Here is a 48839-nt window from a genome sequence, read left to right on the forward strand (position 1 = left end):
CAAAGAGAAAACATCATTGACCCTACGACTTACATTTCAGGAACATGGACCCCTTAAAGATGCTGGGCAAGAATCCGTGTCAAAACAACTTCGCTATTTTCTCTTAGAACCAAATAAATAGCGAGAAAGGATATGCCTTCTTTAAATAAGGCGTAATCTCAAAAGTTCAAAGAGAAATTTTTGGAGATTACGTCCTATTTATAGAGGCTGAACACTTTTGCACCGTCTTCTTGTCACATACCGATTGAAAAAAGGAGATGTATGTTTGAATAATTTTTGGAGATTAAATAAATATCACATTTCACTTAGTTTAGTCATATTTTTCATAATGGTATTCTCTATTTTAAATGAATATATTTCAAATGCCTTTCTTTATGTAACAAACTTAGCATTTAGACAAGAAATGAATCAAGGTCAAGCCTTTATTAATGTTTTTGATTTCTTTTGGAGGAGTTTAACAGAGTCTGTTTGGTCTTTTGATTATAGCTTGATTTTTGGAACGAATTTATTTCAAATGTTCATCCCTTTAGTAGCCTCTATTGGAACGGCAATATTTGCTCAAAAATGGCAAACCATTTATAAATTTGAAATTTATCATGTTTTAAATTTTAGAAATTTTGTTTATAGGAAAATATTATCAACGGCTACAAAAATCGCACTGGCAACATTTTTTGGTTTCTTTATCTATTACTTATTTTGCTTTATTGCATTACATGATTCTATCAACGATACTGTGACACGTCCAATGTTTGAAGATATTTTCGGATCCAATTTTTATGTCAATCATAGGTTTTTGCAGTCTTTTCTAGAAGGAGTTGTTCGTTTTTTCTGGATACCATTTATATATACTATCTTCGGTACTTCTATCTCATTGATCGTTTCCGAAGCGAAAATATATTTATTAGCCGCACCTTTATATTACTATAGCATGTCGGCTATCGGTACAGGAATGACAGCTTTTTCTGAAGATATTTCGTTGTATTTTAATCCAACGGTGATTATGGCGTCTGGTGATTATTATACATTTAACACATATCTTTTGTTGCTTGCAAACTCTATCCCATTATTTATTGGTATAGTATTGATTTGCGGAAGGAGTCATAATGTTGAATTATAAGTTTTTGATTTATCCGACTATTTCTTCTTTAATCATAATTTTATTTGTCAGTTTTATGCCTAAAACCATCATTACTACAGGATGGATTTTTTCTAATTTCCTATCAATGTCAGTAATGCTTACGATATCCTTTTTTTATTTGTTTGAAAAACATAGTTTTATTCAAATGGAAGTGATGAAATGCGAGAGTATTTTTCGTTTTTTCCGGTATAAGTTGGCTATATTATTTAATCGTAATGTTATTTACACGGCGATACTTTCTATCACATTTACAACATTAAGTTACATTAAAGTTGGCAATGCGGACTTCAAAATAATTTCAATCTATTCTCTGGCGTTGATTTTATTATTATCTTTATCAGGGTATCTCATGTTAGTAACATCCTTTTCCTTCAAAAATATATGGGCACCGTACATTACTATTATTATGATATATAGTTTTTATTTTTATGCTTTTGTAAACATAAATTTATCACCCTACTTTAACCCTTTTATTTCGTACATAACAAGTTTCAGCGAATTTCAAGGATATGGAACTGAACCTACCTATTTTAGTCATTTTGGAATAATTGGTTTTCTATTCTCAAATTTACTTTTTTGGGGACTTGGACATCTTATTTTTCATATCAAAACTCGGAAGATCGATCTATGACAAAAAAAATAGTATGTTACACAATTGTTTATTCACTAGAAGTAATCTATGTTATCTATATTTTTTCTAGTAATATCGCTTTACAGGAAGTATTCAGCCTGATTGCTTTTAATTCATCTGTCTACAAGAAGTTCTTGATCGAATTAGTAAATCCTAAATTCATTGTTTTTTATCTTTTAGTGAATATAATTACCTTACTATTCACTATAGATAATTTGACATCCTCAGCTTCGATGTATTCCATGATTTTATATAGAAATAAAAAATCTGGATTTTTTTTACTAAGGATAAAACATATCTTTTCTGTACTTTTATTAAATAGCGTAATTCAATTTATAAGCTTTTTTAGTACTTTATTTTTTTGGGGATATATATATAACCTATCTTTAGACGTCAATATTATAACTTTTACTATCCTATTTTTTAAATATTTCACCATACTATTTATATTCTTAATTTACTATGATTACTTTAAGCTAAAATCAAATAATATATTTATTCTTCCAGTGTCAACTTTTTTATTATTATCAGTTTTGATAGTAGATTTACTTTTAAATTTTGGATTGATTAGTATCTCAGATAGTATAATAGAAAATTTATTGTACTTGCTTGGTGATTTAACGATACTAGGTATTTCTATGACGATTTTGAATCTTAGATTTAAGAAAAGAGATGAATTTTATTGATTGAATTGATTAATTTGGGAAAACAGTATAAGCAAAAAATTTTATTTCAAGATGTGAATGTTACCTTCAATGAAGGAAAAAAATCTTTTATTAAAGGAATAAATGGTTCCGGAAAAAGTGTACTTATGAAGCTCATTGTAGGATACTCTACCCCAACAAAAGGGATGGTCAAAGTTGCTGGAAAAATAATAGGTGTAGATCAAGATTTTATACCTGATGCTGGAGTTTTCATTAACTCACCTGATTTTATTAAAAGTTGGACTGGTGCAGAAAATTTGTTGTATTTAGCAAATATCCGCAAAGTAGCTAATGAAAAAAAATTCGTTTTTTAGCAAGTCAATTGAATCTAGAAAAAGATCTGAATAAAAAGTATAAATATTATTCACTTGGTATGAAACAAAAATTAAGAATCATTCAAGCGCTTATGGATGAACCTACCTATTTGATTCTAGACGAACCTTTTGATGCTCTTGATAAAAACAGTCGAGAAAATGTTTTGGATTTGTTAGATAATTACCTTAGTGAAGATACTCAAAGAATTCTAATTTTTTCTAGTCATAACGATATGATGGAAGACTTTGCAGATCACATCTACGAACTTGAAAATCAAACGCTACTTCAAATAAAATGAATAAATAAATTTATATAGCATACACCCTATTGGATTTAAAAAATCTGATATTATTAGTGGATCATCTGAATTCAGCCTTTTCTTCTTCAATCAATACCCCAAAGAAATCGACTAACTTCTCGATCCACTTCTTCATTTTCATGAAGCATACTATGTGAGGCCCCTTCACCCTCTTCGACCTTTTCCATTACAGGATTACCGTGTTGCTTCAACAAGGCATAGACTGCCAATGCACTATTCAGCGGAACAGTTCCATCACTTAGCTCTACTTCACTCAACTGCCCTGCAACCAATAAAAATTGTGTGTTGGTTGGGAGATTTCCTACCATGGTTTGATAATCTTGATACCTTGAAGACACCACTGTTGGCCCATTTTCGAGTAAATCAGCTAAATTTTGACCGCTATCATCCACGAAATCATTGAAAGGTGCGCCTAACGCTACAAACTTTTCAACTTGCGGTAAAGTGGTTTCTTGCCCATACGTGACTAGATAACGGAGTCCGCTGACCCCACCCATTGAATGTCCGACAATGTTCACCTTGTTGATTTGATCAGTTGTCTGCAAATAAACCAGACATGCACGAATCCATTCTGCTTGGTTCCACTCATTATTTTCATTGTCTTCGAAAAGTACTTGGATCATCGGATTGGTTGCTTCTTTTGATAAAGCACCTTGGGCTTGAACATTTCCATTGATATCTACAGTCAATGTCAATTCTTGCTGCCCTTTGCTTTCCGTTTCTAAACGATCGATCATTCCTTTGAACGAATTCACTGTCCCTTTATATCCGTGAACAAATAAGGTAGGTATAGTTCCTTTTTCCACTGGTTTCACTTGGCTTGTCACCGTTGTTTCCGTGGAGGCAGTTTCTTTTTGGCTTTTGTTTTCTTGCGTTTGGCAACCAGATAGGATTAGCAGTACCAGCAACACCATGCGACTTAGCACCCGATTAAAATTTACTTTATTTTGTTTTATCACTTTTCTCACTCCTTTCATTCAAAACAAAAAAGAGCTGAGATGACTAGGCATCCCAACTCCTCCATTATTCTGATCACTGTTTAGTCGATCTTGTCTACTTGATCAAAATCAAGCTCTGTACTTGTTTCACGACCGAACATGTCAATGTTTACTTTTAGTTTTTCTTTTTCTTCATCGACTTCTGTCACTTGACCTTCTAATCCAGCAAAAGCTCCTTCGATGATCTTAACAACTTCGCCAACTTCTACTTTAAGTTCGTTTTGACGTAAACTCATACCGATTGAACGTAAGATATGATTTACTTCTTCCGGTAATAAAGGTGCAGGCTTACTTCCTGCTCCGTGAGAACCAACAAAACCTGTAACGCCCGGTGTGTTACGGACAACATACCATGAAGCATCTGACATGATCATTTCTACTAAGACATATCCAGGGAATGTTTTATGAACGATTTCTTTTTCTTTCCCATTTTTTACTTCAGTTTCTGTTTCTTCAGGAACAACGACACGGAAAATAAAATCAGCCATTTTCATACTTTGCGCACGTGACTCGATATTTGCTTTTACTTTGTTTTCGTATCCAGAGTATGTATGCAATACATACCAATTTTTTTCAAAAGATTCCATTGAAGGCTCCTCATTTCATTTGTAAAATAAAAAAACCTCAGTTCCCCGAAGCTTTTCCTCTCTTTGATTATAGCACCGTTTGATGGTTTTTACTAGTGACTTATTTTTTGTACTCGAGTGATCGTAAAATTGTTATTTATTCTTATTTTGACAAAAAACTTATATGATCAACTGTTTTTTTAAGAATAATTTTAAACAAAAAAACTCATTTTATAAAGAGAGGGCAATAAAAATATTTTTGGTTTTTGTTATTCTATAAAAAGACCTATGAAAATACATACCCAAGTCAATATTATTTATTTCTACAACGTACAATTATAGTCGTAAGGAATCTTATTGAGCTTTATAGAAATTTACGAGAGGAGGTATCCCGATGGAAACAATAAGACAACTCATTGCAACGATTTTTGATTGGTTAGATTCTCTCGCACTGATTCTCTCCTGTATCACTGTTTTCTTTTTAAGCTTAAAAGTCTCGTCCTTGGAAAAAGAAGTAAAGATACTAAAGGATACTTATGAGAACCATTCCAAATAATAGTCACATTGCATGATTCAAATCAGTACATATCTACATTTCCAGATAGTCCGAACAGTTCAAACTCTCCCTTAATAAGCCAACAAAAAACGAAAAGATAGCAAACTTTTTGGTTTTTGTTGGCTTCTAAGAAATTTTTTACCTCATATGTTAAAAATATGTTCAATCTCGTATTGTGCTTCAAATCTATGTAAATCAGCTAAAAATTCATTCTTTAACTTGCTCGTTCCAATCAATTCTAATCCCTTAATAAAATCCTTTATTTTTTTCCTGACAGCCTCTCCTTCGATGTGCGCAAGTAAAAGTTGATAAAACCGGTGATATATTTCAGTTTCTCGCTGAAAAATAATTCTGCGTCGAGTCTCAAATAGTTTTTCCAAATAATACTTAGCTAATTTTAGCTCTTCTCTTTCAATCATCAGTAAAAACACATTATTATAAATACCTGATAATATGGAATGGAAGATCTCAAACTCTCCATTTCTCATCACATTTTTTTCTACTTCTTTCAACCGCTGTTTAATGTAACTTGTTTCAAATAAATAGAGGAGACTAGCAAAGGTCGTCATTTCAAATCTTCCCCACTCATCGATTTTCTCTAAATAATCAGATAATCTTTTCAGATAATTAGTATCTTTTTTATTTAATTTTTTTACACCATCGATCCCCTCATACCACTTATAAGTTTTGACAGCAAGATAATTTCTTATGACGACTAAATCATCTGAGTATTCTACTTCTTGGGCTAGTTTTTTTAATTGATAATTGACTGCACCACTATTTTTTTCTAGATTCCGGAACATTTTCTTCAAACTCAAATTTTTTTGAGATACCTTATCTCCATCAAGATAAAACATGAATTCATCGATCGTCATATTCAATCGTTCTAATAATTCTAAAAAGACTAATAATGGTAGATGATTTTTCCCATTCTCATATTTAGCTAACGTTTCCCGCGAAACAATTCCATGCGCTAGTTTTTTTTGAGAGATGCCTCTATCAACACGCATTTTTTTTAATAATTCATGAACTTCCATCATTCCCACCTTACTTATCAATTAATGGATTCGTTATTTGTTAAATTATTCACAATTATATCTTTACATTGCCAAACCTTTCTCTAATAAATAAGTGACAGATAAAAAAATAGAGCTTCCAATTGATTGATAATCATGGATAGCTCGCCTTTTATTTAGATAAACTCATTGAATTATTGCAAGATCCATGCAAACAGACTTTGGATCGCTGTATCCATCACGAAAAACATTAGTCCGAAGATGATCGATGTTTCGATAACGACTAGTGTATCTTTACGTAATTGTTTTTTACTTGACCAAGTCACTTGTTTCATTTCATCTTTTACACTTTTAAGAAATTTCATCGTAAGCCTCCTCCTTGTTATTTTGTCTCTTTATGTAATGTGTATTGATTACAATATTTACAAAATTTGTTGATTTCCAAACGCTCGCCGCTTTTTCCTTCACTAATCGACTTAGTATAGTTTCGAGAACCACAAACGGAACATGCTAATGCCGCTTTTTTCTTTGCCATCCGTTTCCCCTCCTCACTGAAAACCAAATTTATACCATACTACATTATCATGTAAATTATTTTATGTCAATTAGTGATCGTACGCTCTACTGTTTTTATTTTAGTTATGATATGATTACTTAAAGGATTTTAAAAATGAACAATCTGGAGGTATGACTATGCTATTAAAAACTCTTGTTTACAAGAAAAAAGATTTGACTACCGTCTCTGAGACAAGCAACTTGGAAGAAGCATTAGAAATTTTAGAAACATCCGGTTACCGTTGTGTACCGATTCTTGATACTTCCGGGAATATTTTCCGTGGAAATATTTATAAAATGCACATCTATCGTCACAAAGCAAATGGCGGCGATATGACTTTACCGGTCACTCATCTATTGAAAAACGCAACAAAATTCATTTATTTAGATACCTCTTTCTTTAAAGTATTCTTTACGATCAAAGAGCTGCCATACATCGCTGTACTTGATAGCCAAAACCATTTCTATGGGATTTTGACACACAGTACATTGCTTGGTATGTTGTCTCAGTCTTGGAGCGTAGAACAAGGAAGCTACGTCTTGACGATTGCTTCGACAGGTAAACAAGGTGACTTAGCGGCGATTTCAAAGATCATCGCAAAATATAGTAGCATTGCTAGTTGTATCACTTTAGATATCGAAAAAGATGAATACATCCGTCGTACCTTGATCACTCTACCTGCGCATACAGAAAAAAGTGTCTGTGATTCGATCGTCAATCACTTAGAAAAGAAAAATTACAAAGTGATCGAAATTGAAAACTTACAAGATTCTGATAAATAAAAACCTGTTTAGTGGTTGATATTTACTAACTATTTTTCGAAAAATCATATTTCAAAAAAGCCAGAAATCCCAAAATCATTTAAGACTTTTGGAATTCCTGGCTTTTTTACTCGATTAAAAACAATCATACACGATCGTTGAATTTCACTGCTTGGTCTAGATAATACATCAATGGCGCAGAAACAGCCATCACGATAAATTCACTTAACGCAAGTGTACCATAGGTTGTCCAAAACGCTTGACCGCCAGTTGGTACTAACATATAAGCAATCATAAACATACTGATTGTAAAGAACGCTGTATTTAATGCTAAGCGCACTTTGACATTTTTCACTTTATTTTGGATAAGTGCCGTTAGTCCTAATGCAAGTAGTGTTTGACCACCACCGAAAATCACATCCATAACACCAAAACCATAAATGGCATTATAAACGATCACGCCACCTAAGACACCCCATAATAATTTTCGATTGAATACAACTAAATGATTCAAACTTTCTGAAATACGAAATTGGATTGGTCCTGAAGATACAGGTGCTACCAAAATCGTTAACGCTAGATATAATGCCATGATCAGCCCATTAACAACGACTACCATCAGTCGTTGCCTACTCTTTGTTCTCTCCATATTCTATTCCTCATTTCTCCTAGTTTTGTTAATGCGGGATGGTCGACGAACCGCAAGGCGTATTATAACATAACAATTCTAGATTACAACCTTCCCTCTATACACCCATTTCAGCATTTTTACCTTAACTTGAAAAGATTGTTATAAAAAATAAAAGAAGTAAAAACAAGCAAGACACCTCGATTAGTTAGTGCAAGACCTTACTGAACAGCATCGTTGAGAGATTGGGGCTTGATAGATAAAGGAATCGCGCTCTTTTTATCAAAAAAATGGGTGCCAGCGTTGACTAACACTTCCCAGACAATTCTTCGTTTCTATCTTTTACCTACGTTTTTTCGTTTGTTCTTTATTGTATTTTCTAACTTAACTTCTTTTTCATTTCCCCAAACCTCTGCTATAATAACCAAGATTGTAATTCTTTTGACAATAATGACGAGGTGCTTTGTTGAACCTTCACTGGTTGACTCTATTAGAAAACCAACCGCTTATAGTGAGAAGATTTAGTGAAGCATCGTTGATCTATTTACATGACTAAAACCACAAGTATTCACAGCTGTTGATTAAATCTGACACTGCTTGCTCTCCTTTTGACTATGTCGCCTTGCTATCGTATGCCAATGAGAACTCATGAAGGAGCCCGACAAGACTTGTTTTCTCAACTCAAGTACTCGATACTTTGGTGCATTCCAGGAGGAAAAAATGAATTTTCATTATCACCTATTAATCAACCAAGCTGCTGGTAGCGGAAATGGAAAGAAAACAGCAGATAAGATTTTACCAATTTTTGAAAAAAAGAAACTTTCCTATACGGTTCACTATAGTGAATACAAAGGACACGATACACTTATAGCCGAACGCTTAGCCAAAGAAACCCTCATTGAATGGGGAGAGGATATAAATGCTGATACTATCGGATGGTACCCGCTTCTCATCGTTATTGGTGGAGATGGTACACTACATCAGGTTCTAAATACGTTTCATCATTTATGCGTCTCGTTTCCTGTCGGTTTCATACCAGCCGGTTCGGGCAATGACTTTGCTCGTGGGATTGGGTTAAGTAGAGATCCAGAAAAAGCTTTAGAAACGATTTTAGCAACCAAAGAACCACAAAAAATCAATGTGTTGCATTATGAAGAAAAAGTAAACGATCGCGAAGGGTTGGCACTCAATAATTTTGGGATCGGGTTAGACGCAGCAATCGTTCATGCTACGAATCATTCCAATGCAAAAAAACGATTGAATAAGTATAATTTAGGCTCGCTTTCTTATATTTTTTCTTTACTGTATGTTCTTTTCTCACAAAAAGGCTTTCCGATTCTTGTAGATATCGGTGGGAAACGTGTGAATTTTAAAAAAGCCTTTCTATGTACAGCAACCAATCATCCCTATTTCGGTGGAGGAGTGTCGATTGTTCCTACCGCGGATGTAACCAAACCGACGATCGATTTCGTGGTTGTCGAACGAGTAAATCTATTTAAAATTGCTTGGTTGCTCCTTTTGTTATTACAGAAGAAGCAAATGCAATCAAAGTATTTCCATCACTATACAACGAGCAAACTTAGAATTGTTTCTACTATTCCCCAATATGGTCAAGAAGATGGAGAAGATTTAGAAAAACAATCGTTTGATTTACAACTAACAAATAACACACAGTTATTGTGGTGTGAAAAAATAGTAATGAGCGAAGAACAGCCAACCTCTTGATCCATGTATGCTTTTCTGGTGGATCGTCTACCATTCCAATGAAAAGCCACCCGAAACGATAGCGTTTCGGGTGGCTTTTTTTGGCTGATGCTTCATACTTCCAACTTACGTTTCCTATTTATGGTCGGATGTTTTCCATACCAATCATCGGATCAATCCATTGCTGTTCCACAGCTTCGGTTGTGAGAATATAGTTTTCAGGTAATTTTGGCATTTCAGCTTCTTTCACTTCATTTTTTTCTTCTTCAACAGCAAAAAGCGAAACTTCCTGTGCTTGATCAGTTACCTCTTTACGGTCCTCTATTTGTTTTGTTGGCTCAGTTACTTGTTCAATGACTGCCGAATACGTTCCTTCTTCAAATGGATCATCACCTGTCAAGGAATCTTCATAGGCGGCTAATTTCGTACGTAGATTAAGGGTCATTTCATTGTCTTCGATCCGCTTTTTCAGTGTCGTCAATCGAACAGCGGATTCGTTTTTTGCGCAAGTCAAATACGCTTGCTCTTCCCCTAACAAAATCAATAATTCCTTACTACGAGTAACCGCTGTATACAATAGATTTCGTTGAAGCATTCGCTGGTATTGATGGACCATCGGCAAAATCACCATCTTAAACTCGCTACCTTGGGATTTATGGATCGAGCAACAATAAGACAGGGTGATCTTATTCCATTCATTTCGTTTGTAACTCACTTCATTGGCATCAAATTGGATGACAAGTTCGTCCACTTTATCTTCCGAATCTTTCGCTAAGATGATCCCTGTGATCACTCCCATGTCACCATTGAACACATTCAATTCTGGCGTGTTGACCAAATGGAGTACTTTATCTCCGATTCGATAAACTGTATCATTCCAGTGAACTTCTTTCCGATTCCCACCGCCTGGATTGAAAATATTTTGCATCATTTTATTCAAGGCATCGATACCAGCGGCACCGCGATACATCGGTGCCAACACTTGAATATCTTGTGCAGTAAATCCTTTGTTTTTCGCCTTTTCCACGATTTTAGAAATCAATGGTTCGATTTGGTACGCATCACTTGCAAAGAAAGAGCGATCCTTTTGATTTTTCGTAAAATCTGCTGGCAATCTTCCTTCTTTGATCTCATGAGCCAAAGGAATGATACTTGAGCCATCGCCTTGACGATAGATCTGATTCAATTCGATTTTAGGGATTTGATCGATTTCTAATAGATCATGCAAGACTTGCCCAGGACCTACTGATGGTAGCTGATCCTTGTCGCCTACTAAGATCACTTGCATATTCGTAGGGATCGCCTTGAACAGTGTATTGGCCAACCATGTATCAACCATCGACATTTCATCGACGATCAATAAGCCACCGTCTAATTCCTTCGTACTGATCGAAGGGGTTTTCTCACGACCATTCAAACCTAAAAGCCGGTGGATCGTACTAGCTGGCAAGCCAGTCGTTTCATTCATCCGTTTAGCAGCCCGTCCTGTAGGTGCAGCTAAGAGGATCGGAAAAATCTCTTGGGTATATTTCGTCGGATCAAGATCTAAGCCGTTTAACTCTGCAAACAGATGAACGATGCCATTGATCACTGTAGTTTTTCCAGTTCCTGGACCACCAGTCAAGATAAATAGTGGTGAGCGAATCGCTTCAGAAATCGCTTCTTCTTGTGAATCCCCATACTGGATACCAAACATTTTCTCAATTCGTCGAATATTCTTTTTAATTTCCTTTGGTTCGTACTTGATTTCCTTTTTTCGACTCAGCAAGCGTTGGATCGAATTACCGATCCCCCATTCAGAAAAATACAAACTATTTTCATATAGATTCGTTTCTTCTTGTTGGATCTTTCCCTCTTCCACTAACTGAATAATGACAGTCGCTACTTGATCCGGTTCGATTTCGATTGGACGACTTGATTCCAAGATTTTGATCGTCTGCTGCAACAAAGATTCAGCAGGAACATAAGTATCACCGGTTTGGATCGCCTGTTGGAAAATCTGGTGCAAGATTGCTGCTCTGATCCTTCTTGGCGAGTCAGCAGCAATACCGATCTGTTCCGCTAAATTGTCTGCACGTTTAAAGCCGATTCCTTCAATCTCTTCCACTAATTGGTAAGGATTTTCTTGAATGATATCCAACGCTTCATTTTTGTAAGCTTGATAGATACTGAAGGCTAATTGACTACCAAATCCATAGCGGTTCAACCCCATGATCACTTGATCCATTCCATGATTCAAACGGATCGTTTCAGCAATCATCTCTCTTTTGGGCTTCGTTAAACCTGAAATCTGTTGCAATTGTGAAGGATCTTCGATGATTTTTTCAATCGCATCTTCACCAAGCAGTTCTACTATCTTCTCTGCGGTTTTCTTTCCAATACCGGGAAACTTGTCACTTGATAGGTAGTTGACGATTCCGTTGGCTGTCGTTGGCTTTTCCTGTTCGTAACGCTCTACCTTCAACTGTCTGCCATATTTGGGATGATCAACTAGCTCACCATAAAAACGATACACTTCGTTCTCTTGGATATCGCCAAAACTACCAGTTGCGACAATTTCTTTTTCCCGATAATCAACACTTGTTTCACTGACTTGGATGAGCAATACTTTATAAAAATTACTAGGATTTTGAAAAAAGATAGCGGCAACTGTGCCGACAAAATAAGGCATTTCTTCTGGCTCCATCGAGGCCGCCTCCTTTATTTATAGTAAAGGCTCTGGCTGTCCATTACCTAAAAAATCCACCTGATTCCATACTTTAAGATCATATGGTAACAGATTGTTTGGTTCTCCTGTTTCTAAAATCGTCAAGCTACTATTGAATAGACCGCCCATTTCTCGTAGCTGACTTAATTCTTTACCAGTCATCCACTGGATCGCAGCAGTTAGAGAGGCACCATGCCCTACAAATAGAATAGGCCCTTGATGTTGACAGACTGCATCTGCAACAACTGCTTCGATCCGCGTGATTGCTTCGGTGATCGGCTCTCCTTCAAAAGGTGTTGGATCATATTTATCTAAATGATTTCGCAAATTAGGTAAGTTCTCTGGAAACTTTTTGTACATCTCTTCGATCGACTGTCCTTCCAGTTTTCCTAAACCTAGTTCTCTTAATTTATCTGTATAAATGATTTCTGTCGGATGCTTTAATTCTTGATTGATCCCTTTTGCTGTATCTCTTGCACGTTTTGCTGTACTGCAATAAATAGCTTCAAAAGGAACAGACTTGACCATTTGGCCGAATGCTTTGATTTCCTCATAACTTTGAGGTAACAACGGTGAGTCTCCTTGGCTCCCTTGAAAGCGTCTTTCAAGATTCCATTCCGTTTTACCATGTCTTGTAAAGTATAGTTCCATAGATGTTAGACTCCTCACTCCGTACTTGTATATATACTATCATATAGGATTTTCCCGTTGGACCGTGTAGATAAGCTTGTTTCTAAAAAATAGAGGCTTGCGCCAATTGAACATCGCTAAAAATCGATTGTAAAAAAACTGTGCTGTCCTTTATGTAGTCTTGTTTTCGATCAGCAATATCCACGTACTTCATCCACACCCTTGATAAAGAATGTGAAAAAGGAAGCTCCTACTCTATCAAAATGAAGGTTGAGCAATCAGAGTGCCTATTTTCTCAACTTCGCTTTCTTATAGGAGCATAACTTCTCTTCACAACCTTTAGTCTAGCTTATCATTTTCGTAATGATGTGTTAACTCTAAATTTGGGAAACCTTGTTGGCGCAATGCTTCATACACGATCATTGCTGCTGTATTCGATAGATTCAATGAACGGACGTGCGTGTCATTCATTGGGATACGTAAGCATTTTTCTTCATGCTCGCGCATAAATGATTCCGGTAACCCAGTTGTCTCTTTCCCAAACAAAAAGAAATGCTCTTCGCCATCTGCAAAGTCTTCATCACTGTATACTTTATTCGCAAATTTGGAGATCAAATGTAATTTTCTCTCGCCTAAATATGTCATAAAAGCTGGTAGATCTGCATGATACGTGATATCTACATCATGCCAATAATCAAGACCCGCTCGTTTTAGCTGTTTATCATCTGTTGAAAATCCTAGTGGTTCGATCAAATGTAACGGCGTGTTGGTCGCTGCACATGTTCGTGCAATATTTCCTGTGTTCGCTGGAATCAAAGGTTCAAATAAAACGATGTGGTTCATACTATCCATCCTCTCATGTATATGTGAAATCAATTTTAGCTTAAATCTTGATTTTTGCATAAAAAAAAACGTATCAACTCGGTGTCAGTCACTGCGAGTCGTTACGTTAGTGAAGCTCTTTTCACTATCTTTTATCAGAACAGGAACCTGATAAAAACCAATGAAAAAACAACTTGTTGCTACTATATCACCATTAAACGCTTTTTGCAACCTTAACTCTATAATATTCTTATTGGAATCGTTTTCTCTTATTTCCTTTTAACAATTCTACGTCAATTGTAATTTTTCTAAGAGGTTCTTTCATCAGAGCCTCTTTTATTTCTTTTGCTACTTGCCATTCCAGTGGCGACATTGCCAAGAGATCACGGCGATTTTCTTCAGGAATCGTAAATTCATACGTCACACGTTGACGTTCCACTGACGCCATTGATTCCATGAATTTGTCAACAACACGTTCATTAGAATAATGGTGTTTTTCTGGCTGATCTGGATAAAAAGCCTGGCGTAATTCTTTTAAATAGCCTGATTGCGGAACGACTTTTAACACCATACCGTCATCTGCAAGTACTCGCTGAAACTCTTGATAGTGAGAAGGCGAGAAAATATTCAATATCGCCGAAAATCGTTGATCTGCAAAAGGCAAATTGGTTAAATCCGCGACACACCAAAATGCTTGCATCGGCTGTTCCGTGGCTGCATAGACGCCTTCTTTCGCGATATCAAAGCCGATTGCTTGTTTTAGTGGTTGTAATTGATCGATGGCCGTCAAAAAACTCCCTTCTCCACAACCGACATCTAGGACGGTCGCATCATCTGGTAGATGCTGAGCTAACTGTTCGATCAATGGTTGATACATCCCTGATTGGATCATTCGTCTTCTTGGAGCAAACATATCTTGATCATATTCGGTTTTGATTGCGTGAGATAAAAAATACAACGTTCCCTTTTTAGATAAATCAAAACGATGATTCTTTTGGCAAATAAGCCCATTCGTGGTCGATAAAAAGGATTCTTGACATAACGGGCAACGGAACATTTGGGCATTCTCTGATAAAAATAGTCGACTCTGGTCTATTTTCTTTAACATAGTGATTATTCATTCCTTTAAAATACGTAGTGAGATAGTCATATAAAGATAAAAAAACTTCTCTAAAAACATTCGTCATCTGATGTTGCCTATCATGCTATCTCCTTCATCTTACCGTTTGACGAACGCTTTAGCAACTGTAAAAACTATGGTATAATTTCAAAAAAAGAAGGCAAAACAAAGGAGCAAGAATATGATCAAAGAATTTTGTGCGGAGAATTATACATCGATCCCGTTAGCCATCGCAAATGGAGCCAACCGGATCGAATTATGTGACAACCTAGCAGTAGGTGGCACTACACCAAGTACCGGTGTCATTGAAGAAGTATTGAGCTATGCTAATGAAAAAAGCGTACCTGTTATGACGATCATCCGACCACGTGGTGGCGATTTTGTTTATAATGATATCGAATTGAAAATCATGCACACTGACTTGATTGAAGCCAAAAAACTAGGAACTGACGGTGTAGTGATCGGTTGCTTGACTCCTTCTGGATGGTTAGATGAAGAAGCACTGGAAGTCTTGATCGACTCCGCAGAAGGCTTACAGATCACCTTCCACATGGCGTTTGATGCGATTCCTCAAGAACGTCAATACGAAGCCATCGATTGGTTGGTTGAACATGGCGTTCATCGTATCTTGACACATGGCGGGGTTGCCGGTACAAACATCGAAGACAATTTTGCGCACTTAAAACAGTTGATCGCTCATGCAGACGGACGAATCATCATTTTACCTGGTGGTGGCATCACTTCAGAAAACGCACAAGTAGTTGCGGATGCTTTAGAAGTCCACGAAGTCCACGGTACCAAAATCGTTCCTTTATCTGAATAAACAAAAATAAGAGGTCGGGACAGAAGTGTTCAGCCTCGAGAAATAAGGCGCCATCCACGAAAATTGTTCTTCAAATTTTTGTGGATGGCGCCTTATTTCCGAAGAGGTTACTTCTGTTCTCGCCGTTTATTCGGTTTTAGGTAGTACAAGAGGACTAATGTCCCAAACACTATTTTAACTCTATTTTCTTACATAAAATACCCCATAAACAACGAAGCGATATTGAAATAGATCAATACACTGGTCAAGTCACTCAAGGTCGTAATAAATGGCCCACTGGCAACGGCAGGGTCAAAGCCTAAACGATCCATCAACATCGGGATCAAACTTCCCGCAAGATTTGCCACTGTGATCGCAAATAGCATCGCAATACCGATTACAAAGCCGAGAATAAAGTTCTGTTTCCAAAATCCTACGATCAAGAAGATCGTTAGACCAGTTACAGCACCAGTCACTAAACCTGTCAGCACTTCTGCCACGATCAAGCGAACAAATCCTTGGTCTTTTTCATCCGAAATCGCTAAGCGACGTACAGCGACCGCTAACGATTGTGTACCGGCGTTTCCAGCCGTCCCTGTGATCAAAGAAATAAAGACAGCTAAAATACTTGCTTCACTGACCAATTCTTCATAATGGCTGATCAAAGAGGCAGTCGACATACCTAAAAATAATAAAGTGATCAACCAAGGTAAGCGTCGAGAAGCTGATTTCACTGGATTCTCATTGATTTCTTCGACGTTGACCCCCGCTAGTCCAGAATAGTCACTCGCTGCTTCATCATCGATAACGTCGATGATATCATCAACAGTCACGATCCCTAATAAATGATCATCATAATCCGTGACAGGCAATGCAAGAAAGTCGTAGTCACGGAAAGTTTGCGCCACGTCTTCTTGGTCGTCGCCTACGTGAACAGACAGTACCCGTTCACTCATCAAATCAGAGATCATCGCATCATCATCATTGACGATCAAGTCACGCAACGAGATAACCCCAACGAGTTGATTGTCCTGATTGACTACATAAATGTAATAAATCGTTTCTGCCACATCTGCTTCATTTTTCAAGACATACATCGCCGAACGAACAGTTTGATTCGCAACGATCGAAATAAATTCGGTCGTCATGATCGCCCCAGCCGTTTCATCTTCATAATGCAAGAGGTCTTTGATCTCACTCGCATCTTCTGCTGTCATCAAACTAAGATATTTCGCCACTTGTTTCTTATCTAAAGTATTCAACAAATCGACCGCGTTATCGGTATACATCTCTGAGAGCATTTCCGCGGCATAACTAGGACGCATTTCTGCTAAATATTCCTTCATATATTCGTTATCTTCTTCAATGACATCGAACATATCCGCCAATTCCTTTGGCGAAAGATAGGTATAAATCTGTTGACGATCTGCTTCCTTAAGGGATTGATAGAATTGCCCCTGTTCGTAGATATGCATCTCCAAGAAGTTATTTCTAAAATCCTGAATATTGTTTTCTCTTAGATCTTGAGCTAACTGGGCAAATCTTTCCTCTAATTCTTGATTTTCGTCCAAACCAATCTCACCTCACCTTAATCTTCAAATCGTTTCACTATTGTTGCCATATCTTTTGCTAAAGGCTGTTTGAATTCTAATAATTTTTCTGTAAATGGATGATAAAACCGTAAGTCATAACAATGCAAGGCCTGTCTAGCTATGCCTAGATCCATTCTTCCCCCATACATGTCATCGCCTAAAAGAGGACACCCGATCGCAGAAAAATGCACTCTGATCTGATGTGTGCGTCCCGTATGCAATTGGATATCAACGAGTGCAATCTCTGCTGACCTGTTCTCCAACCAGTATTCCGTCTGCGCACTCTTCCCCGTAGAAGATACTTTACGTTTTAATAATGATGTCATATCACGAGCAATTGGTAAATCGATCTGCCCATGCACGTTCAACTTATCCACATCACCGCTGACTAAAGCTTGATATTTTTTGACGAACTTCTTTTCACGAAGCTGTACGTCCAATTTTGCATGAGCAAAGCCATGCTTTGCAAAAAGCATCAATCCTGAAGTATCACGATCCAGTCTAGTCACTACATGGATCACCTGATTTTCATAGCCTTGTTGTTTATAATAAGCTTTTACTCGATTCGCCATCGTACCGTTAGGATGGTACTGTGCCGGTATCGAGGATATTCCAGCTGGTTTATTGACGACTAAGATATGATCGTCCTCATAAACGATCACGATCGGCGTTTCGTCTAACAGAACCGTTTCGTGCTCGCCTTCTGCTGGGATCACAATGGTTACCTTATCATTTTGAGTCAAAGAAAACAAGACGTTCTCAACCTGATCATTGACCATGATCGTGCCGCCTTGAAACTTGACTTTCGCTAGTAGTCCCTTGGAGATTCCTTTTTCTTTCAAAAAATATTTCACTTGTTGCGCTTGCTCTTTTTCATAGATCCATGTGAACTCCATTGCTAAACCTCACCAATAAAGGCATCTTTGACACGGTGCCAAAAATGCATATGTCGATAAGAAGCAAAGTGGATTCTTTCTTCTGCGATGCGATAATAAATGGCTCGTATATTATTTTTTGAAACGTCCAATTGATCGATCGTCACCAAATAATCGGCGGTATTCTCTAAACGGATCTCCACCCATTCATCTTGAGCAATGACCATCGGCGCACCTAGCGTACGAAAAACGCGGTTATTCAATGAAGCTATCTCTGCTAATTGAAACGCATTGATACTTGGATGGATCACAGCCCCACCAACACTCTTATTATACGCAGTCGATCCTGTAGGCGTAGACAACGCCAAACCATCACCACGGAAGCTTTCAAATAGTTCGTTCTTGATATATACATCTGCTACCATCGTTCGGTTAGAACGCTTGATCGTTGACTCATTCAAAGCAAAAAAATGTTGATCAGGTTTATCATCTAAATAGCTGATTCGAACATCTAACAATGGGTAGCTGACACTTTGTTCACGATTGGTTTTCAGGCTATCGACTAGTTCTTCTAATTCATAGTCTCGCCAGTCCGTATAAAAGCCTAAATGACCTGTATGGACGCCTAAAAAGCGCACATCGTTCAAAGCATGGCTAAATTGATGGAACGCGGCTAAAAGCGTCCCATCCCCGCCAACTGAAATCACTAACTCTGGTTGTTGATCATCGATCTTGATATTTGCTTGAGCCAAAAGATTTTTCAATCGTTCGGTGACTGCTAATGTTTTTGGTTCCTTGTTATGAACGATCGCTACCTTCATCTTTTGCCTCCTCATGTTTATTCTCTTGATTGATCAATGAGCGATAATAGGCATCTTCAGATTTGCCTCTGCCATGTGAGAATAACCGTTGTGCTTCTTGGATCTCTTCACGGATATTCGACATTTCTTCGTCGAGTTGATACGCGGCTTCTGCTGCACGTTGTAATCGTTCACTCATTTCTTCCGGAAATACACCTTGGTATTTATAATTCAACGAATGTTCGATCGTTGCCCAAAAGTTCATCGCTAACGTTCGAATTTGAATTTCTGCTAAGATCTTCTTTTCACCACTGATCAATTGGACTGGATATTCGATCACTAAATGATACGAGCGATACCCACTCGCTTTTTTATTGGTGATATAATCTCGCTCCTGTAATACTTTCATATCTTTTCGGTTACGGATGATCTCAACCACCTGATGGATATCTTCTACAAATTGACACATGATTCTTAGCCCAGCAATATCTGACATTTCTTCCTCTAAACGCGCCATTGGGATATGACGCAATTGAGACTTGGTAACGATGCTTTCTACCGGTTTGACCCGCCCCGTCACAAACTCGATTGGGACATGGCGATTTTGTTCTCTAAATTGTTTACGTATTCCTCTTAGTTTTACTTTTAATTCTGATACTGTTTGTTCGTAAGGTGCTAAAAACTCTTCCCAGTCTCGTTCCATAATCTATACCTCTACTTTGTTAACATTCATAGATATTCTAACATATAAACATAGTTTTTTTGCACCTTCTGTCTTTGAAGTTGACCAAAAACAAAAAATTAGGCAAAATAAAAGAAAAGGGGCGAGGCCAATGACTGAAATGTTAGAGATCGAATTTAAAACATTGCTAACTAAGGAAGATTACACGCGTTTGCTTTCGCACTATCAACTTACAACGGAATCCTTCCATATCCAAACCAATATTTATTATGATACGCCTGATTTCCAATTAAAAAAGCGTGGTTGTGGGTTACGTATCCGCTTATTAGATACCTATGCGGAGTACACATTAAAAACACCAACTACAGAAGGAAAATTGGAAACAACAGACACCTATACGCTCCAAGAAGCCACTAAAATGATCGAGGAACAGATACTGCCACGAACGGGTGCTGTTTTTCAAAAACTTCATGAACTATCAATTGATTCCAAGCAATTATTCAAAATTGGTGAACTGACGACCAAGCGTGTTGAATTTCCTATTGATGAAGGCTTGTTAGCCATTGACGAAAGTTGGGGGGAGCAGCTTCACGATTATGAATTAGAATTAGAAGTCACTGATGCTGCCAGTGGAAAAGTAGCATTTGAGCACTTCCTTCAACGTCAAGGGATTCCTTATCATCCTTCAAAAAATAAAATCCAACGAATGTTTGAGGCCAAAAATTAGAACTCTATCATTTTCATAAGGCTCATGAGTTCATTTTTTCGGGATTTTCTGGTAAGTTATACGTTGTGAATATTATTCATGATTTGCATAGAATCTAATTTGGGGGAGATTCGTATGATCGAAATCTATTTTTTTGTTAATCCATTGGGGAAAAACTGCTTTCATTTAGAGCAACAGCTCGTTCAATTTATTGATGAGGAATATGGAAAGAAGCCGAAAGACAAAGTACAATTTCGTTTTCTACCACTAGTTAACTTGCAGACAATCGGGGATGTCATGCAGACTAACGGGATTTCTCAAACTAATCTTGAAGAGCGCAACAAACTATTTTCCATTACTTATTCAGCTGCATTAGATTGCAAAGCTGCGCATTTTCAAGGAAAGAAAAAAGGAAGACAATTTCTTAGCCGATTACAAGAAGCAGTCAGTTGTAAAAAAATTCCATATTCTCAACAGCTTTCTGAATCGATTTTTTCAGAAATTGGAGATCTAAACATGTTCAAAGAAGATCGCCAATCTGAATTTGTCAAAGAAGCATTTTTCTCAGACCAAAAAATGGCCCGTGAAATGGGGATAAAGAAACATCCATCTGCTGTTGTTTATAATTATAATCGTGAACAAAATTTTGGAGTATTAGTTGAAGGCATGAACAGTGTTCGCCAAATCATGGCGATCTGTCAAGGAAAAGAAGACAGCTATCAGCTGTTTGAAAGCCATCCATTGCAAGCAACGAATCCACAACTTCATTCCGGAAATAGCCATTTATCTTTGCTTTCAAATTAAATAATAGATGTGTGTATTACACAAAATAAAAAGACACAAAACAAGGTAAACTGTTTTATGTCTTTTTTTCGTTTTTTTGATTACTTATTAAAAAAGCTGTTCTTTTAAAAGAATTTGTTTTTTATTCCAATACATCTTGTACTTCCATCTAGTATTTGATGCTATGTTTTTTCTTTTTATTTTTCACGCGGTAACAAAAGGAAATTTACTACTATTCTAATATTGTACCTTAAAGTAAACTAGGTGCATTCTATCCTGATCCCAGCAATTCCTTTTGATCATCCTTAAAAATTTTTGCTCTACAAGAAGGATTAAATTTCTCCTTCTACGTGAATCACAAATTCTTGTGACTTAATGCCATCTTTAGTATATTGACGAGTGACTAAACTTTCTCCATTTCCCACATTTCCAGTTGACAGATCCAATAGTTTTCCACTTTGTGCGTTTCTAAACTGATATACGCCCCCATTTACATGATTACCTACTTTATGTAATTTCCAATGACTACTATTATAAAAAGAACCACCATAACTACCAACTTTATTATTACCAAAACTATCTAAATTTTTCGTTTCAGTTAATGTTGATGATGTTAGATAATTATCGAACAAATGCGGTCCACACATGATCGTATATGAATCATCTTCTTCATTATACATCATTCCCCACTTCTGATTCCAATTCCCATCATTATGAAACATACACACATTGTTCAAATCAGATTGATCCCAGTCAAGTACATACCACGGATCTATCGCACTTTGAACAGTGACCAGTTTTTCATCATAATAATTTCCCACACTGTCTACACGATGATCAACTGTACTTGCCTCCACTGATTGGTTCATTCCTACGACGCCTAGTGTTACTGATGTAACAATACCTAATGCAACTTTTGTTAATAATTTCATTTCTATTCCTCTTTTCTTATGTTTTCAAATCGATTTGTTGAACACAGTATGCCATGTTTTTATTGATTAAATTTATTTTGGTTGGTAATACAACATTATTTAATTTTTATTCAATAAGTGCGTCAATTATAATAAAAAGCGCTTGATTTATAAAATTCTTTTCTTCTTTATACATAATGGAAAATAAATCAAACACTAATTTTTTTATTTTATTTAATCAATATAAAAATAAATTGTTTGCTATCTGTATAAAAAAAGAGAATCATCGGCTACTTGAAACACCTACAATTCTCTAATTATTTCTATTAAATTATAAATGATACACACTGCTGGACTAATTTCCTTAAACAGCAGAATGACTCGACTTTCTTTTTTTATTCACAACAACGAGTAAAAGCAAGCAGATAAGAAGACTAATGATTCTCAGTGCAGGAGTAAATAATAGGAAGATCATCAAATTGGCAAACCCTTGAACGACGGCAGAATCCGATTGATACAATTGATCCAATGGCTCTGCAAACACGCTCACATGCTTATAAACATACGCAGTAAAATAAATACATAGCAACACCTAATCCTACTATAAGGATATTTTTTGTTGATTTCGACAATTTCTGTTCCTCCATCTAATATTTATTGATCGGGTTTCTCTTTTTGTTTCCATAATCGGTCAATAAAATTTTTTTATGCTCTAACCAGAAATCCATTTTACCTCTAAATAACAAAATCAAAAAATATATGTACATGTTTCGTTCTAATTAGAAAACCTATAGTTGGTAATGAATCATCTCCTTATCCTCGTCCTTTATTGTTAATCAACACCCCTTCATCTCCTCACATTTATAACATAAGACAACATGTTTATCCTATACAAATCCATTGTACTACTAGTGGATCGTCAACTCAAAAAAGGAGTAAAAAAGGGTTGCCCCTTCGTTACTCCTTTTCGATTGCAAATAATCGTAGTCATTACGCTGACTTATTCCATCATTTGCTTTTTAATCCCCGCAACATCCAACCCAAATTCTTGTTGTAAGAAATCTGGTGTGCCAACTTGACCAAAACGTTCATTGACACCGATTCGTTTCAGTGGAACGCCAACCCCTTCTTCTGCAAGAACTTCAGCGACTGAACTACCTAAGCCGCCAGTAATCGAGTGATTCTCAATGGTTACGATTTTTTTCTTACCAATTGCTTCACTGAGGATCAACTCTCGATCAATCGGTTTGATGGTAAACATATCGATCACTTCACAGCTGATTCCTTCTTCCATCAATTGTTCGGCTACTTGCAATGTTTCAGAAACGAGTTGCCCTGCCGCAATCAGCAGATAATCCGTTCCTTTACGCAAGACATTTCCTTTGCCTAATACAAACGTTGAACCTTTCTCATAAACAGGCGTGACGCCTTTACGATTTCCTCGTACATAATGGATGCCTGACATTTGATGAAATTCTTTGATGATCCATGCCATTTGTACGTCATCTGCCGCATCACATACTACGGAATGAGGGATGGCTTTCATTAAGGCCACGTCCTCCCAAGTCGTATGAGTTCCCCCATTGTGCCCTGCAGCAAATCCCGGATCTGAACCATAAATATTGATGGTATTCCCGCCGTAGCCACCTGAAATAAATAGTTGATCAAATACCCGACGTGTCGCAAATGGACCGAAAGTATGGATAAATGGCGTGTACCCCGACAAACTTAATCCTGCTGCGACACCAACCATATTTGCTTCGGCGATCCCCATATTGATAAAGCGGTCAGGGTGTTCCTTTCCAATTGCTGTCCAACCACTTGCAGAACCTAGATCAGCATCTAACGCAATGACTTTCTCGTCTTTTCTCATCAATTCATTGATGGTTTCCACGACACAAGTTCGTAATTCTTTTTCGATCGCTGTCGATTTAGTTAAATGGAACATCCCTTATCGCATCCTCTCGATTTTTTCTTCTAATGTTTGGATTGCTTGATCTGCTGCTTGATTGACTTGTTCCGTATTGAATTTCACGGAATGATTCGCGTCTAAAGTTTCAAAATATGGAACCCCTTGTCCCTTCACGCTATCAAGTACAATACAAACTGCTTGATCAGTCACTTCTTTACATTTGTTGATTGCAGCATCAATGGCTTGTATATCGGAACCTTTTACTTTTAAGGTATAGAAACCGAATGCTTCCATTTTTTTCTGTAAATCGAACGGGTCAAGGATGTCCTTTGTTTCTCCATCTAATTGCTTCTTATTATCATCGATGATCACGATGCAATGGTTTAATTTAAAATGAGCGATATATTGGAATGCTTCCCAACATTGGCCTTCATTCAACTCTCCATCTCCCACGATCAAGTACACATAGTTATCTTTTTTAGCGTGTTTAAATCCTGTAGCGATCCCCGCAGCCATTGAAGTGCCTTGCCCTAAAGAACCCGTAGTTGCATCAACACCAGGTGTTTTTTGGCGATCCGGATGAGAAGGCAGTCTTGTTCCACCTTCATTGATCGTCAGTAACCATTCTTTGTCAAAATAACCAACATTTGCTAAAGCACTATATAACCCTGCTCCTGCATGTCCTTTAGATAAGACCAACCGATCACGATCTTCCCATTGTGGATTTTTAGGATCGATCTTCATCTGCTTACCGTATAAGACGGCTAACAACTCAACGATCGAAAATGAACCACCTAAATGCCCTTGCCCCATGTGTTTGATACTGATCAATGTATCTAATCGTATTTTAGTTGCTAATAATTCCAGTTCTTTTAGCTGCTCTTCCTTGATGGTCAAAATGATACCCCCTTACTCTGCGACTGTATCTGATTTTTTACTTTTCTTTAAAAGTGTCAAACCGATCAAAACAGCAAGTACAGCGACCACACCAGAAATAACTGCAATTTGTCCGCCCATATTTGCTAAGTTCCCTAAAAAGATCCCTGCAACACCATAATCTGTATCTGAGAAAGTCGAACCTTGGAACCCAAGATCGCCCATTACTGGCATCAACAAGATCGGCATGAAGCTAATGATGATCCCGTGGATAAAGGAACCGATGACCGCGCCACGTACGCCCCCAGTGGCATTTCCATAAACACCTGCTGTCGCGCCACAGAAGAAATGAGGAACTACGCCAGGAATGATCACTGTTGTCCCGGTAAAGACCATGATCACTAAACTAACTAATCCACCAACAAAACTTGTTAAAAAGCCAATCAATACGGCATTTGGTGCATAAGGGAACACGATTGGACAATCCAACGCTGGAATCGAATTTGGTACTAATTTTTCAGATATTCCTTTAAATGCAGGAACGATTTCAGCTAAAATCAAACGTACACCGGCTAAGATCACAAAAACACCTGCGGCAAATGAACCCGCTTGTTGTAAAGCATAAATAATATAATTCGTGCCATCGCTCAATGTGCTAGTAATATAGTCACTTCCGGCAAATAACGCAACGATCACATAGACGATTGCCATCGTAATCGTGATACTTACTGTTGAGTCCCGTAAAAAAGCTAACCCTTTAGGAAAATTGATGTCTTCGGTTGATTTTTCTTTATTTCCAACATACTTACCGATCAAGCCACTCAATGCGTAGCCAAAGTTTCCTGTATGACCTAAAGCTACAGAGTCATTTTTTGTGATTTGACGTGTAAACGGTTGTGCGATCGCTGGAAAAATCGTATTACAGATACCTAGCGCTAGCCCACCGAATAAAACCAAACTAAACGTACTCATTCCTGTCACACTTAAAATGACTGCAATCATACATGCCATGTATAACGTTGCATGCCCTGTCAAATAAATGTATTTGTACCGAGTGATTCTCGCAATCAAAATATTGAATGCCATTCCCGCTAACATAATAAGTGCTGTATATGTTCCATAAGTAGTTAGAGCTAACGCTACGATAGCTTCATTATTAGGAACAACGCCTTGCATATTGAATGCGGCTTGAAACATTTCTCCAAATGGCGCCAACGAACTTTCTATGACACCCGCACCAGCTGTTACAACCAAAAACCCTACAAAGGTTTTGATCCCACCTTTAACAGTCGTTGCCACATCTTTTTTCTGCAACATATTCCCCAATACTGCAATCAATGCCACTAAGATTGCTGGTGTACTCGCAATATCGATCAATAAATCTAAAATACTATTCATTTATTTTTCCTCCCCCAAAAAAATTTTTTTATAGTAATCCTTTTTCTCTACATGTCTCCGCTACTTTTTCTTTCAATTCATCTAGATCGATGATACTCTCCAACACGACGATTTCGCCTAAATGCTGAGCGCTATCTGCTAAATCTCTACCGATAAAAAAGACATCTGCTAATTCTGGTGCTGCACTTCCTAGATCATAATGAGCAACTTCCACTCCACTTACCCCTAGATCACTTAATACTGAATTGATATTCATCTCCACCATAAAACTTGATCCCAATCCTGAACCACATACTGCTGCAAATTTCATTTTTCATCTTCTCCTTCTTTGATCACATGGATGATTTCTTCTACATCTTTCGCTTCGAGTAATGACGCTAAACGTTCTTTATTCGACAAAATTTTAGTTAAACTAGCTAAAGCTTTCAAATGCATCTCATTGTCCACTGCTGCTAAACAGATAAATAACTGGATTGGATGTTTTTCATCATCGCTCAATAAGACTGGATCAGTTACCTTCAGTAACGACATCCCAATTTCTTTGACTCCATCTTCTGGTCGTGCATGAGGTAAAGCGATCCCTTTTCCAATATGGATAAAGGGTCCATGTTCAATGACCTTTTCGATCATCGCCCCCACATACTTTTCTTCGATTTTATTGGTCATTAACAAAGGCTGAGCTGCCTCAGTGATGGCTTCTTGCCATGTCAGTTGTTTGTCCGTAAAGTGTATGGTTTCTTTTGTTAATAATTCTGATAACATCGGCCGTTGATCTTCCCTTCTGTTCAATTCTTTGTTTATTTTTCTCTCGACGATCTGTCGCAGTTTCCTCTTTGTCATGCCTTCTTTCAATTCAATATATGGAAAAATCACTTCCAATATTTCTTCGATCGAATGAACACCTCTTCCTGAAACATAAAATGCTTGTTGGACCTTTTTGACTAACTCATTTTTTTCTAAAGGAGTCATGATGGGTTTCACCACATAACTGGTTACCGGAGTTTTTAATGGGACACTGGAAAACACCATATCAATGTCTTCCGAAAAACGAAGCATTTGGTATTCTTCTGTCGATCGTGCCGGCAAAAATTCGATTTGTGGAAACAGCTCTTGTAATTCCGATTCCATGATCAAGCCAGAGCTGATACCACTGGGACAAACGATCATCGCCTTTAATCGTTGGTAATGATGCCGCTCCTTTTGTTTTCTGATCTCTCCACCAAATAAAATCGTAAAATAACCAATTTCTGTATCCGGAATCTCGCCAACTAATTGTTTTAGCGGATAAAGCGCTAAACGAGTCAATTCAAATAATTCTCGATATTGGGTTTTGATTTCATCGATCAACACATTATTCAATGTAAAACGATAGCGGATACGAAAATAAGCGGGAACAAGATGATAAAAGAAATTCATCAATAATTTTCGATAGTCAACAAACCGGACAGCGGATAAACGTTCCATCTCATGGATGACCTCTCTTGCACATTCCAATAAAAATTCTACAGAGTGATCCTCGATATCGCCTTGTAAAACAGTCTTTAACAGCACAGTCAAATAGCATTCTTCTTCTACTTGATTTTGATTTGACCGAAATCTGTTAAAAATTTTTTGCTTGCTTGATAGACATTCAAAGAAATCAGCATCTCTTTGTCTTTTTCAGTTAGAAAAACTGCTTTTTTTGTGATCCGTGACAATAAAAAACTAATAAAATACAACATTTCCTCAAAACGACTCGGAACGATGATTAAATCGAATTCTGCTAAAATATCTAGCATGCGGTCTCTCACCACAACATAATTCGTTCTAGAAATGCCATAGATCCCCTCAAAAAGTAACCAGTGGCCGTTCTTAGTATCTGTTAGTAATCCAACAGTTGAATAAGCTAAACGGCGAACATCAAGTTCAGCGCCATCTAAGTAGAAGCCTTCTTTTCGCGAATAAATCAGGCGAATGTTTTCTTCTTGAAGTTTCATTCTTAAATTTCTGACATCTTTCAAAACTGTATTCTTACTTACATTGAATAATTCTTGAAAATAATAAACAGATAAGTCATCAACCATCGAAAAAGCAAGAAGATAAATCATGGCTTGTCTTTCCTCTTCCGAAAAATACAGTTCCTGTTTTGACACTTCAAAGAGGACTTCAGACCATCGTCGCCGAATCACCTCCGGAACCCGTACCTCCTCTCCAGAAATGTTTATTTTTTGCCCTAACTTTTTTTCACAAAAATGATTGATTTTTGTTAATTCTATTTTTAGAGTTTCTTCCTCCAAGTTCGTCAGTTTTATCAATTTTTGTCTGTTCGTTTCCTCAAACAGATAACTCAAGCGGTAATTGATCATTCCTGTCCCCCCATTTCAACTATAATGACTTTCCCTTGGAAACGCTATCACACTTCAGCGCAATTTAACTCGTGCTTTTTCCATTTCGATGGACCGAACAAAGTCAGCGGCGCACGCGTGTATTAAAATTAAAATAAAAAAGGTAAGTCGCCAGAAATAAATTCTTACAAAAATAAACAGCGAAATCCAAAAATAGGAAAAACGATTTCCGGATTTCACTGCTTATTTCAGTTACTTATTTTTGGCACTCCCTTTGACGCTCACTTAGCAACAACAGTAAACTCGTTTTACGCTGATTCAATTTCGTCGAATCAATTTCCGATCCTTTATTTCATAGACTTGATCTGCCACTTGTTGAACAAAATAGGGATCATGCGAAGTAAACAAAACTGTTCCGTGATATTGTTTCAAAAAATACTCTAGCGCATTCATTGTCCGCAGATCAATAAAATTAGTCGGTTCATCTAGAATCAATACGTTGGAAGGCTTAGCAAACAGGGTTGCTAGTGACAACCGTGTAGCTTCTCCTCCACTTAACGAACAAACTGATTGTTGGATAGCCTCCGGTGAAAAGCTTAAATGGTGTAGCATACTTCGGATCAAACTTTCTGGATATTCTGTCTGGCGCATCAAATACTGTAGGACAGTCATATCTTCAATATAGTGATAATCCATTTGCTCATAGACAGCAAAAGTAACTTTTGGACTAAGCTTCACTCCATTGTTTTGCTGCAAGATATGTCGTAATAAACTAGACTTCCCACTCCCATTAGGTCCATTAATCGCGATGTTTTTTCCTAGAGAAAAGGCAAAATCAACTTGATCAAGTAAGATTTTTTCACCGTAATGGATCGTCACTGATTCACCTGCGACCGGAAACTTATTGTGTAAAACAGTTGTTTCTGTCTGCGGGAAATCAATCGAATGTTTTCTCTGCACTCTTACGACTGCCGTTAATTTTTCTAAACGTTTCTCCATTGATTTCGCCGCTTTCATTACACTTTTTTGACCACTTTCTTTTTGTTTTGTCCCTGCCAGACGGTCAGGCTTTCGGCTGTTTTTATTACTTCTGCTTTTTTGATTAGAAGATTGTGCCATTTTTTTTGCTTGCTGCTCTTTTTTGGTGATACTATTTTCTAATTTTTTTCGTTCTCTTATATAGTCTTCATATGCTCTTTCTTGTGCAGTTGATTCTTGTTCTTTTTGCTTTAGATAATCATCATAATTCCCTGTATATTCTTTGATCGTATGCCCCGATACTTCCCATATTTTGTCAGCCAATTCATTGAGAAACAACCGATCATGGCTAACAAAAACTAAGGTTCCATAATAATACCGGAGTTCCTCAATCAACAATTGCACACTTTGTTGATCCAAGTGAGTCGTTGGTTCATCTAATAACAAACCTGGTGTGTACGTAGATAATACTTGTGCCAAACGATATTTCGTTTCTTCACCACCACTAAAGTGAGCCATTTGATCTGGTACTCGGAAACGGCTGAGTAACTCAAAATCGATTTCTTCGCTTGGATGCTGATCAAGGGCATCGATTTGCGCAAAATATTGAAAATCTATTTGCCGAGCTACTTCACCTTTTTCTGGAACGATTTCTCTAGCCAACAATTTGAGTAACGTCGATTTTCCACTCCCATTATCCCCAACGATACCGATTCGCGCATTCTCATAAATCGCTTGCTCATTGATTGTTAACACTTCTTTTCCATTATACGTAATCTCAATATCTTTTAATTGTATTGCTAATGTTTCCATTGTTTGCACTCCTTCTGTGCAAATGAACATCCTTCTGAAGGAAACACAAAAAAGAAGCAGCCTGTGAAAGACTGCTTCTTCAAGAAATTTGTCCATACTAAAAAAGCATAGAAAAACAGCAAAGTTCCCGTGAATTGTCATTTACAAGTTGTTTTTAAACGATTCAATTAATTGTTTAAAAATACTTGATCCAAATAAAACAACCACATGTCACATCGCTCCTTTTCTCTAATTACATTTATTTTATCATGATTGAAACCGTTTGACAAACGATTTTAAAAGCGTGACAGACATCAAATTTCTGAAAAACCATCCTTCAATTCTTGAAGGATGGAGAAAAGAATGATTTCCTCTCACTAGACGAACGGGGGAACCATCAAATAACTAATAATGATTTGATTGCTTTTCGTTCATCCATTGCCTCATAAGCAGCTTGAACTTGATCTAACTCGAATTGTTGCGTAAAGACTTTACCTGGTTCGATTTTATTTGATAAGACTGCTTCTAATAGCGAAGCTCGGTCGTGAGTCGTCACAGCCGCAATCCCTCCACGTAAGCCGATATTACGATAAAACAAAGCGTTCGTATCCAACTCATCTACGTGAGGAACCCCCACACGTCCAACAACTGCACCTGGTCGACCAACTTTTACTGCCGTTTCAACCGCTTGTTGCGTCCCTACACACTCTAACACTGCATCCGCGCCGGCACCTGTTAATTTCATGACCTCAGCAATTGCTTCTTCTCCACGAGCCGCAATGATATCCGTTGCTCCAAATGTCAAAGCTAGCTGTTGACGGTCTTCATGTCGACTCATCGCAATGATTTTTGATGCGCCTAACAATTTTGCTCCAATAACTCCGCATAAACCTACAGCACCGTCTCCGATCACAACGACTGTATCTCCTTCTTTCACCTCAGCACTCACTGCTGCATGATAGCCCGTTGCCATAACATCCGCCAACGTAACAAAGGAATTTAACATATCATCGGAATAATCTTCTGGTTTACCAGGGATTTTTACTAACCCCCAATTCGCATTGCGATAGCGAATATACTCTGCCTGATAGCCTGTTGAACCTGAAGTATCTGATAAACAATCGCCATCAAACCCAGCTAAACAAGCCTCACATTCCCCGCAACCATGGGTAAAAGGCACAATAACAAAATCACCCGGTTGAACGTTTGTAACACCTTCTGCTACCTCTTCTACGATACCGATCGCTTCATGTCCCGCAGCAGATCCTGCTTCTTTTTTAGAGATGCCACGATACCACCATAAATCAGAACCACATACACTTGCACGTACCACACGAATGATTGCTTCGTTCTCTTGATTCAATTCTGGCTTAGGCATTTCTTTGATAGCCATTTTCCCTGGTTCTAAAAATACTGTTGCTTTCATCGCTTCCACTCCTTAGATTAATTGCTTCTAGTATATCCCCTTGAGTCAACTCCAAGTCAAATAAAAACAATTATAGCCAGTCTTTTACCAATAAGCCGGAAGAAAATGAACTCGCTTTTATATACTCGTTATGGTATCATAACTTTGAAAAGAGAGCGTTGTATCAACAACTCTCTCTCCATATAGCACCGTTTTACTGGTGGCTAGCTTGGTTAGTTACAGAAAATAACCGTTAAACTCGCCAAAGTTTAAGGAGCGGTTATTTTTTGTTGTCTTTGTCGCTGACGATCAAGACCAATGTTGCAAATGACAATGCAAACATCAATGCCTCAAACACGGACATGCTTATTCCTTTCTAGGAGAAAGCCACAGATCAACATAGGCATCACCTCTTTTCTTAAGGCTAGCCACCGCATCAACTATACTATCCCTGTCAGTATACTATAAACCGAAAATCCAAACCTTAATTTTTATATTTTTTTGTTATTTATTGTATTGCTATTTTTACCTCTTTTTTTCTCTACCAGAACAGAAGAAAATGAACTCGCTTTTATGTAGTAACTATGATATCATTGCTTTGAAAAGCGGAGTTACGTCAACAACTCCGCTTTAGATAGCATCGTTTAAAGCAATGGCTAGTTTAGTTATTTACAAAAAATAACCGTTAAACCTTCCAAAGTTTAAGTGGCGGTTATTTTTTGTTGTCTTTGTCGCTGACGATCAAGACCAATGTTGCAAATGACAATGCAAACATCAATGCCTCAAACACAGACATGCTTATTCCTTTCTAGGAGAAAGCCATAGATCAACATAGGCATCACCTCTTTTCTTAAGGCTAGCCACCGCCCAAACTATACTATCCCTGTCAGTATACTATAAACCGAAAATCCAAACCTTAATTTTTAGATTTTTTTGTTATTTATTGTATTGCTATTTTTACCTCTTTTTTTCTCTACCAGAACAGAAGAAATTGAACTCGCTTTTATGTAGCAACTATGATATCATTACTTTGAAAAGAGGAGCTGCATCACAGCTCCCCTTCAGATAGTATCGTTCAAAACAATGGTTAGCTTAATATTGATTCAAAAAATAACCGTTAAACTGTCCAGAGTTTAAGGAGCGGTTATTTTTTGTTGTCTTTGTTGCTGACGATCAAGACCAATGTTGCAAATGACAATGCAAACATCAATGCCTCAAACACGGACATGCTTATTCCTTTCTAGGAGAAAGCCACAGATCAACATAGGCATCACCTCTTTTCTTAAGGCTAGCCACCGCATCAACTATACTATCCCTGTCAGTATACTATAAACCAAAAATCCAAACCTTAATTTTTGAATTTCCATGTTATTTTTAATAGTAAAAAACCGGAAAAATGTTGAGTGAGAAACTCACACACTTTTCCGGTTTTTGGTAGGATCAGAACGAATCTAGAAAGATTCGATCAATAGATCACTCAACACACGATTTCTATAATTCTTCCACTAATGCTTCTAATTCATTCAAGCGCTGTTCAAACACAGCCATTGCATCTTCAATATAAGCTGCTTGGGTCATGTCCACACCAGCTTTCTTCATTACTTCTACTGGATAATCGCTGTTCCCTGCTTTTAGAAACGTTAGGTAAGCATCTAATGCTCCTGGTTCTTTCTCCCAGATTTTCTTCGCTAAAGCCGATGCAGCAGAAAATCCTGTTGAGTATTGATAGACATAATAATTATAGTAGAAATGAGGGATACGTGCCCATTCATCTTTGATTTCTGGATCTTTTTCAACAGCCGGACCATAATACTTAGCATTTAATTCGCCGTAACTTTCACTTAGATACTCACTCGTCAAAGGTGTTCCTTTCGCATCTTCTTGGTGCATGAAGTGTTCAAACTCCGCAAATTGTGTTTGCCGGAAGATCGTTCCTTTAAAACCATCTAAATAATGATTCAAGACATAGGCACGAACACGAGGATCTTCTTCGGTCGCTAATAAATGTTCGGTCAAAATATTTTCATTTGTTGTTGATGCAATCTCGGCTAAAAAGATTGAGTAATCGCCGTAGACGAAAGGTTGATTCGAATGTGTGAAATAGCTGTGGACACTGTGCCCCATTTCATGGACCAAGGTGAATAGCTGGTCCAGTATATCATGCCAGTTCATCAAAATGTAGGGGTTGGTATCATAACCACCTGAAGAATAAGCCCCACTGCGTTTCCCTTTATTCTCTACTACATCGATCCAACGGTTTGAAAATGCTTCTTTTACGACAGTAAGATATTCTTCTCCCATTGGCGCAAGTGATTCAATGGCTTTTTCTACTGCTTCTTCATACGTGAATGTGATTGGTGCTTCGCCTAATACCGGAGTATACAGATCATACATATGCAATGTATCTACGTTTAATAGGCGTTTACGTAGTTCCATATATCGATGCAATAATGGCAAATGTTTGTTCACAACAGTAACTAAAGTATCATATACACTTTCAGGAATATGGTTATTGCTCAATGCAGCTTCTCTGGCAGAAGCGTATCGACGTGCTTTTGCTTTGAAGTTGTGCCCTTTGATATGTGTTCCAAGCGTGGAAGCAAAGGTGTTTCTAAATTGTGCATATACGCTGTATAGCCCTTTGAACGCCGCTTCACGTACTTCACGATTTGTACTTTCTAATAATTGACCATATACACCATGAGATAATTGGATTTTTTCACCATTCTCACCAGTGATTGTTGGGAACTCTAAATCAGCATTATTCAACACTGCAAAAGTACCACTTGAGGCACCAAATATTTCTCCAGCTCCAGCAAGTAATGCTTCTTGATCTGCTGATAAAATGTGTGCGCGGTTATCAACCATTTGTTTGACATAATGACGATAAACTTCTAATTTTGGTTCTTCTTCAAAATATTGCCAAATTTGCTCATCAGAAAGTTGCAACACTTCTGGCTCATACCAAGCAATTGCTTCACTCACTTTTGAAAGTAAACTTCCCGCACGAGCATACAACGCTTGATACGTGGTATTGGTCGTATCTTGGTCATTTTTTAAATGGGAATAGACATAAATAAGCTCAACTTTACGATACATTGTTAAGACAAATTCAAGCGCCTCCAAAAATGCTGTTGCTCCATTACCTAATGTTCCTTTGTACTGCTCAGAATTTTTTAATTCTTCAGTCAATTCTTCGTACTTTTCATCAAATTCTTGATCGCTTGAAAAGATCGGTGTTAAATCCCACGTCAATTTCTCAGGCAAATCTTCTCTGTTTGGTAACTTCGTTGTTTCGCTCATCTGTTCCACTCCTTTTGATCATCTTTGCAACTATGCTTCTCTGAATAAAAATAATAGTTACTTTTTTACTTACTCTTCTGAGTTTATCATAACTCTTTCATGATTTGTATATGGAATTCTTTTCCGATTATTATTTTCCGACTAAACGTTTACACTCTTCATAAAATAAGCGATATATTTTTTCTTCATCAATCAAAGGAAATAACCACTCATTTTTATGTTTTCTGATTTCTTGATACCACTTATCAAAATAACTTGTTTTCTTATCAATCTCTTGGCATCCCATCTGCGAAAACAGCAAGCGATAAAAGAATACTTGTTCAGAAAAAAAGCAAAAAAAGTCACTGCTTTCATAGATCCACGACTCAAGATAAAGCACATGCTTCTTTCTTAGGTAGCACTGTTCTTGTACTCCTAATACTTTTTTATTTTTTCGAATGATTTGTTTCGCTAACCAGTCTTTTGTTTTCACGGAAGGAGAGATTGGCAATTTTCGCAATGAGCCACTTTCGACTTCTAATACTGTTAATAGCTCCTTCTCAAAAAAGGACCAAGAAGATTGTTCAAACCTGATTTTCCCCGATAAATCTGTGATGATCTGACTATATAAGTAAATCATCTGTGTGGACCAGTCGATTTGCCAGAAGTGAACTCGTCGTAAATCGTCGTAATAACAAAACTTTTTTTCTACAGTTAACCGATCTTTCTTTTTGAAAAAATCCATTCCCAATAACCACCAAACAATGTACCCATTTGCCTTGTAATTGATTGTCCGTTCGATCATTCGCTCATAGGATAATTGAGAACACTGGACCTCAAACACATGATGACCAGCCAAAATATCAGGACGTTGCATCAGTTGTGATAAATATCCTTCCATTTCTACCCTTGGATAACTCTTTTTCAACCATTGAAAAAATTGTGTTTTTAAATAAAGATGCTCTTCAGATTCCGCCTCACTGAATACTTGGCAGCTCGTTGTATCGCGATGAGAAAAATGAGCGATCCGCTTCTTTCCTCTTTTCAAAAATACTTGTTTTCCACAGCTTGGACAATAGTACTTGAATTTTTTGCTTGCCTCTATTGCTAAAAAAGCATCCCCATTTTTGTCTTTTGCGAGCAGCATCCACATACTTCCTTTCATTTGTTCTTTCATGGAGTAAATACGCCAACGAAAAAAAGGCCTCAACGAATGTTGAGACCTTCGACAAAGCATACCTAGCAATTTCAACTATCGCTACGTTAGCTTATCCTATGGGTTATTCAAAATAAAATTTCACTCGTTCCAGAGCATTACGTTCCATCAATTGCTTTCCGTATTCGTTCAATGCTTCAGGGGTTCTTGTACTTTTTTCAGCAAATTCTAAAATACGTGCATATTGATTTTCAACATCAGTTTGATTTAGATTTTCCATCCAAAAGTGAACAACTAAATAATAACGTTCTTCTAATTGGTATAGATCTGTCCAAGCAGATTCTAATTGAACATCATTCGCAAGCTGGATCACTTGCTCAAAGTCACTGAATACAAAAATTGCTCGTTGTTCACTTGCAGTAGTTGATTCTGTTAAGTCGCTTTCCTCTTCATTCGCAAGCATTTGGCCTTGAAGAAACTCACTAACATCTGCGCTATTCAACGTCGATTCATTGTTTTGACCTATCTCTTCGTCTGGCATATTCTTACTGATAAACAGTTCTAGGCCATCCCCTTTTGGCAAAACTTGGAAAGTGACAGCTTCGCTACTTTGGAACTCCTCTTCAATATCCACTTCTTCTAAAATACTATAAAAAAAGTTTTCTATTTCTCTGTGGTTACCTAATAAATCTAAAAATGAGACACCACGTTCTTCTAGATCCTCATGGCCGATCATTACACGAATCGTATTCTCATTGATATGTTCCATTTCCATTTGCTACACCTCACTTTATCCCAACTATCCATATAGATTAATTGTAGCGAAATAAGAATAAATGTAAAGAAAAAATCATTAAGTACTCAAAAAACGCAATTTATTTTTAATAAAAAAAACTTAGGAAGACATCTCATCCTCCTAAGTTTCATTCTGTTTTTTCTATAAACCAGCCATTAGCTGGGCTTGACGTAATTCTAATTGACGAACATCTCGCGGTAAGAAACGGCGGATTTCATCTTCATTAAAGCCGACTTGTAGACGTTTGTCATCGATCATAATTGGTCTACGTAACAAACCAGGATTGTTTTGTACAAGCTCTAAAAGTTCTTGTAATGGTAACTCATCAAGATCCATGTTTAGTTTTTGGAAAACTTTTGAACGGGTAGAAATAATTTCTTCTGTTCCGTCTTCCGTCATTTGTAAAATTGCTTTTAATTCAGAGCTATTTAGAGGTTCTGAAAAAATATTTCGCTCTACAAATGGAATCTGATGCTCTTGCAACCACGCACGAGCCTTTCTGCAGGAAGTACAACTTGGGGAAGTATATAGTGTTAACAACGTGCATCACTCCTTTTTGTGATTATAGCCACATTTTTGTAACAGAAGATCCTGAAAATCTTCTATCTGTTCCTATTATACCTAATCAACAATTAAATAGCTAGCTTTTTTTAAAAATAATTTTTAAAAAAATGAAAGTTATCTAAGACAGATATACAGTTAAACCAAGGTTTCTACTTTATTCTCAGTTAAAAAATTAGAGTTTTCAAATACTTTTACAATATTACAAAAACATAACACAGCATTTAAATCTATACTAATCTTTTTTGAAAGTCAAAAAATGAGAGCGCTTTTTTCGCATTTAATGTTTTTTATTTATTTTAATAACAGACAATTTAAAAAACTCAGAAAATATGTGAAACTAATAAAATGTTGATTTTAGCGCCACAATAAAATTGATCTTACACACGAACCCTTTGGCGAAGTGAAAAATCATTCGTTATCTTACACATTAACGTTATTTTATATTTTACTAATTTTATTTTTTCTGTATTAAAAAAACAAGTTATCTTTTGTTCTATTTATTTTTACTATTATAATCCATTTGACAAAGTCGAAATAGATTTGCTGATTTCTTTATAATAAAATTAATTATTTTTAGTTAAAAAAACTAAAATACACAAACCTTATTCTGTCAAGTAATTAGAAATATAGTAATAAAAACCTTTAATTTACAACGTTTTTCTTGGCTTTTTTTTGTTACAATAAGCGAGGATTTGTGAATAAGATAGAATTTTGAAAGGCGTGTAATAATTTGATTAAATCAGTTGTATTTGATGTTGACGATACAATGTATGATCAGCAACAACCATTTAAGAATTCAGTTAAAAACGTGGTACCTCAAGTAGCAGAAGAAGATATGCATGGATTATATATCCGTTTCCGTCATCATAGCGACGAGAATTTCCCAAAAGTCATGGCTGGAGAATGGACACTTGATTATATGCGTGCACACCGCATCAGTCAGTCATTGATCGATCTAGGTTATTCGCCTATCTCCGATGAAAAATGCTTAGTTTTCCAAGAAGTCTACGAAGAGGAACTAGCGAATATCTCTCTTCATCCTGAAGTAAAGAAGACACTTGATTTTCTTAAAGAAAAAAATATTCCATTAGGGATCATCACCAATGGACCAACTGATCATCAAACAAAAAAATTAAATCAACTTCAATTAACAAATTGGATCCCTGCTGATTGTATGCTAGTTTCTCAAGCAACTGGCTTTCAAAAACCAGAAAAGGAAATCTTCCAATTAGCCGAGAAAACTTTCAATATGTCACCTAATGAAACACTATACGTTGGCGATAATTACGAAAACGATGTGTTAGGGGCTAAGAGTGCCAACTGGCAGACGTTATGGTTCAACCACCGCAAACGCTCCATCAATGAGCGTCCAGTGTGTGATGTAGAGATCAATGAATTCGATCAACTGCTATCAGCTATACAAACTGCTGTAGGCGAAGCTCAGCTTGTCTGATCAAATAAGCACATGCTATATAAATAAACAAGAAACCAAGAAAGATAACTTCGCAGATTTGCGAGGCTACCTTTCTTGGCTTATTTATTGTTTCCTATACAAAGAATCAATTACTCAATAAATGATCTTTACGTTTTATTCGTCATTTTCACCTATGCTTAGGATCAAACGAATATCGTCTTCTGTTAATTTCGTCAATTGTTCTTCGTTTCCTTGAATTACTTTTTGGAACAATTCCCGTTTTTCTTGCTGTAAAGAATCCATTCGCTCTTCGATTGTTCCTTCAGCAATCATACGCCATACTTCAACGACATTTTTTTGTCCAATACGATGGGCTCTTCCAGCAGCTTGTTCTTCGATTGCTGGGTTCCACCATAAATCATAAAGGATGACAGTATCTGCGCCAGTTAGATTTAATCCAGTACCACCTGCTTTAAGTGAAATAAGAAAGACATCTTTTTCACCTGCATTGAAAGCATCAACCATTGTTAAACGATCTTGCGCCTTTGTACTTCCTCTTAAATAAAATGTACTTAGCCCTAATTCAGCTAATTCCTCTTGGAGGATCGTCAACATACCTGTAAATTGGGAGAACAACAAGACACGGCGGTTATTTTCTTTGGCAGCTAGTAATAAATCTTTTACTTGTTCTAACTTACCTGAGCCACCTTGGTAGTCTTCTACAAACAAACGAGGATCACAACAAATTTGACGTAAACGTGTCAGCCCGGCCAAGATGCCGATCCGATTCTTTTTGAACGACTCTGAATCCATAGCTGATACTTCTTCACGCATTTGTCTCAAATAAGCAAGATACACTGTTTTTTGTTCTTCCGTCAACGCAGAATAAAGATTCATCTCTGTTTTTTCCGGTAAATCTTTGAGAACTGTTTGCTTATCTCGTCTTAAAACAAAAGGTCGGATCATTTGCGCGATTTCATCGGTCGTCAATTCTCTAAAACGTGTACGATTTGGAAAGAACCCTGGCATGATCGTAGCAAATAATGACCATAGTTCTTCGAGACTATTTTCAATCGGTGTCCCACTTAAAGCAAATCGTTGCGGAATATGCAACTCTCGTAAAGCTTGTGCCGTCTTTGTGCTGCTGTTTTTCACCATTTGCGCTTCATCCAGAACTAAATAATTAATCGTTGATGATTGATATTCTGAAAGATCCTGACGTAAGCTCGCATAAGAAGTAACACGAATATCTACTTTTTCCGCTAATAAAGTTTCTCGCTCTTTCTTATTGCCATTGATTACTTGGACACTCAATGAGGGAGCAAATTTTTTCACTTCGGCTTGCCAGTTATAGATCAAACTCGCCGGTGCTACGATCAAGGCGTCCAGTGAACCTTTTTCTTCTTTCTCCGAAAGTAGAAAAGCAATGGTCTGTAACGTTTTCCCTAGACCCATTTCATCAGCTAAAATGCCACCAAATTGATAATGACCTAACATTTTCAACCATTGGAATCCTTGCTTCTGATAGTCTCTAAGCTCTGCTTGCAAATTCTTTGGTAAAGCGGCTTCGTAATTCGTAGGATCGATCAAGTCTTGAGTCATCTGTTGGAAAGAATCGCCAAAACTAGCATTACTTCCTGTAAATTGTTCTTTGATCATCAATCCTTGATTTTTTGGCACTTGGATAACGCCATCGTCTGAACGGATCGTATCTCTGAATTGTTGTAGGATTTTGCTTGTTTGTTGGAATTCTTCTGAATCAAACGATAACACTTGGCCACTTTCTAAGGTATAAAATGAATCGTTTCTTAACAAACTCTGCAGAACATTGTCGATTTCATGCTCGTTGATTCCTGTGACATCAAAGCGGATATCTAGCCATGAGCCTGTTTCTTCTACTTCGATCTGTGGTTGGTGTTTTTGTGCATCTAGATATAATTCCCGTAATTTTTTTCCTATACGGACTTCTCCAAATTGACGAAAAACAGCTAATTCTGTACGGAAAAACTGATACAATGCTTCGCCTTCAGGCAACGGACGTTCGTACCCCGTTTTATTTTTCCGGTAACGGTACATACGAAACAAATCAAGGACACGCTGTTCTTGCGCCGTATCTCTCAATATTTCGGTAGTTTGCTCAGCCAGCGTTTCATGTCGTTCGTCTGTGGAGAATACAACATCTCCATATACAAAATCGATCCTTGCTTGGATTTGCCCTTTCATTTTTTTAAAAACAAAGACAAACTCTACTGGAATATCTGCGACTTCTGCTGTCACTTCATCGTCGATAGCAACGGTTCCTATTTGATCTAAAAGCGGTAAAATTTCTTTAAATAAAGAAGACAATTCTTTTTTATGAAAGGCTACTTCCGGCTCTTCAAAACGTTTCATCAATTGTTTCCAAGTCAAATAGATCGTCTGTTGTTGCTTAGTCAAATGGAAGATAGTGCCTTGTCTGATCCCCCACTGATAGTGAGATAAGAACAAATCAAAGTCACTTACGGCAGCCAATTGATAGTGTGTTTCTCTCTTCTTGACTTGAAAACTTAGCGGTTTCGTATCGTCTGAAAATTGGATGCCATGATAAGTTTGATCATTGATCTGTAGTTTCAAACGTGTCGATTGATTCATACGCTCTAACAAAGATTTCGACTGATCGATTGGCAAAAGTAAGTAACGCTTGTCTAATTTCCCTTTTACCAAGACACCGCTTGCGCCTAATAATGTTTGCGTCTGTGCAATACCCGCGAATAGATCCATTAGTTGTTGATCTTCTTGTTGAAACACTCGGTGCTCTAAACGGAATTGATACTGTTTATTGACCGTATAGTTTTCCTCTTCTGTGTACGCCTGTAGAAATTCATAAATATTTTTTACGATGTATGTCTTCTTAGGTGTTTCTAGAAAGCCCACACGTAGATACACCGCCAAAATAGAAAGTTCTGGATGGTATTGATTGGTTTCGATCTGTTCGACATGATAATCGATCACTAAGGGTTGTACGGACTTAGTAGAAGTCTTCCCTTTTAATCGGGCAAAGCCTTTTGTCAATAGCTCTCCTTCACTGGTCTTTTTCGTTGGTTCGATCATTTTTTGATCTTTCTGCATGATACGAGAAAGTTGTTTCGATCGTAAATAAAGTTCTACTGCAACAGTGTGCTTGCAATAATGATGTTCTTCCCAGTATGGGCATTGACAGTAATCGATTTCTTTTGCTGTACCATCTAAATCAACTAAATACAGCTCACTACCTAAAACTTCTGCATGCCACACATTCTCTTCTGGATCTGGGACAACCGATAACACACGGTCTTCTTGCAAATATTGACGCCCTCTTGCAATGACTTTTTCCGGAATACTCCATTTCATTGTTATCAATCTCCCTTCTTAACCAAAATGGTAGCGTATCTCACTTTGTCCACTACCTTTTGTATCAATTCTTATTTGTTGCAAGACACGTTCTTTCAACTCACGTACATGGCTGATGATCCCGATCATCCTGCCTTCGCTTTCAACTGTTTCTAATGCTTCCATCGCCATTTCCAAGGCTTCTTCATCCAGTGAACCAAACCCTTCATCAATAAACAATGCTTCGATCGTGATCCCACCAGCTTGCGCTTGAATCACTTCTGCCAAAGCTAAAGCTAATGATAATGCAGCAATAAAGCTTTCGCCTCCAGATAAAGTATGCGATCCTCTGGTCGTTCCTGCTTCATCATCGTACACGTTGATTTCCAGACCAGTCTTTCCGCGGTAGCTACCGACTTCTTCATCTAATTCAAACTGATAGCGGCTTTTTGTCAATCGTATCAGATGTTCATTAGCGACTTGTAAGACTTCTTGTAAATAAACTTGCAAGACATAACGTTCAATGCTTGTCTTTTTAGGATTTTCGCCATTCATCGTCTGTGATAATTGTTGCAACTGGATCAACTCATCTAGTTGTTCCTGACTATTTTGATAGCATGTGGTAAATTCCATGATCACTTTTTGATTGTTTTGGTATTCTTGTTGCAAGTGATAGATCAATTGTTGCTGCTCTTCAATATTTTGTTTGATTTTTTCGATTCGTTCACTCAATGCTGTTAAATCTTGGGATTTTTCATCATAGGTGACATGCTCCAGTTGTTCCAAACGAGTGGAAAGAACCAACTGTTTCGTTTGATACTCCTTGACCGTTGTTTTTCTATTTTCATACGTGGCTGTTTCTTTTAACAACATTGCTATTTCTTCTTGTGAGGAAAAATCAGTGTGTTGCTCCAAGAAACTAGAGATTTTACGTTGTTCTTTTTCAACTTGAGTAGTTGTCTTTTCGATTTGCTCAGTCAATGTATCGACTTTAGTTGTCAAAATAGCTGATTCTTGTTGGAGTTTTTCACCTTGCGCCATTTGCTCTTCTAACTCTTGTTTCATCTTGATCAACTGTTCAACTAATTGATCAGCTTCTTTTGCTAAAGTATCAATGTCTTCTGTTCCTAATTGTTGACTTAATCCTGCTATCTCACCTTGGAGTCGTTGGATTTTTTCATTATGGAGCGTTTGTTGAGCTTTTAACTGTTCACTTTGTTCTTGGTTGCTTGCTAGTTCTTCCATGATCCTTACTTGGGCTTCTTCGGCTTTTTGGATTTCCTTTAAATGAACATTGAGGGTCTTCTCTATTTCCGCAAGCCCACGAACAATATCTTCTTGCGCGTCTATTTGGAAGATGGCTTTTAACTCTGTGTTCAAATAAATCGCTTGTTGATCCAACTGTTGACTCGTTTCCATTTGTTGTTGACCTAAACGAGCAAGCTGTTGGTTGATTTCTTCGATTTCTGCTTCTTTTCGACCAATCTCCTGATGCGTTTTTTCGATCGATTGTTCTACTTGGACCATTTTTTCTTCAAGCACAGCTAAGTTTTCTTGCACTGATTCACGATTATCCGGTGTCAACGGATGCTCCGTTGCCCCACAGACTGGACAAGGTTCACCAGGTATCAATAGGGTTTGTAAATAAGTAATTTGTTGCTTTGCCCAGTCACTTTTGCATTGCTTGAAATCTTGTGTTTGTTGTTCTAGCAAACGTTGTTTTTCTACCAATTGTTCTTTTGTTTGTTCAAAGTGTTGGTGGTTTTGTCCTAGTTCTTTGTCAAGTTGGTCAAGGCGTTGATGTTGTTCACAGTAACGTTCCCCTTCTAAACGTAAACGTTCATAAGCCAACTGTCTTTCTTGTAGTTCTCCTTTTGTCGCCAAGACGGTTTGACTCGTTTGTTGCTGTTCTTGAAGGGACAATTGCTGAGCGACCAGTTGTTGGATTTCTTGCTGTAAGCCACTAACTTTTTTTTCCATTACGGAAAGCTCCGATTGTTTTTCTCTAAAAGCATCAGCCACTGGGATCAATCGCTGCTTTTCTTGAAGTTCTTGACTCATTTCTGCTATTTTTTGTTCGAGATTTTTTCGTACGTCTGCCTGTTCTTGCCATTTCTGTAGATCACTTACCACCTTATTGAACGTTGTGGTTAGCTGCTGTTTGTCATTTTCTTGTGCCGCAAGTGATTCTTGGTATTCTTGGCTACGTTCAAGTGGGGTGCGCAGTTGCTGAGCGACTTCATAATGAGAAACCCATCTTTGGTGCTCCTCGATCACTTGCTGTTGCTCATTGAGCGCTTGTTGTTCTGCCAATAATTTTTGCTTTTCTTCATAAGCAGATTTTTGATTTTTCCCGTGATAGTAATCTGTCTCGCTGATTTTTTGTTCTTCTTTCAGTTGCTCTAATACTTCTTGTTCAGATGTGATCCTTGTTGAAACTTGATCTTGATACTCTTTCCACTCATTGATCACTGTTTCAAAGGATTGTAAACCAGCCGGTTGCTTCTCCTCATAGGAGCTAAATTGCCTTTGCAATAAGACTAATTCTTGCTCCAAATGATCCAGTTCTTTTTGCTTGTTCTTGGCTTTTTCTTTCAATTGTTCGGTGAAGCGTTGAAAGAATTGTGTACCAAACAAGTTACGTAAGACCGTTTCTTTTTCACTACTAGAGGAAATCAAGAAGTTCCGAAATTCTCCTTGTGGCAGTAAGACGATCTGTGAAAACTGTTTCGCATCTAAGTTCAGTAGTTCTTTGATTTCTTGGTCGACTTCACTACGTTTTGTTAATTGTCGAATTTCTTTTCCTTTTTCATCAAAGATCGTTAAACTTACTTTTGCCGCCTGTTTTCGCATGCCCTCACCCTTGCGTTTAGCTAACAGTTGTTCAGGCTTTCGTTCGATTTCATAACGCAGCTGTTGATGTTCAAACGAAAAAAGGACGCTCGTTTCGTCTTCTGGTGTCGCAAATAGCGACCGCATCTCTTTGCCAGTCCGCAGTCTTCCAGATGTTTCACCAAAAAGCGCATAGGTCATACCATCAAAAATCGTTGTTTTTCCAGCACCTGTTTTTCCTGTAATCAGAAACAAGGCGGCTTGGGTCAATTTTGAGAAATCAATCGTTTCATCGATAAATGGGCCAAAATTTTTCAATCGTAACGTCTGTGGTTTCATACTTGATCATTCCGTTTCTGTGAGTTCTTGCAACGTTTCTTCCAACCAGCTCATTTGTTGTTCTGTCATCGGTTCATCCACCATTTCAGTAAAGAACGTTTCCGCGAGTTTTTTTGGTTGCTTGATTTCAAGTGTCTGTCGTTTGCTTGTGGAACGATGCCGTCCATTGACACGTTCGACACCAAGTATTCGAGGATAGATTGCTCGTAGTTGATTCATCATGTTAGGGATAACTGCACGATCTTTTAAATAAATCTGCAAATAATTTTCTCGGTTGATCGTATGATAAAAACTTGGGTCTAATAATTCTTTAAAACTAGCAGTTACTTCAGCGATATCATACAAAGGTGTGATTTTTTGAAAATCCAAAACCAAGGTGTCGGTTAGATCAACGATCCAAACACCTTTTTTCTGGTTGATCTCTGAAAGTGAAAATTTAAGTGGCGAACCACTGTATCTAGCATTTTCTTGCTGCAAGGCTGCTTGATTATGGAGATGTCCTAATGCGACATAATCAAACGGCTCCAATAAACCACCTGGAATCGCATCTAGTCCGCCCACTTCGATTTTTGTTTCTGAATCTGACTTCTTACTACCTGTTACAAAAAAGTGGCTGACTAGCACCTGTTTTTTGTCAGGATCAAAAGCGAGTTGCATCTGCTCAACTACTTTTTCCATTGCTTGTTGGACCGTGCGGATCGTATCATCTTCAAAATAACTTCTAGCAGAGATCGGTTCAAAATAAGGCAATAAGAAAAATTGAGTATTGTGATATTCAATCGGTTGGAAAGCTTCAGCAAATCGGGTTTGTAAAAAGAATTTTGTTTGGCTGAACCATTCAGTTCCAGCAGATAATCGAACACTACTATCATGGTTTCCTGAGATAGCAAAAATCGGGAATTTTTCGTTCAAGTTCCAGTCGATCATCAAACGGTTGAACATCTCTACTGCTTCTACGGCTGGGATGCTTCGATCATAGAGATCACCTGCAATGACGATTGCATCCACTTTTTCCTTTTTCGCAATCGTTAGAATCTCAGATAGTACATGTTCTTGCTCTTTAAGTAAATCGTAGCCCTGCAATTTTTTTCCTATATGCCAATCTGCTGTATGTAAAAAACGCATCTCATCACCTCAAAAAAATATCCTTCTTACTATTATAACACTTCCATCAAGGACATGACAGCTAGAATCACTTGTAAAAAGGGAGTTTTATAACAAAAAAAGCGATAAAGAAGCGGTGTATTAGACCATCCGTTTCTTTTATCACTCATCGAATAAAGAACAATTATTCTGTTTCATTCTTTTTTATGATCTCATATTTAAAATCAGGATTTACTTCCTTGTCTAGTTTATCAAACGCGGCTTGTGTGCGTCGTTCGATTTCTGCCATTCCTTCCTTGTCAGTCTTTTTGATATCTGACAAGTCGATTGGTTCACCAAAGCGAACAATCACACGTTTTCGTTTGAATAAATCGCCTAACGTCAGCGGGCCTTGGTACACAGCTGGAACGATTTTTACTTTGGCCATTTTGGCAATCAATGCCATTCCGCCTTTCAACTCGGTCGCATGCCTCGTTCCACTAGGAAACATGATCAATCCTAGATCGGTTGATTTTAGAATCTTGACAGGTGTCTTGATCACACTTGGTCCAGGATTATCCCTTTTGACCGGAAAAGCATTCGAACGGGTTAAAATGAATCGTAAAACAGGGTTTTTGAACAATTCTTCTTTCGCCATAAAACTAAACGATTTAGGGGATGCAGCAACAGCGAGATACAACGGGTCCCACCAAGTGCGGTGCGGTGCAACAAGTATGTAATTCTCGTCTTTGGGTAAGACTTCTTTATTCTCATAGCGGGCATTGCCGTTGATAACAGCTAAGATCACTTTAACGAGCCCGCGCATAAATCGATAGAACATATTCTCTTCCTTTCTTTGCTTCTCGTTCCTATAGTATGCCTAAAAAAGACCGATTTGACAAGTTCTCTTGGTTCTTTTGAACAAAAATAGTATACTACATACGATTAGTTTTTTCATTTGGAGGGAATTAGATGCTTCACGAACATGAACGTATTGACCAATTATATGCAAAAGATATTAAGATTATCCAAAGTTCCCAAGTTTTTTCCTTTTCTTTAGATGCCGTGTTGCTTGCTCATTTTGCTCGTGCGCCAAAAACAGGACAAATCGTTGACCTTTGTTCGGGGAATGGTGCTGTCGGACTATTTTTAAGCAAACAAACACAGGCAAAGATCGATGCGATCGAACTACAGCCTCGCCTAGCCGACATGGCTCGACGGAGCATTTCCTTGAATCATTTAGAACAACAAATGACCGTGCATACGATTGACTTAAAAGAAAGTTTATCGGTTGTCAGACATAATTCTTGTGACTTAGTCGTCTGTAATCCACCTTACTTCAAAGGCTTACCTACAAACAAAAAAAATCCAAATGAGCATCTAGCAATTGCCCGACATGAGATCCATACAACGTTGGAAGAAGTGATCCAAATCTCAGGCAAGTTATTAAAAACAAATGGTCGCTTGGCTCTTGTGCACCGCCCAGAACGCTTCTTAGAGATTTTGACCCTTATGCAAACCTATCAGATTGCACCGAAACGTGTTCAGTTTGTTTATCCTAAAGTAGGCAAAGATGCAAATATTTTATTGGTCGAAGGGATCAAGCAAGGAAAATCCGATGGTTTCAAAGTTTCTCCACCTTTATTCACCTATGATACGCAAGGTGAGTATACCCCTGAACTCCGTGAGATGCTTTATGGAGACTAACCATTACTTTTATGTGTTGCACTGCCGAGATAATACGTTCTATGGAGGATATACCACCGATTTGGCTCGTCGTTTACAAGAACATAATAATGGCACAGGCGCTAAATACACACGTTTGCAAAAGAGACGTCCTGTAAAAATGATCCATGCAGAAGGATACGCTACAAGAAGTGAAGCCACGAAAGCCGAAGCCGCGTTCAAAAAACAAACACGCCGGCAAAAAGAAACCTATTTGAAGACACATCCTTCTCTTACTTTACCTGATCAAACGGAGTAAAAGGAATTGTAGAGAAAAAAAGTGCCTCAACGAA

The 48839-nt window shown here is 37.5% G+C and carries 42 protein-coding genes and 1 pseudogene; 12 read left to right on the plus strand and 31 right to left on the minus strand.

Annotated elements, in window-relative coordinates; genetic code table 11:
* Window positions 1-265: 265 nt before the first annotated feature.
* The 3 genes from CUS89_RS06960 to CUS89_RS16220 all read left to right on the plus strand — a co-directional run bounded on the left by CUS89_RS06960 (window position 266) and on the right by CUS89_RS16220 (window position 3086).
* The gene (locus CUS89_RS06960) at window positions 266-1117 is read left to right on the plus strand and encodes a hypothetical protein (RefSeq protein ID WP_104775732.1); all 852 of its coding nucleotides are present in this window, start codon (window positions 266-268) and stop codon (window positions 1115-1117) included.
* Between the two features lie 1334 nt (window positions 1118-2451).
* Entirely contained in the window at window positions 2452-2787 is a 336-nt protein-coding gene (locus CUS89_RS16215) for an ATP-binding cassette domain-containing protein (RefSeq protein WP_219843337.1), read from the plus strand.
* Window positions 2788-2795: 8 nt separating this feature from the next.
* The gene (locus CUS89_RS16220) at window positions 2796-3086 is read left to right on the plus strand and encodes an ATP-binding cassette domain-containing protein (protein WP_219843338.1); all 291 of its coding nucleotides are present in this window, start codon (window positions 2796-2798) and stop codon (window positions 3084-3086) included.
* Window positions 3087-3172: 86 nt separating this feature from the next.
* On the opposite strand, the gene CUS89_RS06980 is transcribed toward CUS89_RS16220, so the two are convergent.
* Together CUS89_RS06980 and nusG are read right to left on the minus strand one after the other, a co-directional pair.
* Window positions 3173-4021: an alpha/beta fold hydrolase gene (locus CUS89_RS06980; RefSeq protein ID WP_374955049.1), complete on the minus strand. Its 849-nt coding sequence runs from the start codon at window positions 4019-4021 to the stop codon at window positions 3173-3175.
* Window positions 4022-4146: 125 nt separating this feature from the next.
* Window positions 4147-4692, minus strand: coding sequence for a transcription termination/antitermination protein NusG (gene nusG / locus CUS89_RS06985; RefSeq protein WP_010734272.1), 546 nt, complete (start codon window positions 4690-4692; stop codon window positions 4147-4149).
* 373 nt (window positions 4693-5065) lie between these two features.
* Between nusG and CUS89_RS16075 the strand changes: the two genes are divergently transcribed.
* Window positions 5066-5227 carry a hypothetical protein gene (locus tag CUS89_RS16075; protein ID WP_181055182.1) on the plus strand — a complete coding sequence of 54 codons (162 nt, stop codon included), beginning with the start codon at window positions 5066-5068 and terminating at the stop codon, window positions 5225-5227.
* A 143-nt stretch (window positions 5228-5370) separates the two neighbouring features.
* Here the strand turns inward: CUS89_RS16075 and CUS89_RS06990 are convergent, their stop codons facing one another.
* The 3 genes from CUS89_RS06990 to rpmG all read right to left on the minus strand — a co-directional run bounded on the left by CUS89_RS06990 (window position 5371) and on the right by rpmG (window position 6778).
* A complete protein-coding gene (locus tag CUS89_RS06990) occupies window positions 5371-6264 on the minus strand; it encodes a helix-turn-helix domain-containing protein (RefSeq protein ID WP_104871577.1) in 894 nt (297 codons plus the stop codon).
* Window positions 6265-6437: 173 nt separating this feature from the next.
* Window positions 6438-6608: a preprotein translocase subunit SecE gene (secE, locus tag CUS89_RS06995; protein WP_010734269.1), complete on the minus strand. Its 171-nt coding sequence runs from the start codon at window positions 6606-6608 to the stop codon at window positions 6438-6440.
* Between the two features lie 17 nt (window positions 6609-6625).
* Window positions 6626-6778, minus strand: coding sequence for a 50S ribosomal protein L33 (rpmG, locus tag CUS89_RS07000; protein WP_005878997.1), 153 nt, complete (start codon window positions 6776-6778; stop codon window positions 6626-6628).
* A 158-nt stretch (window positions 6779-6936) separates the two neighbouring features.
* Here rpmG and cbpA point away from each other — a divergent pair, with 158 nt between their 5' ends.
* Window positions 6937-7581 carry a cyclic di-AMP binding protein CbpA gene (cbpA, locus tag CUS89_RS07005; RefSeq protein ID WP_104871578.1) on the plus strand — a complete coding sequence of 215 codons (645 nt, stop codon included), beginning with the start codon at window positions 6937-6939 and terminating at the stop codon, window positions 7579-7581.
* A 124-nt stretch (window positions 7582-7705) separates the two neighbouring features.
* Here cbpA and CUS89_RS07010 read toward each other — a convergent pair whose 3' ends face one another.
* Complete coding sequence (locus CUS89_RS07010; RefSeq protein ID WP_065096665.1) at window positions 7706-8209, minus strand: QueT transporter family protein; 504 nt, start codon at window positions 8207-8209, stop codon at window positions 7706-7708.
* A gap of 699 nt (window positions 8210-8908) precedes the next feature.
* Between CUS89_RS07010 and CUS89_RS07015 the strand changes: the two genes are divergently transcribed.
* Window positions 8909-9913 carry a diacylglycerol/lipid kinase family protein gene (locus tag CUS89_RS07015; protein WP_104871579.1) on the plus strand — a complete coding sequence of 335 codons (1005 nt, stop codon included), beginning with the start codon at window positions 8909-8911 and terminating at the stop codon, window positions 9911-9913.
* A gap of 118 nt (window positions 9914-10031) precedes the next feature.
* Here CUS89_RS07015 and recD2 read toward each other — a convergent pair whose 3' ends face one another.
* From recD2 to CUS89_RS07035, 4 genes are all read right to left on the minus strand, one after another.
* A complete protein-coding gene (gene recD2 / locus CUS89_RS07020; protein ID WP_104871580.1) occupies window positions 10032-12578 on the minus strand; it encodes an SF1B family DNA helicase RecD2 in 2547 nt (848 codons plus the stop codon).
* Between the two features lie 18 nt (window positions 12579-12596).
* Window positions 12597-13250 carry a histidine phosphatase family protein gene (locus tag CUS89_RS07025; protein ID WP_104871581.1) on the minus strand — a complete coding sequence of 218 codons (654 nt, stop codon included), beginning with the start codon at window positions 13248-13250 and terminating at the stop codon, window positions 12597-12599.
* Between the two features lie 318 nt (window positions 13251-13568).
* Window positions 13569-14072 (minus strand): tRNA (uridine(34)/cytosine(34)/5-carboxymethylaminomethyluridine(34)-2'-O)-methyltransferase TrmL, encoded by a 504-nt coding sequence (gene trmL, locus CUS89_RS07030; protein ID WP_065096662.1) that lies wholly within the window; start codon window positions 14070-14072, stop codon window positions 13569-13571.
* Between the two features lie 229 nt (window positions 14073-14301).
* A complete protein-coding gene (locus CUS89_RS07035; protein ID WP_104871582.1) occupies window positions 14302-15159 on the minus strand; it encodes a methyltransferase domain-containing protein in 858 nt (285 codons plus the stop codon).
* Between the two features lie 193 nt (window positions 15160-15352).
* Between CUS89_RS07035 and CUS89_RS07040 the strand changes: the two genes are divergently transcribed.
* Complete coding sequence (locus tag CUS89_RS07040) at window positions 15353-15994, plus strand: copper homeostasis protein CutC (protein ID WP_104871583.1); 642 nt, start codon at window positions 15353-15355, stop codon at window positions 15992-15994.
* Window positions 15995-16182: 188 nt separating this feature from the next.
* Here the strand turns inward: CUS89_RS07040 and mgtE are convergent, their stop codons facing one another.
* Genes mgtE through CUS89_RS07060 form a run of 4 tightly spaced genes read right to left on the minus strand, consistent with a single transcriptional unit; the run spans window position 16183 to window position 19943 of the window.
* Window positions 16183-17544: a magnesium transporter gene (gene mgtE, locus CUS89_RS07045; protein ID WP_071866467.1), complete on the minus strand. Its 1362-nt coding sequence runs from the start codon at window positions 17542-17544 to the stop codon at window positions 16183-16185.
* A 17-nt stretch (window positions 17545-17561) separates the two neighbouring features.
* Window positions 17562-18461 (minus strand): RluA family pseudouridine synthase, encoded by a 900-nt coding sequence (locus CUS89_RS07050; protein WP_065096659.1) that lies wholly within the window; start codon window positions 18459-18461, stop codon window positions 17562-17564.
* A 2-nt stretch (window positions 18462-18463) separates the two neighbouring features.
* Window positions 18464-19261 (minus strand): NAD kinase, encoded by a 798-nt coding sequence (locus CUS89_RS07055; RefSeq protein ID WP_010734258.1) that lies wholly within the window; start codon window positions 19259-19261, stop codon window positions 18464-18466.
* Complete coding sequence (locus tag CUS89_RS07060; protein WP_019722324.1) at window positions 19239-19943, minus strand: GTP pyrophosphokinase; 705 nt, start codon at window positions 19941-19943, stop codon at window positions 19239-19241. The genes CUS89_RS07055 and CUS89_RS07060 overlap by 23 nt, the downstream gene beginning before the upstream one ends.
* 130 nt (window positions 19944-20073) lie before the next feature.
* On the opposite strand from CUS89_RS07060, the gene CUS89_RS07065 reads away from it, so the two are divergent.
* Window positions 20074-20649 carry a CYTH domain-containing protein gene (locus tag CUS89_RS07065; protein WP_104871584.1) on the plus strand — a complete coding sequence of 192 codons (576 nt, stop codon included), beginning with the start codon at window positions 20074-20076 and terminating at the stop codon, window positions 20647-20649.
* Window positions 20650-20763: 114 nt separating this feature from the next.
* Window positions 20764-21432, plus strand: coding sequence for a DsbA family protein (locus CUS89_RS07070; protein ID WP_023520411.1), 669 nt, complete (start codon window positions 20764-20766; stop codon window positions 21430-21432).
* Window positions 21433-21743: 311 nt separating this feature from the next.
* Here the strand turns inward: CUS89_RS07070 and CUS89_RS07075 are convergent, their stop codons facing one another.
* From CUS89_RS07075 to spxA, 13 genes and pseudogenes are all read right to left on the minus strand, one after another.
* Window positions 21744-22343 carry an RICIN domain-containing protein gene (locus CUS89_RS07075; protein WP_104871585.1) on the minus strand — a complete coding sequence of 200 codons (600 nt, stop codon included), beginning with the start codon at window positions 22341-22343 and terminating at the stop codon, window positions 21744-21746.
* A 343-nt stretch (window positions 22344-22686) separates the two neighbouring features.
* A complete protein-coding gene (locus tag CUS89_RS07080) occupies window positions 22687-22914 on the minus strand; it encodes a hypothetical protein (RefSeq protein WP_258082396.1) in 228 nt (75 codons plus the stop codon).
* A gap of 408 nt (window positions 22915-23322) precedes the next feature.
* Window positions 23323-24270, minus strand: coding sequence for a transketolase family protein (locus CUS89_RS07085; RefSeq protein ID WP_104871586.1), 948 nt, complete (start codon window positions 24268-24270; stop codon window positions 23323-23325).
* Between the two features lie 3 nt (window positions 24271-24273).
* Entirely contained in the window at window positions 24274-25131 is an 858-nt protein-coding gene (locus tag CUS89_RS07090) for a transketolase (RefSeq protein WP_104871587.1), read from the minus strand.
* A gap of 12 nt (window positions 25132-25143) precedes the next feature.
* Window positions 25144-26508 carry a PTS ascorbate transporter subunit IIC gene (locus CUS89_RS07095; RefSeq protein ID WP_104871588.1) on the minus strand — a complete coding sequence of 455 codons (1365 nt, stop codon included), beginning with the start codon at window positions 26506-26508 and terminating at the stop codon, window positions 25144-25146.
* Window positions 26509-26536: 28 nt separating this feature from the next.
* Window positions 26537-26818, minus strand: a complete 282-nt coding sequence (locus CUS89_RS07100; protein WP_104871589.1) for a PTS sugar transporter subunit IIB — start codon at window positions 26816-26818, stop codon at window positions 26537-26539.
* Window positions 26815-28853: pseudogene (locus CUS89_RS16615) on the minus strand (BglG family transcription antiterminator). The gene CUS89_RS07100 and the pseudogene CUS89_RS16615 overlap by 4 nt, the downstream one beginning before the upstream one ends.
* Window positions 28854-29150: 297 nt before the next feature.
* Window positions 29151-30623 (minus strand): ribosomal protection-like ABC-F family protein, encoded by a 1473-nt coding sequence (gene abc-f / locus CUS89_RS07110; protein ID WP_104871590.1) that lies wholly within the window; start codon window positions 30621-30623, stop codon window positions 29151-29153.
* Between the two features lie 376 nt (window positions 30624-30999).
* A complete protein-coding gene (locus CUS89_RS07115) occupies window positions 31000-32028 on the minus strand; it encodes a zinc-dependent alcohol dehydrogenase family protein (RefSeq protein WP_104871591.1) in 1029 nt (342 codons plus the stop codon).
* 1470 nt (window positions 32029-33498) lie between these two features.
* Complete coding sequence (gene pepF, locus CUS89_RS07120; protein WP_104871592.1) at window positions 33499-35310, minus strand: oligoendopeptidase F; 1812 nt, start codon at window positions 35308-35310, stop codon at window positions 33499-33501.
* 130 nt (window positions 35311-35440) lie between these two features.
* Window positions 35441-36436 (minus strand): competence protein CoiA, encoded by a 996-nt coding sequence (locus CUS89_RS07125; protein ID WP_104871593.1) that lies wholly within the window; start codon window positions 36434-36436, stop codon window positions 35441-35443.
* 133 nt (window positions 36437-36569) lie between these two features.
* Window positions 36570-37220, minus strand: coding sequence for an adaptor protein MecA (locus tag CUS89_RS07130; protein ID WP_104871594.1), 651 nt, complete (start codon window positions 37218-37220; stop codon window positions 36570-36572).
* A 162-nt stretch (window positions 37221-37382) separates the two neighbouring features.
* Window positions 37383-37781 carry a transcriptional regulator SpxA gene (gene spxA, locus CUS89_RS07135; protein ID WP_005877288.1) on the minus strand — a complete coding sequence of 133 codons (399 nt, stop codon included), beginning with the start codon at window positions 37779-37781 and terminating at the stop codon, window positions 37383-37385.
* A gap of 754 nt (window positions 37782-38535) precedes the next feature.
* On the opposite strand from spxA, the gene CUS89_RS07140 reads away from it, so the two are divergent.
* Entirely contained in the window at window positions 38536-39258 is a 723-nt protein-coding gene (locus CUS89_RS07140) for an HAD family hydrolase (protein ID WP_104871595.1), read from the plus strand.
* Between the two features lie 135 nt (window positions 39259-39393).
* On the opposite strand, the gene CUS89_RS07145 is transcribed toward CUS89_RS07140, so the two are convergent.
* From CUS89_RS07145 to CUS89_RS07160, 4 genes are all read right to left on the minus strand, one after another.
* Complete coding sequence (locus CUS89_RS07145; protein ID WP_104871596.1) at window positions 39394-42588, minus strand: DEAD/DEAH box helicase; 3195 nt, start codon at window positions 42586-42588, stop codon at window positions 39394-39396.
* 18 nt (window positions 42589-42606) lie between these two features.
* The gene (locus CUS89_RS07150; RefSeq protein ID WP_104871597.1) at window positions 42607-45738 is read right to left on the minus strand and encodes an AAA family ATPase; all 3132 of its coding nucleotides are present in this window, start codon (window positions 45736-45738) and stop codon (window positions 42607-42609) included.
* Between the two features lie 6 nt (window positions 45739-45744).
* On the minus strand, window positions 45745-46863 hold the full coding sequence (locus CUS89_RS07155) for an exonuclease SbcCD subunit D (RefSeq protein ID WP_104871598.1): 1119 nt from the start codon (window positions 46861-46863) through the stop codon (window positions 45745-45747).
* A 163-nt stretch (window positions 46864-47026) separates the two neighbouring features.
* Window positions 47027-47662: a lysophospholipid acyltransferase family protein gene (locus tag CUS89_RS07160; RefSeq protein ID WP_010734236.1), complete on the minus strand. Its 636-nt coding sequence runs from the start codon at window positions 47660-47662 to the stop codon at window positions 47027-47029.
* Window positions 47663-47793: 131 nt separating this feature from the next.
* On the opposite strand from CUS89_RS07160, the gene CUS89_RS07165 reads away from it, so the two are divergent.
* Both CUS89_RS07165 and CUS89_RS07170 read left to right on the plus strand, forming a co-directional pair.
* Window positions 47794-48528 carry a tRNA1(Val) (adenine(37)-N6)-methyltransferase gene (locus tag CUS89_RS07165; protein WP_086335185.1) on the plus strand — a complete coding sequence of 245 codons (735 nt, stop codon included), beginning with the start codon at window positions 47794-47796 and terminating at the stop codon, window positions 48526-48528.
* Window positions 48518-48805 (plus strand): GIY-YIG nuclease family protein, encoded by a 288-nt coding sequence (locus CUS89_RS07170; protein WP_104871599.1) that lies wholly within the window; start codon window positions 48518-48520, stop codon window positions 48803-48805. The genes CUS89_RS07165 and CUS89_RS07170 overlap by 11 nt, the downstream gene beginning before the upstream one ends.
* Window positions 48806-48839: the final 34 nt, after the last annotated feature.

Origin of the sequence: Enterococcus mundtii (assembly GCF_002947535.1) — a bacterium.
GTDB classification, from domain to species: domain Bacteria; phylum Bacillota; class Bacilli; order Lactobacillales; family Enterococcaceae; genus Enterococcus_B; species Enterococcus_B mundtii_B.

What these genes read in the sequence shown, in the direction of transcription:
- CUS89_RS06980 (WP_374955049.1), bottom strand. Translation starts at nt 4,021, where the DNA reads ATGGTGTTGCTGGTACTGCTAATCCTATCTGGTTGCCAAACGCAAGAA.
- nusG (WP_010734272.1), bottom strand. Translation starts at nt 4,692, where the DNA reads ATGGAATCTTTTGAAAAAAATTGGTATGTATTGCATACATACTCTGGA.
- CUS89_RS16075 (WP_181055182.1), top strand. Translation starts at nt 5,066, where the DNA reads ATGGAAACAATAAGACAACTCATTGCAACGATTTTTGATTGGTTAGAT.
- CUS89_RS06990 (WP_104871577.1), bottom strand. Translation starts at nt 6,264, where the DNA reads ATGGAAGTTCATGAATTATTAAAAAAAATGCGTGTTGATAGAGGCATC.
- secE (WP_010734269.1), bottom strand. Translation starts at nt 6,608, where the DNA reads ATGAAATTTCTTAAAAGTGTAAAAGATGAAATGAAACAAGTGACTTGG.
- rpmG (WP_005878997.1), bottom strand. Translation starts at nt 6,778, where the DNA reads ATGGCAAAGAAAAAAGCGGCATTAGCATGTTCCGTTTGTGGTTCTCGA.
- cbpA (WP_104871578.1), top strand. Translation starts at nt 6,937, where the DNA reads ATGCTATTAAAAACTCTTGTTTACAAGAAAAAAGATTTGACTACCGTC.
- CUS89_RS07010 (WP_065096665.1), bottom strand. Translation starts at nt 8,209, where the DNA reads ATGGAGAGAACAAAGAGTAGGCAACGACTGATGGTAGTCGTTGTTAAT.
- CUS89_RS07015 (WP_104871579.1), top strand. Translation starts at nt 8,909, where the DNA reads ATGAATTTTCATTATCACCTATTAATCAACCAAGCTGCTGGTAGCGGA.
- recD2 (WP_104871580.1), bottom strand. Translation starts at nt 12,578, where the DNA reads ATGGAGCCAGAAGAAATGCCTTATTTTGTCGGCACAGTTGCCGCTATC.
- CUS89_RS07025 (WP_104871581.1), bottom strand. Translation starts at nt 13,250, where the DNA reads ATGGAACTATACTTTACAAGACATGGTAAAACGGAATGGAATCTTGAA.
- trmL (WP_065096662.1), bottom strand. Translation starts at nt 14,072, where the DNA reads ATGAACCACATCGTTTTATTTGAACCTTTGATTCCAGCGAACACAGGA.
- CUS89_RS07035 (WP_104871582.1), bottom strand. Translation starts at nt 15,159, where the DNA reads ATGTTAAAGAAAATAGACCAGAGTCGACTATTTTTATCAGAGAATGCC.
- CUS89_RS07040 (WP_104871583.1), top strand. Translation starts at nt 15,353, where the DNA reads ATGATCAAAGAATTTTGTGCGGAGAATTATACATCGATCCCGTTAGCC.
- CUS89_RS07050 (WP_065096659.1), bottom strand. Translation starts at nt 18,461, where the DNA reads ATGGAGTTCACATGGATCTATGAAAAAGAGCAAGCGCAACAAGTGAAA.
- CUS89_RS07055 (WP_010734258.1), bottom strand. Translation starts at nt 19,261, where the DNA reads ATGAAGGTAGCGATCGTTCATAACAAGGAACCAAAAACATTAGCAGTC.
- CUS89_RS07060 (WP_019722324.1), bottom strand. Translation starts at nt 19,943, where the DNA reads ATGGAACGAGACTGGGAAGAGTTTTTAGCACCTTACGAACAAACAGTA.
- CUS89_RS07065 (WP_104871584.1), top strand. Translation starts at nt 20,074, where the DNA reads ATGACTGAAATGTTAGAGATCGAATTTAAAACATTGCTAACTAAGGAA.
- CUS89_RS07070 (WP_023520411.1), top strand. Translation starts at nt 20,764, where the DNA reads ATGATCGAAATCTATTTTTTTGTTAATCCATTGGGGAAAAACTGCTTT.
- CUS89_RS07075 (WP_104871585.1), bottom strand. Translation starts at nt 22,343, where the DNA reads ATGAAATTATTAACAAAAGTTGCATTAGGTATTGTTACATCAGTAACA.
- CUS89_RS07085 (WP_104871586.1), bottom strand. Translation starts at nt 24,270, where the DNA reads ATGTTCCATTTAACTAAATCGACAGCGATCGAAAAAGAATTACGAACT.
- CUS89_RS07095 (WP_104871588.1), bottom strand. Translation starts at nt 26,508, where the DNA reads ATGAATAGTATTTTAGATTTATTGATCGATATTGCGAGTACACCAGCA.
- CUS89_RS07100 (WP_104871589.1), bottom strand. Translation starts at nt 26,818, where the DNA reads ATGAAATTTGCAGCAGTATGTGGTTCAGGATTGGGATCAAGTTTTATG.
- abc-f (WP_104871590.1), bottom strand. Translation starts at nt 30,623, where the DNA reads ATGGAAACATTAGCAATACAATTAAAAGATATTGAGATTACGTATAAT.
- CUS89_RS07115 (WP_104871591.1), bottom strand. Translation starts at nt 32,028, where the DNA reads ATGAAAGCAACAGTATTTTTAGAACCAGGGAAAATGGCTATCAAAGAA.
- pepF (WP_104871592.1), bottom strand. Translation starts at nt 35,310, where the DNA reads ATGAGCGAAACAACGAAGTTACCAAACAGAGAAGATTTGCCTGAGAAA.
- CUS89_RS07125 (WP_104871593.1), bottom strand. Translation starts at nt 36,436, where the DNA reads ATGCTGCTCGCAAAAGACAAAAATGGGGATGCTTTTTTAGCAATAGAG.
- CUS89_RS07130 (WP_104871594.1), bottom strand. Translation starts at nt 37,220, where the DNA reads ATGGAAATGGAACATATCAATGAGAATACGATTCGTGTAATGATCGGC.
- CUS89_RS07145 (WP_104871596.1), bottom strand. Translation starts at nt 42,588, where the DNA reads ATGAAATGGAGTATTCCGGAAAAAGTCATTGCAAGAGGGCGTCAATAT.
- CUS89_RS07150 (WP_104871597.1), bottom strand. Translation starts at nt 45,738, where the DNA reads ATGAAACCACAGACGTTACGATTGAAAAATTTTGGCCCATTTATCGAT.
- CUS89_RS07155 (WP_104871598.1), bottom strand. Translation starts at nt 46,863, where the DNA reads ATGCGTTTTTTACATACAGCAGATTGGCATATAGGAAAAAAATTGCAG.
- CUS89_RS07160 (WP_010734236.1), bottom strand. Translation starts at nt 47,662, where the DNA reads ATGTTCTATCGATTTATGCGCGGGCTCGTTAAAGTGATCTTAGCTGTT.
- CUS89_RS07165 (WP_086335185.1), top strand. Translation starts at nt 47,794, where the DNA reads ATGCTTCACGAACATGAACGTATTGACCAATTATATGCAAAAGATATT.
- CUS89_RS07170 (WP_104871599.1), top strand. Translation starts at nt 48,518, where the DNA reads ATGGAGACTAACCATTACTTTTATGTGTTGCACTGCCGAGATAATACG.